The organism is Nocardia asteroides (genome assembly GCF_900637185.1).
GTDB classification, from domain to species: domain Bacteria; phylum Actinomycetota; class Actinomycetes; order Mycobacteriales; family Mycobacteriaceae; genus Nocardia; species Nocardia asteroides.
This window is the reverse complement of record NZ_LR134352.1, coordinates 5,300,264-5,357,934: the sequence shown is the minus strand read 5'-3', so window position 1 is coordinate 5,357,934 and position 57,671 is coordinate 5,300,264. Positions and strand designations below refer to the sequence as shown.

Annotated in this window: 52 protein-coding genes (1 of these 52 cut by a window edge); 41 read left to right on the top strand and 11 right to left on the bottom strand. The window is 70.8% G+C overall.

Going from position 1 to position 57,671, the window contains the following annotated elements:
• A protein-coding gene (ruvB, locus tag EL493_RS25040) for a Holliday junction branch migration DNA helicase RuvB (protein ID WP_019047912.1) crosses the window boundary here: on the top strand, positions 1–884 show its 3' portion. 214 nt of this gene lie to the left of the window's left edge; 884 of the gene's 1,098 nt are visible here — the last part of the coding sequence; its start codon lies beyond the left edge, outside the window; its stop codon occupies positions 882–884.
• Positions 885–937: 53 nt separating this feature from the next.
• On the top strand, positions 938–1,450 hold the full coding sequence (locus tag EL493_RS25035; RefSeq protein WP_162178115.1) for a GtrA family protein: 513 nt from the start codon (positions 938–940) through the stop codon (positions 1,448–1,450).
• A gap of 12 nt (positions 1,451–1,462) precedes the next feature.
• Here the strand turns inward: EL493_RS25035 and EL493_RS33650 are convergent, their stop codons facing one another.
• Together EL493_RS33650 and EL493_RS25025 are read right to left on the bottom strand one after the other, a co-directional pair.
• On the bottom strand, positions 1,463–2,041 hold the full coding sequence (locus EL493_RS33650; protein ID WP_019047910.1) for a DivIVA domain-containing protein: 579 nt from the start codon (positions 2,039–2,041) through the stop codon (positions 1,463–1,465).
• A gap of 36 nt (positions 2,042–2,077) precedes the next feature.
• Positions 2,078–2,749 carry a TetR/AcrR family transcriptional regulator gene (locus tag EL493_RS25025; protein WP_019047909.1) on the bottom strand — a complete coding sequence of 224 codons (672 nt, stop codon included), beginning with the start codon at positions 2,747–2,749 and terminating at the stop codon, positions 2,078–2,080.
• Between the two features lie 36 nt (positions 2,750–2,785).
• On the opposite strand from EL493_RS25025, the gene EL493_RS25020 reads away from it, so the two are divergent.
• The 6 genes from EL493_RS25020 (at position 2,786) to EL493_RS24995 (ending at position 10,047) form a co-directional block, all read left to right on the top strand.
• Positions 2,786–4,276 (top strand): flavin-containing monooxygenase, encoded by a 1,491-nt coding sequence (locus EL493_RS25020; RefSeq protein WP_019047908.1) that lies wholly within the window; start codon positions 2,786–2,788, stop codon positions 4,274–4,276.
• Positions 4,277–4,385: 109 nt separating this feature from the next.
• Positions 4,386–4,727 (top strand): preprotein translocase subunit YajC, encoded by a 342-nt coding sequence (gene yajC / locus EL493_RS25015; RefSeq protein ID WP_019047907.1) that lies wholly within the window; start codon positions 4,386–4,388, stop codon positions 4,725–4,727.
• 106 nt (positions 4,728–4,833) lie between these two features.
• Positions 4,834–6,537, top strand: a complete 1,704-nt coding sequence (gene secD, locus EL493_RS25010) for a protein translocase subunit SecD (RefSeq protein ID WP_019047906.1) — start codon at positions 4,834–4,836, stop codon at positions 6,535–6,537.
• Positions 6,534–7,709, top strand: coding sequence for a protein translocase subunit SecF (gene secF / locus EL493_RS25005; RefSeq protein ID WP_019047905.1), 1,176 nt, complete (start codon positions 6,534–6,536; stop codon positions 7,707–7,709). Before secD ends, secF begins: the two co-directional genes overlap by 4 nt.
• Before the next feature lie 23 nt (positions 7,710–7,732).
• Complete coding sequence (locus EL493_RS25000) at positions 7,733–9,445, top strand: ABC transporter substrate-binding protein (RefSeq protein ID WP_019047904.1); 1,713 nt, start codon at positions 7,733–7,735, stop codon at positions 9,443–9,445.
• Between the two features lie 29 nt (positions 9,446–9,474).
• Positions 9,475–10,047, top strand: coding sequence for an adenine phosphoribosyltransferase (locus EL493_RS24995; RefSeq protein WP_019047903.1), 573 nt, complete (start codon positions 9,475–9,477; stop codon positions 10,045–10,047).
• Here the strand turns inward: EL493_RS24995 and EL493_RS24990 are convergent.
• Both EL493_RS24990 and EL493_RS24985 read right to left on the bottom strand, forming a co-directional pair.
• Positions 10,037–10,651 carry a GNAT family N-acetyltransferase gene (locus EL493_RS24990; protein WP_019047902.1) on the bottom strand — a complete coding sequence of 205 codons (615 nt, stop codon included), beginning with the start codon at positions 10,649–10,651 and terminating at the stop codon, positions 10,037–10,039. The two genes, EL493_RS24995 and EL493_RS24990, sit on opposite strands and share 11 nt — an antisense overlap.
• 75 nt (positions 10,652–10,726) lie before the next feature.
• Entirely contained in the window at positions 10,727–11,833 is a 1,107-nt protein-coding gene (locus tag EL493_RS24985) for an NAD(P)/FAD-dependent oxidoreductase (RefSeq protein WP_019047901.1), read from the bottom strand.
• Positions 11,834–12,071: 238 nt separating this feature from the next.
• On the opposite strand from EL493_RS24985, the gene EL493_RS24980 reads away from it, so the two are divergent.
• From EL493_RS24980 to EL493_RS24965, 4 genes are all read left to right on the top strand, one after another.
• A complete protein-coding gene (locus tag EL493_RS24980; RefSeq protein WP_022566421.1) occupies positions 12,072–13,649 on the top strand; it encodes an ABC-F family ATP-binding cassette domain-containing protein in 1,578 nt (525 codons plus the stop codon).
• Positions 13,650–13,778: 129 nt separating this feature from the next.
• A complete protein-coding gene (locus EL493_RS24975; RefSeq protein ID WP_019047899.1) occupies positions 13,779–14,726 on the top strand; it encodes a hypothetical protein in 948 nt (315 codons plus the stop codon).
• Between the two features lie 25 nt (positions 14,727–14,751).
• Positions 14,752–16,080 (top strand): adenylosuccinate synthetase, encoded by a 1,329-nt coding sequence (locus EL493_RS24970; protein WP_019047898.1) that lies wholly within the window; start codon positions 14,752–14,754, stop codon positions 16,078–16,080.
• Between the two features lie 118 nt (positions 16,081–16,198).
• On the top strand, positions 16,199–16,828 hold the full coding sequence (locus EL493_RS24965; RefSeq protein WP_022566422.1) for an NUDIX domain-containing protein: 630 nt from the start codon (positions 16,199–16,201) through the stop codon (positions 16,826–16,828).
• A gap of 27 nt (positions 16,829–16,855) precedes the next feature.
• Here the strand turns inward: EL493_RS24965 and EL493_RS24960 are convergent, their stop codons facing one another.
• On the bottom strand, positions 16,856–17,578 hold the full coding sequence (locus tag EL493_RS24960; protein ID WP_019047896.1) for a metallophosphoesterase family protein: 723 nt from the start codon (positions 17,576–17,578) through the stop codon (positions 16,856–16,858).
• A 174-nt stretch (positions 17,579–17,752) separates the two neighbouring features.
• On the opposite strand from EL493_RS24960, the gene EL493_RS24955 reads away from it, so the two are divergent.
• The 21 genes from EL493_RS24955 to EL493_RS24855 all read left to right on the top strand — a co-directional run bounded on the left by EL493_RS24955 (position 17,753) and on the right by EL493_RS24855 (position 44,460).
• A complete protein-coding gene (locus EL493_RS24955) occupies positions 17,753–19,429 on the top strand; it encodes a fatty acyl-AMP ligase (RefSeq protein WP_019047895.1) in 1,677 nt (558 codons plus the stop codon).
• Between the two features lie 28 nt (positions 19,430–19,457).
• A complete protein-coding gene (locus EL493_RS24950; protein WP_019047894.1) occupies positions 19,458–19,727 on the top strand; it encodes an acyl carrier protein in 270 nt (89 codons plus the stop codon).
• Positions 19,724–24,010: a type I polyketide synthase gene (locus EL493_RS24945; RefSeq protein WP_019047893.1), complete on the top strand. Its 4,287-nt coding sequence runs from the start codon at positions 19,724–19,726 to the stop codon at positions 24,008–24,010. Before EL493_RS24950 ends, EL493_RS24945 begins: the two co-directional genes overlap by 4 nt.
• Positions 24,011–24,132: 122 nt before the next feature.
• Complete coding sequence (locus EL493_RS24940; RefSeq protein ID WP_019047892.1) at positions 24,133–25,149, top strand: alkaline phosphatase family protein; 1,017 nt, start codon at positions 24,133–24,135, stop codon at positions 25,147–25,149.
• Between the two features lie 163 nt (positions 25,150–25,312).
• Complete coding sequence (locus tag EL493_RS24935) at positions 25,313–27,682, top strand: RelA/SpoT family protein (protein WP_019047891.1); 2,370 nt, start codon at positions 25,313–25,315, stop codon at positions 27,680–27,682.
• Positions 27,683–27,936: 254 nt separating this feature from the next.
• Positions 27,937–29,532 carry a cutinase family protein gene (locus EL493_RS24930; RefSeq protein WP_019047890.1) on the top strand — a complete coding sequence of 532 codons (1,596 nt, stop codon included), beginning with the start codon at positions 27,937–27,939 and terminating at the stop codon, positions 29,530–29,532.
• 55 nt (positions 29,533–29,587) lie between these two features.
• Positions 29,588–30,637: a hypothetical protein gene (locus EL493_RS24925; protein WP_019047889.1), complete on the top strand. Its 1,050-nt coding sequence runs from the start codon at positions 29,588–29,590 to the stop codon at positions 30,635–30,637.
• An 11-nt stretch (positions 30,638–30,648) separates the two neighbouring features.
• Positions 30,649–31,494: a MinD/ParA family ATP-binding protein gene (locus tag EL493_RS24920; protein WP_019047888.1), complete on the top strand. Its 846-nt coding sequence runs from the start codon at positions 30,649–30,651 to the stop codon at positions 31,492–31,494.
• Positions 31,495–31,502: 8 nt separating this feature from the next.
• Positions 31,503–32,135 carry a hypothetical protein gene (locus tag EL493_RS24915; protein ID WP_232017252.1) on the top strand — a complete coding sequence of 211 codons (633 nt, stop codon included), beginning with the start codon at positions 31,503–31,505 and terminating at the stop codon, positions 32,133–32,135.
• Between the two features lie 94 nt (positions 32,136–32,229).
• Positions 32,230–32,526, top strand: a complete 297-nt coding sequence (locus EL493_RS24910) for a hypothetical protein (protein ID WP_022566424.1) — start codon at positions 32,230–32,232, stop codon at positions 32,524–32,526.
• The gene (locus tag EL493_RS24905; protein WP_019047885.1) at positions 32,523–32,777 is read left to right on the top strand and encodes a hypothetical protein; all 255 of its coding nucleotides are present in this window, start codon (positions 32,523–32,525) and stop codon (positions 32,775–32,777) included. Before EL493_RS24910 ends, EL493_RS24905 begins: the two co-directional genes overlap by 4 nt.
• Positions 32,778–32,802: 25 nt before the next feature.
• A complete protein-coding gene (locus EL493_RS24900; RefSeq protein WP_022566425.1) occupies positions 32,803–33,408 on the top strand; it encodes a hypothetical protein in 606 nt (201 codons plus the stop codon).
• Positions 33,405–34,217 (top strand): hypothetical protein, encoded by an 813-nt coding sequence (locus EL493_RS24895; protein WP_019047883.1) that lies wholly within the window; start codon positions 33,405–33,407, stop codon positions 34,215–34,217. The genes EL493_RS24900 and EL493_RS24895 overlap by 4 nt, the downstream gene beginning before the upstream one ends.
• Before the next feature lie 89 nt (positions 34,218–34,306).
• Positions 34,307–35,722 carry a hypothetical protein gene (locus tag EL493_RS24890; RefSeq protein ID WP_198041114.1) on the top strand — a complete coding sequence of 472 codons (1,416 nt, stop codon included), beginning with the start codon at positions 34,307–34,309 and terminating at the stop codon, positions 35,720–35,722.
• Positions 35,719–37,215, top strand: coding sequence for an SCO6880 family protein (locus EL493_RS24885; RefSeq protein ID WP_022566274.1), 1,497 nt, complete (start codon positions 35,719–35,721; stop codon positions 37,213–37,215). The genes EL493_RS24890 and EL493_RS24885 overlap by 4 nt, the downstream gene beginning before the upstream one ends.
• Before the next feature lie 7 nt (positions 37,216–37,222).
• Positions 37,223–39,568: a hypothetical protein gene (locus EL493_RS24880; RefSeq protein ID WP_019047880.1), complete on the top strand. Its 2,346-nt coding sequence runs from the start codon at positions 37,223–37,225 to the stop codon at positions 39,566–39,568.
• Positions 39,568–39,873, top strand: a complete 306-nt coding sequence (locus tag EL493_RS24875; RefSeq protein WP_019047879.1) for a transposase — start codon at positions 39,568–39,570, stop codon at positions 39,871–39,873. The genes EL493_RS24880 and EL493_RS24875 overlap by 1 nt, the downstream gene beginning before the upstream one ends.
• Before the next feature lie 58 nt (positions 39,874–39,931).
• Positions 39,932–41,590, top strand: coding sequence for a peptidoglycan DD-metalloendopeptidase family protein (locus tag EL493_RS24870; RefSeq protein WP_019047878.1), 1,659 nt, complete (start codon positions 39,932–39,934; stop codon positions 41,588–41,590).
• A 68-nt stretch (positions 41,591–41,658) separates the two neighbouring features.
• Positions 41,659–42,174, top strand: coding sequence for a hypothetical protein (locus EL493_RS24865; protein ID WP_019047877.1), 516 nt, complete (start codon positions 41,659–41,661; stop codon positions 42,172–42,174).
• 43 nt (positions 42,175–42,217) lie between these two features.
• Complete coding sequence (locus tag EL493_RS24860; protein ID WP_019047876.1) at positions 42,218–44,041, top strand: type IV secretory system conjugative DNA transfer family protein; 1,824 nt, start codon at positions 42,218–42,220, stop codon at positions 44,039–44,041.
• Entirely contained in the window at positions 44,038–44,460 is a 423-nt protein-coding gene (locus EL493_RS24855; RefSeq protein ID WP_019047875.1) for a DUF4913 domain-containing protein, read from the top strand. Before EL493_RS24860 ends, EL493_RS24855 begins: the two co-directional genes overlap by 4 nt.
• Positions 44,461–44,515: 55 nt before the next feature.
• Here EL493_RS24855 and EL493_RS24850 read toward each other — a convergent pair whose 3' ends face one another.
• Together EL493_RS24850 and EL493_RS24845 are read right to left on the bottom strand one after the other, a co-directional pair.
• The gene (locus tag EL493_RS24850; protein WP_019047874.1) at positions 44,516–45,058 is read right to left on the bottom strand and encodes a hypothetical protein; all 543 of its coding nucleotides are present in this window, start codon (positions 45,056–45,058) and stop codon (positions 44,516–44,518) included.
• A 278-nt stretch (positions 45,059–45,336) separates the two neighbouring features.
• Positions 45,337–46,230: a peptidylprolyl isomerase gene (locus EL493_RS24845; protein WP_019047873.1), complete on the bottom strand. Its 894-nt coding sequence runs from the start codon at positions 46,228–46,230 to the stop codon at positions 45,337–45,339.
• 85 nt (positions 46,231–46,315) lie between these two features.
• Between EL493_RS24845 and hisS the strand changes: the two genes are divergently transcribed.
• The 3 genes from hisS to EL493_RS24830 all read left to right on the top strand — a co-directional run bounded on the left by hisS (position 46,316) and on the right by EL493_RS24830 (position 49,410).
• The gene (gene hisS, locus EL493_RS24840; protein WP_030203500.1) at positions 46,316–47,590 is read left to right on the top strand and encodes a histidine--tRNA ligase; all 1,275 of its coding nucleotides are present in this window, start codon (positions 46,316–46,318) and stop codon (positions 47,588–47,590) included.
• A 74-nt stretch (positions 47,591–47,664) separates the two neighbouring features.
• The gene (locus EL493_RS24835; RefSeq protein WP_022566277.1) at positions 47,665–48,309 is read left to right on the top strand and encodes a hypothetical protein; all 645 of its coding nucleotides are present in this window, start codon (positions 47,665–47,667) and stop codon (positions 48,307–48,309) included.
• Between the two features lie 93 nt (positions 48,310–48,402).
• The gene (locus tag EL493_RS24830; RefSeq protein WP_019047870.1) at positions 48,403–49,410 is read left to right on the top strand and encodes a malate dehydrogenase; all 1,008 of its coding nucleotides are present in this window, start codon (positions 48,403–48,405) and stop codon (positions 49,408–49,410) included.
• A 2-nt stretch (positions 49,411–49,412) separates the two neighbouring features.
• On the opposite strand, the gene EL493_RS24825 is transcribed toward EL493_RS24830, so the two are convergent.
• The 3 genes from EL493_RS24825 to EL493_RS24815 form a co-directional block, all read right to left on the bottom strand.
• Complete coding sequence (locus EL493_RS24825; RefSeq protein ID WP_019047869.1) at positions 49,413–50,426, bottom strand: Rv2578c family radical SAM protein; 1,014 nt, start codon at positions 50,424–50,426, stop codon at positions 49,413–49,415.
• Between the two features lie 52 nt (positions 50,427–50,478).
• Positions 50,479–51,258 carry an NAD(P)H-dependent oxidoreductase gene (locus EL493_RS24820; RefSeq protein ID WP_030203506.1) on the bottom strand — a complete coding sequence of 260 codons (780 nt, stop codon included), beginning with the start codon at positions 51,256–51,258 and terminating at the stop codon, positions 50,479–50,481.
• 139 nt (positions 51,259–51,397) lie between these two features.
• On the bottom strand, positions 51,398–52,090 hold the full coding sequence (locus tag EL493_RS24815) for a hypothetical protein (RefSeq protein WP_019047867.1): 693 nt from the start codon (positions 52,088–52,090) through the stop codon (positions 51,398–51,400).
• 138 nt (positions 52,091–52,228) lie between these two features.
• Between EL493_RS24815 and EL493_RS24810 the strand changes: the two genes are divergently transcribed.
• The 3 genes from EL493_RS24810 (at position 52,229) to EL493_RS24800 (ending at position 54,493) form a co-directional block, all read left to right on the top strand.
• A complete protein-coding gene (locus tag EL493_RS24810; protein WP_022566279.1) occupies positions 52,229–52,669 on the top strand; it encodes a hypothetical protein in 441 nt (146 codons plus the stop codon).
• Between the two features lie 69 nt (positions 52,670–52,738).
• Positions 52,739–53,584 (top strand): helix-turn-helix domain-containing protein, encoded by an 846-nt coding sequence (locus EL493_RS24805; protein WP_019047865.1) that lies wholly within the window; start codon positions 52,739–52,741, stop codon positions 53,582–53,584.
• 60 nt (positions 53,585–53,644) lie between these two features.
• A complete protein-coding gene (locus EL493_RS24800; RefSeq protein ID WP_019047864.1) occupies positions 53,645–54,493 on the top strand; it encodes an SGNH/GDSL hydrolase family protein in 849 nt (282 codons plus the stop codon).
• 13 nt (positions 54,494–54,506) lie between these two features.
• On the opposite strand, the gene EL493_RS24795 is transcribed toward EL493_RS24800, so the two are convergent.
• On the bottom strand, positions 54,507–55,481 hold the full coding sequence (locus EL493_RS24795; RefSeq protein WP_036836595.1) for an NAD-dependent epimerase/dehydratase family protein: 975 nt from the start codon (positions 55,479–55,481) through the stop codon (positions 54,507–54,509).
• A 193-nt stretch (positions 55,482–55,674) separates the two neighbouring features.
• Between EL493_RS24795 and EL493_RS24790 the strand changes: the two genes are divergently transcribed.
• The gene (locus EL493_RS24790; RefSeq protein ID WP_019047862.1) at positions 55,675–56,004 is read left to right on the top strand and encodes a type VII secretion target; all 330 of its coding nucleotides are present in this window, start codon (positions 55,675–55,677) and stop codon (positions 56,002–56,004) included.
• Positions 56,001–57,644: a hypothetical protein gene (locus EL493_RS24785; protein WP_019047861.1), complete on the top strand. Its 1,644-nt coding sequence runs from the start codon at positions 56,001–56,003 to the stop codon at positions 57,642–57,644. The genes EL493_RS24790 and EL493_RS24785 overlap by 4 nt, the downstream gene beginning before the upstream one ends.
• The last annotated feature ends 27 nt before the right edge of the window (positions 57,645–57,671 follow it).

The following is a 57,671-nucleotide window of genomic DNA, read 5'->3' as shown; positions in this document are numbered from 1 at the left end:
CGCCCGGACTCGGCAAGACCAGCATGGCGATGATCATCGCCGCCGAACTCGGCACCGCGCTGCGGATCACCTCGGGACCGGCGCTGGAACGCGCGGGCGACCTGGCCGCGATGCTGTCGAACCTGGTCGAGGGCGATGTGCTGTTCATCGACGAGATCCACCGGATGGCCCGGCCCGCCGAGGAGATGCTGTACCTGGCAATGGAGGACTTCCGGGTCGACGTCGTGGTCGGCAAGGGCCCGGGCGCCACCTCGATCCCGCTCGACATCGCCCCCTTCACCCTGGTCGGCGCCACCACCCGTTCCGGCGCGCTGACCGGCCCGCTGCGCGACCGCTTCGGCTTCACCGGGCACATGGACTTCTACGAACCCGGCGAACTGCTGCGGATCCTGCAGCGCTCGGCCCGCATCCTCGGGGTGACGATCGACCACGACGCCGCCGCCGAGGTGGCGGGCCGCTCGCGCGGCACGCCCCGCATTGCCAACCGGCTGCTGCGCCGCGTCCGCGACTTCGCCGAGGTCAGGGCCGACGGCGTGATCACCCATCCGATCGCGATGGCGGCGCTCGAGGTCTACGACGTCGACGCGCTCGGCCTGGACCGGCTCGACCGCGCTGTCCTCGGCGCGCTGGTGCGCGGGTTCGGCGGGGGACCGGTGGGCGTGTCCACCCTCGCGGTGGCCGTCGGCGAGGAGGCCGCGACCGTGGAGGAGGTGTGCGAACCGTTCCTGGTGCGCGCCGGACTGGTCGCCCGCACCCCGCGTGGCCGGGTCGCGACCGCCGCCGCCTGGGAGCATCTCGGGCTGGTGCCACCGCCGGATCTGGTCATCGGCGCCATCGAAGTGCGTGGCCGCGAACCACAACCGAGCGTGGAGTCGCTGGACTGAGCCGGTCGGCACCCGGCGGGCGCGGGTCGGCGGCGACGACTACTGTCGGCCGGGTGGCAGTCCATGCGGTGGTGCAACGCCTCCCCGAACCCTTGCGTTCCCTGCTGTTGAAGCATCGGGAACTCCTGAAATTCGCCGTGGTCGGCGCGATCACCTGGTTCATCGACACCGGTGTGGTGTACGCGGTGAAACTGACGGTGCTCGGCGAGAAGCCGCTGACCGCGCGCCTGCTCGGCGCGCTGATCGCGACCATCGCCTCCTACATCCTCAACCGCGAGTGGTCTTTCCGTACCCGCGGCGGCAGGCAGCGCAGTCACGAGGCCGCGCTGTTCTTCACGGTCAGCGCCCTGGGTATCGGCGTCACCATGATCCCGCAGGCGATCTCGCTGTACGTGCTGAATCTGCGTGTGCCGCACGTGGATCCGGTGGTACAGGCGGTGGCCAACTTCGTCTCCGGGCAGATCCTGGGCGTGCTGCTGGCCATGGCGTTCCGGTTCTGGGCGTTCCGGCGCTACGTCTTCCCCGACGACCTGCGCGAAGCCGAGCTGCACAGCATCCAGGGCTGAGCGGCCCGGCGCTCAGATCCCGCGGTCGGCGTGCTCGAGCGCGGTGATCACGAGGTCGACGAAGGCGTCGACCTCGTCGCGGGAGTACCCGCGGGTGCCGAGACGGGTATCGGTGAACCGCACCCCGCGCACGTCGGCGGCGGTCAGGCTGCCCGGCCCGTTGTGTGCCAGGGTCGCCGCGACCAGGTCGAGGAAGGCGTCGACCTCTTCCTCGTGGTAGCCGCGCCTGCCGACGGTGGACTGGCTGAACCGCATCCGGTGCACGTCGTCGGGGGTGAGCATGTCGGCGACATCCTCGCCCGGACGCGCCGCGGGCACCGGGGCGCCGCCCTTCTGGCGGTATTCGAGTTCGGTCCGGACCCGGTCGAGGAAGTCGTCGACCTGATCGGCCTGGTAGCCGCGACCGCCGAAACGCGGTGCGCCGAAATGCACGTGCCGGATGTCGTCGGCGGTGAGCACGCCCTGCCCGTCGAGGGTGGCCGAGACCAGTTCGAGAAACGCGTCGACCTCGTCGGCATGGTAGCCGCGATGACCCAGGGTCGGCATGGCGAAGTGGGTGCGGCTCACATCGTCGGGCGTCACAGCGGTCATTGTGTCAGGATTGCCCTTCTATCCCACGGGTTTTCGTCATCGCGGAGCAACTCGGACGCCTTCGATGAACAGCCGCCGTACCGCGTGACTGTACACCGCCGCGAGCGCCGGATCCGGGGTGCGCATGCCGTGCACGATGCCGGCCACCAGCATCCCCATCACCGCTTTCGCCGTGGTGGGAGTATCCAGGTCGGGGCGCAGATAACCCGAGCGCACACCGTGATCCAGATAGCCCGCGACGACCACCTCGGTGGTGTCGACCAGACCGAACACCCGGGCGGTGAGTTCGTCGTCGATGCCGGTGGCGTGGAACAGCAGCAGCTGCGGCACGCGCGGGTCGTCGAGCAGCACCCGGTTGAGGGCGTCGCCGATGCGGTCGAGCAGATCGGTGTACTCGTCGAGGGTGCTCGCGGTCTCCGGGCTCAGCTCGTTCGCCAGCGCGGCGAAGATGCGGCCGGTCACGTCGTCGAGGACGTGGTCGATGATGTCGCGTTTGTTGGCGAAGTAGCGGTAGAAGGTGCCGTGCCCGATGCCGAGCCGGACGGCGATGTCGGCGATGCCGGTGGCGTGATAGCCCTTCTCGGCGAAGCAGTCGAACGCGGTGTCGATGATCTCCCTGCGTAATTCGGCCTTGCGCTGTTCGCCGCGGGTGGAGGGCTTTGTCACCCGGCTGATGTTACTGTCGCCGTCAGCGGAATGATGTGTCATTCTGTAACAGACATTGGCTGTATGTGGAGGTTCGAAGTGGCACCTCAGTTCGACGCTGTCGTGGTCGGGGCGGGTTTCGGCGGCATCGGTGCCGCGATCGAGCTCGACCGGCTCGGATTGCGCAATTTCGTGATCCTGGAGCGCGAGGACGATCTCGGCGGCACCTGGCATGTGAACCGGTATCCCGGGCTGGCGGTCGACATCGCCTCGGTGACCTACTCCTACTCCTTCGAGCCGAACCCGTACTGGACGCGCCTGTTCGCGCCCGGCGCCGAGCTCAAGAAGTACGCCGAGCACGTGGCCGACAAATACGACCTGCGCAGGCGGATGCGCTTCGGGACCGTCGTGGACGGTGCCCGCTGGGACGCCGACAACCAGCACTGGGTGGTCTCGACCGCCGACGGGCAGACCCTCACCGCGCGCTATCTGCTCGCGGCGACCGGCTTCCTGTCCCAGCCCTACACCCCGCCGTTCCCCGGCATCGAGTCCTTCGCGGGCAAGATCATCCACACCACCGCCTGGGACGCCGACTACGACCTGACGGGGCGCAGGGCCGCGGTCATCGGCACCGGCGCCACCGCGGTCCAGCTGATCCCCGAGGTCGCCGAGCAGGTCGCCGAACTCACCGTGTTCCAGCGCACGCCCATCTGGGTGGTGCCCAAGGTCGACACCCCGATCCCCGGCGCCGTCCAGGAGATGTTCGCCAAGGTCCCGGTCACGCAGAAGGCGGCGCGCCTGGTCAACACCGGCATGCTCGAGGCGCTCATGGTCGTCGGCGTGCTGCGCTACGCGCAGGCCAAACCGCTGAACAAGGCCGCGGCCGCGCTGGCCAAGGCGCACCTGTTCGCCCAGGTGCGCGATCCGGAGACGCGGGCCAAGCTCACCCCGCAGTACGACTTCGGCTGCAAGCGCCCGACCTTCTCCAACACCTACTTCAAGACGTTCAACGCCCCGCACGTGCGGCTGGAGACGAACTCGATCGACCACGTCGAACCCGACGGCATCGTCACCGCCGACGGCCACAAGACCGAGATCGACACCCTGCTGCTGGCCACCGGCTTCAATCTGTGGGACGTGAACTTCCCGGCCATCGAGATCATCGGCCGCGACGGGGTGAACCTCGGAAAGTTCTGGCGCGACAACCGCTTCCAGGCCTACGAGGGCATCACCGTGCCCAAGTTCCCCAACTTCCTGAGCCTCAACAGCCCCTACTCCTACAGCGGCTTGTCCTACTTCACCACCATCGAGGCCCAGATGAAGCACATGGGCCGGTTGTTCACCGAGCTGTTCCGGCGCGGCGAGCAGACCTTCGAGGTGTCCGAGCGGGCCAACGCGGAGTTCCTGGACCGGGTCACCGGCCAGCTCGGCTCCTCGGTCTTCTACGGCGGCGACTGCGCCACCGCGCGCAGCTACTACTTCAACCAGCACGGTGAGGCGGCGCTGCTGCGCCCGACCAGCACCGTGAACGCGCACCGCGAGGCGGTCAGCTTCCCGCTCGACGACTACCGGTACGGCCGGACCGCCTGAGCGGCGCGCGGAGGGCTCCGGTGGTGTCCGGTGTGTCGCCGCGGCGGAGAACTGGCAGACTGTCAGGCGTACATGCACGTCCACCACTGACTAGGGACTGACTTCGACGATGGACTTCCTGTTTCCGCTGCTGATCCTCGCCCTGCTCGTGCCGATGTTCTTCGGTATCCGCAAACAGAAGCGGGAGGCCGAGAAGGTCACGTCCATGCAGGAAGCACTGAAGGTCGGTGACCAGGTCGTCACCACGTCGGGCCTGTACGGCACCGTCGTCGAGCTCGACGACACCACCGTCGACCTGGAGATCGCCGAGGACGTCGTCACCACCTGGCTGCGTCAGGCGATCCGCGAGGTGCGCGCCGAGGAGTCGACGGTCGAGGAGACCACCGTCGCCGCCGATGCCGCTGTCGAGGAGTCCGCGGAGCAGACCGAGACCCGGCTGACCAAGGACTGATCGTTCCCTTCCCGTCGGTGCCCGCGCGCCGCTGACGCGCGCCCGGCGCGGGCATTGTCGTGCCCAACCGTCCCGACCTCGACTTCCGCCTAGGAGATGACCTGCTGTGCCACCTTCCCAAGGATCGGCGCATCCGTACCGGCTGCTCGGCGTCTACGCCGCGCTGCTGGCCGTGATCTACGCGCTGGTGTTCTTCACCGGTGACCATTCGCCCACGCCCAAGCTCGGCATCGACCTGCAGGGCGGCACTCGTGTCACCCTGACCGCGCGCACCCCCGACGGCAGCAGGCCCAGCCAGGACAGCCTGAAGAAGGCCCAGGAGATCATCGAGAACCGCGTCAACGGTCTCGGTGTCTCCGGCTCCGAGGTCGTCATCGACGGCGACAACCTCGTCATCACGGTGCCCGGCGACGACAGCCAGCAGGCGCGGGCCCTGGCCACCACCGCCAAGCTCTACATCCGGCCGGTGCTGGCCGCGACCCAGCCGCAGGCTGGTGGCGCCGCGCCGCAGGTGCCGCCCGCCCAGGGCGGTGGCACCCCGGCCCCGACGACGAGCGCGCCCGCCCCGGCGACCGGGGAGACCCCCGCGCCCGCCGCGGAGGAGGAGACCACCCCGGCGCCGCAGTCGCGGGTGTTCCCGGCCCAGGCACCGCCCACGCCGACCCCGGCGCCCGGCGGCGGCACCACCGTCCAGCAGCAGCAGGCCAAGGAGATCGCCGACGCCAAGGCGCTGCGCCAGAGCACCGACCAGTCGGTGCAGCAGGTCGCGATGGCGAGCATGGACTGCACCAAGCCCGACCCGCTGGCGGGCAACGACGACCCGGCCCTGCCGCTGGTCACCTGCTCGCAGGACGGCACCGAGGTGTTCCTGCTCGGCCCCAGCCGCATCGACGGCCAGGAGATCGCCGACGCCACCTCCGGCTTCAATCAGCAGCAGTCGCGGCACGAGGTGAACCTGGAGTTCAAGTCCAGTGGCGCCGACGCGTGGCAGGCGCTGACCGGGGAGTACGTCTACAAGCGCATCGCCTTCGTGCTCGACTCGAAGGTCGTCAGCGCGCCCCAGGTCACCGAGGGTCCCCAGCTGGGCGGCCGTACCTCGATCTCGGGCAGCTTCACCGCCGACAGCGCCTCGGAGCTGGCCAACACGCTGAAGTACGGTTCGCTGCCGCTGTCGTTCCAGACCTCGGAGGCCGAGACGGTCTCGGCGACGCTGGGTCTGTCCTCGCTCAAGGCGGGTCTGCTCGCCGGCGCGATCGGCCTGATCGCGGTGCTGCTGTACTGCCTGTTCGTGTACCGCATGCTCGGCCTGATCGCCGGCTTCTCGCTGATCGCGGCCGGTGTCGCCGTCTACGGCATCATCGTGCTGCTGGGCCGGTGGATCGGCTTCACCCTCGACCTGGCCGGTATCGCCGGTCTGATCATCGGTATCGGCCTCACCGCCGACTCCTTCGTGGTGTTCTTCGAACGCATCAAGGACGAGATGCGCGAGGGCCGCAGCTTCCGCTCGGCGGTGCCGCGCGGCTGGGCCAGGGCGCAGCGCACCAACCTGTCGGGTAAGACGGTCAGCCTGATCGCCTCGGTCGTGCTGTACCTGCTCGCCGCCGGCCAGGTGAAGGGCTTCGCCTTCACCCTCGGTGTCACCACCGTCCTCGACGTGATCGTGCTCTACCTGGTCACCGCACCGCTGATGATGATCATCTCGCGCTCGCCGTTCTGGGCGAAGCCGTCGGTGAACGGTCTCGGTTCGGTGCAGCAGATCGCGCGCGAACGCGGCGCGGGCCAGGTTCGGCCGAAGGAGATGTCACGATGACCAACGTCAATCCCACGGACGACACGGTGTACCTGGACAAGGTCGACGGGCCCCGGCACGGCTTCTTCGAGCGGCTCTACACCGGTACCGGTGGCTTCCCGATCGTCGGCAGGCGCAAGCTGCTCTACACCCTGGCGGCGATCCTGCTGCTCATCTCGGTGCTCAGCATCGCGGTGCGCGGTTTCACCCTCGGCATCGACTTCGCCGGCGGTTCGCGCATCCAGATCCCGGCGGCCGACAATGTCACCACCCAGCAGGTGGAGGACGTCTACGCGCAGACCCTGGGCCACGGTCCGGTGTCGGTGCAGAAGGTCGGCTCCGGCTCCTCGGCCACCATCCAGGTCCGCTCGGAGTCGCTGGACCTGCAGCAGACCGAGCAGCTGCAGACCGCGCTGTACGAGGAGTTCCAGCCCAAGGACTCCAGCGGCCAGGTCAGCCGCAACGCCATCAGCATCGCCGAGATCAGTGAGACCTGGGGTGGCCAGGTCACCCAGAAGGCGCTGATCGCGCTCGCGGTGTTCGTCGCGCTGACGATGATCTACATCGCGATCCGCTTCGAGCGGGACATGTCGGTCGCGGCGATCGTGTCGCTGTTCTTCAACCTGATCGTCACCGCGGGTATCTATTCGCTGGTCGGCTTCGAGGTGACCCCGGCCGCGGTGATCGGTCTGCTCACGATCCTGGGTTACGTGCTCTACGACAACGTCGTGGTCTTCGACAAGGTCGAGGAGAACACCCGCGGCGTGCTGCACCTGAACAAGCGCACCTATGCCGAACAGGCCAACCTGGCCGCCAACCAGACGCTGATGCGGTCGATCAGCACCACCGTCATCGGCATCCTGCCGATCATCGGCATGCTGGTGATCGCGGTCTGGCTGCTCGGCGTCGGCACGCTGAAGGACCTCGCGCTGGTGCAGCTGGTCGGCATGATCGTCGGCGCCTACTCCTCGATCTTCCTCGCCGTCCCGGTGCTGGTCTCGATCAAGGAGCGCTGGGGTCCCGTCGCCGCGCACACCAAGAAGGTGCTCGCCAAGCGCGCCGCGGGTCCGGCGAGCGCCCGGGTCCCGGTGTCGGCCGGTGCCGGTGCCCCGAGTGGCCCGCGTCCGAGCGAGGCCGGTGCGCCCCGTCCGGGCGCCCGGCCCAGCGGGAAGCGGCACAAGAGAAGGAACTGACGGCGACAGCAGGGGGTCTCATCATGCGACGCGGCACGATTCGGCTGATCACCGTGCTGGCCACGGCGGCCGTGACCACCGGCGTGGTGGCAGGCTGCTCGAGCAAGAACCAGGTGCCCTCGATCGGGTACGCCGTCGACGCGGCGGTCGCCAGCTACAACGGCGGCAGCACCCTGGGCGCGAGCAGCGGTGCCGCCGCGGTGTTCGGCCGGGTGCTGACCGGGTTCTTCTACACCGGACCCGACGGCCAGCAGGTCGCCGACACCGATGTGGGCACCGCCAAGGAGGTGCCGGGCGAGACGCAGACCGTGCAGTACCGGCTCAACCCGGACGGGGTGTACTCCGACGGGGTGAAGACCTCCTGCGACGATCTGGTGCTGGCCTGGTCGGCCCGGTCGGGCCGGTTCACCCGCCCGGGTGATCGCGGCCCGGTGCCGCTGTTCGACGCGGCGAGCACCGCCGGCTACGCCGACATCGAGCGGGTCGACTGCCAGCCCGGCTCCAAGGACGCCACCGTGGTGTTCCGGCCGGGCAGGCACTACCTGCCGTGGCGCACCCTGTTCACCGCCGCCGAACTGCTGCCCGCGCACGTGATCGCGCAGGCGGTGGGCGTGCCGAACCTGGTGAACGCGCTGCAGACCGGTGACGGCGCCGTGCTGGGCCGGATCGCCGACTTCTGGAACACCGGCTGGGCCATGCAGCCCGGCGCGCTGGACCTGACCAAGTTCCCGTCCTCGGGGCCGTACCGGATCGAATCCTTCAGCGCGAAGGACGGTTTGGTGCTGGTCGCCAACGAGAAGTGGTGGGGCAGCCCCCCGCAGACCAGCCGGATCGTGGTGTGGCCCAAGGGCACCGACTACGCGGCCAAGGCGAAGGACAACGCCCTCGGCGTGGTCGACCTGGGCGCGGGCTCGGTCGCCGAGCTGAACCTCGACGGCTTCGACGAACAGGTCGTGCCCAGCCGCGGCGCCGAACAGCTGGTGCTGGCCACCGGCGGGGTGTTCGCCCGGGTGGAGGTGCGCCGCGCGTTCGCCCAGTGTGTGCCGCGGCAGGCGCTGTTCGACACGCTCGGCAAGGCGGGCGAGCCGCCCGCCGCCGGTCTCGGCGCCGGTCCGCTGAACGCCCATGTGGTGCAGCAGGACTCGCTGTACTACCCGGCCGTCGTCGGTGGCGCCGACCGCTACCGTGGCGCCGACATCCCCGCGGCGACCGCGACGCTGGCTTCGGCCGGGGCCCCGGGACCGACCGTGCGCATCGGCTACCAGGCACCCGACGCGCGCCGGGCGAAGACGGTGGCCATGATCGCCGACTCCTGCCGCGGTGCGGGGATCACCGTGGTCGACGCGGGCGCACCGGATTTCACCCCGGTCAAGTTGCCCCAGGGCGCGGTCGACGCGGTGCTCGGCGGCACCGCCTCGGTTCCCGGCCCGGCCGGGTCCACCACCGGCGTGGCCGCGTTCGCGGCGTTGCGGGCCGGTAACGGACTCGACTTCGGCGGCTTCGCCAACGGTCGCTACGATGCCATCACCGATCAGCTTGCGGGCGAGCCCAACTCGACCGCCACGCTGAATCTGCTCACCGAGGCCGAGAATCTGCTGTGGGCGCAGGTGCCGAGCATCCCGTTGTTCGCCACTCCGCGCGTCATCGCGTTCGGCAACGGCATGCAGAACGGGATCGCCGGGCCGACGCAGGCCGGAACCGGCTGGAACATGGATCGCTGGGTGTTGCAGCGATGAGTAGCGGTGGATGTGACGGAGAGGTGTCGATGAGCAAGCACGCGGTGGTCGAATCCGACGACCAGGCGGTCGAGCGGGCGGGTAAGGCCGCCGACGCGGTCAACCGATTGACCCGCTGGCACGACGACTTCCCCACGCCGGGTGTGCGTTTCGCCGATCTGACGCCCGTGTTCGCCGACGCCGAGGGTTTCCGCGCCGTCGTCGACTGCTTCGCCGCCGTTGCCGCCGATGTGGACCTGGTGGCCGGCGTCGACGCGCGCGGCTTCCTGCTCGGTGCCGGCGTCGCCGCCACCCTGGGCACCGGTGTGCTGGCCATCCGCAAGGGCGGCAAGCTGCCGCCGCCGGTGGTGTCGCGCGAGTACCAGCTCGAATACGGTTCCGCCGCACTGGAAATCCCCGCCGACGGGGTCGACCTGGCGGGCAAGCGCATCCTGCTGCTCGACGACGTGCTCGCCACCGGCGGCACCCTGGCCGCCGCGGCCGCGCTGTTCACCGAGGTCGGTGCCGAGGTGGTCGCGGCCGCCGTGGTGCTCGAACTGGAGTTCCTGAAGGGCCGCGAGCACCAGGGCGACTACCCGGTGACCTCGATCGTCACGCTGTAGCGGCGCGCCACATCGGCCACAGCGTCGGACCGCCGGGGATGGTGATCTCCCCGGTGACGGTGAACCCGAAACGCTCGTAGTAGCCGATGTTGTCGGGGTTGCTCGACTCCAGGTAGGCGGCCGCGCCCTCGGCGTCGACGCGGTCCAGCCGCGCGCGCAGCAGGGCGTGGCCGTAGCCGCCGCCCCGGGCCGCGGGCGTGGTGCCCAGCATCGCCAGGTACCAGTGCGGGGTGGTGGGGTGGTGCTTGCGGATCAGATCGCCGACCGTCTTGCCCGCGCCGAGCCGTCGTCCGAGCGCGCGGACCAGGCCGGGCAGCATCCGCAGGTCGGCAGCCGGTCCCGCCTCGGGATGGTTCGGCGGGGTCCACAGCGCGGCGCCGACGACGGTGCCGTCGGCGTCGACGGCGAGGTCGGAGGCGGCCGCCGGGACGAAGACGTGCTTGGCCATCGTGTGGAAGAACCGGGGCAGGCCGGTGGCGCGTCTGCGTTCGTCGGGCAGGATCCAGCTCATCACCGGGTCGTGCTGGAACGCCGCGCCCAGCGCGTCGCCCGCGGCGCGAACATCGTCCGGCCCGGCCGCCCGTACTCGTCTCGGCTCCGCCATCGCAGTCCTCCGGTCCTCGTCCGAGGTCGACGATCGTCGCCCGAGTGCCAGGCTAGCGCCTCCCGCCGACAGCGGTCAGGACCAGCGGTAACGCACCGGTCCGAGTTGCCCCGCGCTGATGGTGGCCCGGCTGATCTGCTCCTTGACCAGCGCGGCCTCGCCACGGGTGAGGACCAGGTGGGGGAGCGGGCGGTCGGTGAAATCGGTGAACTGGACCAGCGCGTTCTTCCGGCCCAGGCTCACCGCCTGCCCGATGTACTTGCGGCGCAGAGGTTTCGGTGTATGGCCCGAGCGCAGGCGCAGCACCGTCTCGGCGGCGTGGATCCCGGCGGGGATGGCGGCCTGGCAGCTCATCCGCAGCGGGGCGGTGGCCAGCGCGACCCCGTCGCCCGCGCCGACGATCGCCGGTGAGCTGGTGCTGACCAGGTTCTGGTCGACCAGTAGCGCCCCGGACCCGTCGACTTCCATGCCGCTGCCGCGGGCCAGATCCGAGGGCGCGAACGCGGTGGTCGCGACGGCGAGATCGGTGGACAGCACCGTCCCGTCGGTGAGCGTCACCTTCCGGTCGCCGACCTCGGCCACCGCCACCTGCTCGGTGACACTCACGCCCAGCTCCGTCAGCGCGAGCCGCACGAGGGCCCGGGCCGCCGGGGAGACGCTGTGCCCGAGCTCACCGGTCACCAGACGCACCCGCGCCGAACGGGTTTCGGCCAGCTCGGCGGCGACCTCGATGCCGGTGAGCCCGCCACCGATCACCGTCACCGTCGCGGTGGGCGGCAGGGCCCGCAGCCGCGCGCGGGCGTGTTCGGCCTCGGCCCAGGTGCCCAGCGACACCGCGTGCGCGGCGGCGCCCCGGATGTCGTGGGCGTCGGAATGACTGCCGGGGGAGTAGACCAGGTGCCCGTATCGCAGTTCGCGTCCGGAGCCGGTGTGCAGCAGGTGATTTCGCTCGTCGATCGCGGTGACGGTGTCGACGATCAGCTCGACGCGGGCAGGTAGGACGGCTCGCAACGGACGCCGGGCCGGGTGGGTGCCCGCCAGATACTGGTGCAGCCGGATGCGTTCGACGAAGTACGGGCTCGGGTTCACCATCGCGACACGGACACCGTCGGCAGCGGCCAGCCGTTTGGCCGCGCTGATCCCGGCGTATCCCGCGCCGACGATGACGACGTCAGCGCTCACTTCCCATCCCCTCCTCGGTGTGCGCCTCCACGATAAGTGAGCCGGACCGCAACACCGGGGGCCGGGTGAGCGGGCTCACGGCCGCAGAAAAGGGGGTGGCGCGAGGGCGACGCGAGGTGTTATCAATGAATGGTCTTGTTCCCGGCGATCGGAGTCACGCGTTGATTTCTTGAGGTAGCGCTCCCGGACGGTCCGCATTCCGCGCACCGTGTATCCGTCGCACCTCGAGGTGATCCGCATGGTCTCTGTTTCTCTGTCCGATCTCACTTTTTCCTGGCCGGACGGCACCGTCGTATTCGACGGGCTCGACGCCGTGCTCGGCCCCGGTCACGTCGGCCTGGTCGGCGGCAACGGGGCGGGCAAGTCCACCCTGCTGCGCTTGATCACCGGCGCGCTGCGCCCGGCGCGCGGGTCGGTCACAGTGCCCGGCCGGCTCGGCTACCTGCGCCAGGACCTCGGCATGCAGACCGGACAGCGCGTGGACGCGGTGCTCGGTATCGCCGAGGTCAGGGCCGCGCTGGGGCGTATCGAGAGCGGTCTCGGCGAACCCGACGACTTCGACGTCGTCGGCACCAGCTGGCAGATCGAGGACGAGGCCATCGCGCTGCTCGGCAAGCTCGGCCTCGACTACGTCGCCGGCTCCGCCGCCGATCTCGACCGCACCCTCGACACGCTCTCCGGTGGCGAGACCGTGCTGCTCGGGCTGGTCGCCGAACTGCTGCGCGAACCCGACGTGCTGCTGCTCGACGAACCGACCAACAATCTCGACAGCGTCGCCCGCGCGCGGCTCTACGAGGTGATCCGCCAGTTCGCCGGCACCGTGCTCGTGGTCAGCCACGACCGGGACCTGCTGGACCGGATGGACGGGATCGCCGAGCTCAGGGCGGGCGAGATCCGCATGTTCGGTGGCAATTTCGGTGAGTACGAACGGATCGTCGAACAGGAGCAGGAGGCGGCCCGCGCGGCGGTGCGCGATGCCCGCAGCGATGTCCGCAGGCAGGCGCGCGAGCTGGTCGAGGCGCGCACGAAGCTCGACCGCAGGGCGCGCTTCGCGCAGAAGATGCAGGACAACAAGCGGGTGCCCAAGATCGTGGCCGGGCTGCGCAAGAACGCCGCCGAGGTGTCGGCGGGCAAACTGCGCAACTCGCATATCGACAAGCTCGACACCGCCCGCGAAACCCTGGGCCAGGCCGAGGAATTGGTGCGGGCCGACCGGGAGGTGCGCATCGAGTTGCCCGGCACCCGGCTCTATCCGGGGCAGGATGTCGTGGTGCTGGAACGGGCGCGGCTGGCCAACGGGCCGGTGGTGGATCTGCGGGTGAGCGGGCCGGAACGGATCGCGCTGACGGGTCGCAACGGCGCGGGTAAGTCGACCCTGCTGCGCCGGATCGTGGCCGAGGGGCCGAAAGTGCCGTGGCGGTTGCTGCCGCAGCGGCTGGACGTGTTCGACGAGGACCGCAGCGTGTTCGACAATGTCGCCGCGGCCGCGCCGCACGCGGGTGCCGAACAGATCCGGGGTCAGCTGGCGCGCTTCCTGTTCCGGGGAACCGACGCCGACATCGCGGCCTCGGCCCTGTCGGGCGGGGAGCGGTTGCGCGCGGCGCTGGCCACGCTGCTGCTGGCCGAACCCGCACCGAAGCTGCTGATGCTCGACGAACCGACCAACAACCTCGACCTCCCGAGCCTGGCCCACCTGACCCAGGCGCTGGCCTCCTTCGAGGGTGCGCTGATCGTGGTCAGCCACGACGCGCGGTTCCTCGACGAGATCGGGGTGACCCGCACCCTGGAACTCACCCCCGACGGGCTGAGCGAATAGCCCGGTGACCCCGGCGCCGGTGGCGGCGCCGGGGTCGCGCAGGTTTTGGTCGAAAGGTACAGAACCTCTTGACGGTGCTTGTTTTGGTTGTTTAGACTAAAACAACGCGAGTGAGAGGGAGCGGTTCACATGGGGTACGGACACTGGGACGACACGGCGTACCGGGCGGGTAAGACGTTCCGGGCACGGGCCGGGGAGGACGATTTCGGCTACACCGCGCAGATGCGGGAGCGGCCGTACGAGAGCTGGTGCGCGCACCCGCTGCTCGACCCGTTCGGGGTGGGTGTGCGCGAATGCCGGGACTCGGCCGAGCACGGGAACTCGCTGCCGGTGGCGGTGCTGTTCGACGTCACCGGCTCGATGGGAAGGGTGCCGCGGATCATGCAGGACAAGCTCGGCAAGCTGCACGGACTGCTGAAGAGCAAGGGCTACGCCCAGGATCCGCAGATCCTGTTCGGCGCGATCGGCGACGCCGACACCGACCGGGTGCCGTTGCAGATCGGGCAGTTCGAGTCCGACAACCGGATGGACGAGCAGCTGCGCGCCATCCTGCTCGAAGGCGGCGGGGGCGGCCAGAAGTCCGAAAGCTACGAGCTGGCCGCCTATTTCATGACCCAGTACACGGCGACCGACGCGTGGGACAAGCGCGGCAAGCGCGGATACCTGTTCGTCATCGGCGACGAGCTGAACAAGCCGCGCCTGGCCGCCCGGCACATTCGGTCGGTGATCGGCGATCACGTGCGCCGCGACGTGTCGGTGGAGTCGATCTATCGCGAACTGGCCGAACGCTGGCACGTGTACTACATCCTGCCGAATCAGTCCTCGTACTACCGGGATCCGGAGATCGCCGAACACTGGCGGGGACTGCTCGGGCAGAACTTCCTGAAGCTCGACGACCCGGGCGCGGTGTGCGAACTCATCGCGCTGACCATCGGCCTGGGGGAGGACCGGGTCGACGTCGACACCGGCCTGGCGGATCTGCGCGACGTGGGGTCGGTCGACGAGGCCGACGCGGTGGGCCGGGCGCTGGGCGCGCAGCCCGCCCGTGGCCTGCGGGCCCTGCCGCCCGGGCACTGACCGACGAGAGGGAAGAGGAACTGTGATGAGCGGCGCACGGCACATCATCGTCGTCGATCTCGGCTTCGGCGACGCGGGCAAGGGCGCCACGGTCGACTGGCTGTGCGCCCCGGAGGCCGGGCTCGAGGTGGCGGCGGTCGTGCGGTTCAACGGCGGCGCGCAGGCAGCGCACACCGTGGTCGCCGGCGACCGGCAACACACCTTCGCCCAGTTCGGGGCGGGCACCTTCCACGGGGTGCCCACCCTGCTCTCCGAGCGCGTGCTGGTGGAGCCGATCGCCCTCGCGGCCGAGTCCGAGCGGCTGGCCGCGGCGGGCGTGCCCGACCCGCTGGGGTTGCTCGCCGTCGACGGGCGCGCCCTGCTCACCACGCCGATCCACATCGCGGCCAACCGTGCGCGCGAAGACGCGAGGGGTTCCTCGCGGCACGGATCCTGCGGTCGCGGGATCGGCGAAACCGCCTGGTACGCACTGGAACACGACGCGCCGACGGTGGCCGACTGCCGCACGCCCGACGTGCTGCGCGGCAAACTGGATCGCCTGGCCGCGCACTACGCCGCGCTGATCGAGCCGAGCGCGCACGGATACGAAACCGTCGACGCGCTGGTCGCGATGTACGGCGAGTTCGCCCGCGCCGTACGCATCACCGACGCGGGCGAACTCGGGCGGGCGGCGGAGCGCGGCAGGCTGGTGTTCGAAGGGGCGCAGGGGGTGCTGCTCGACGAGTGGCGCGGGTTCCACCCGCACACCACCTGGTCGACCGTCGAGCCGCGGCACGCCAGGGCACTCGTCGCCGGGATCGGTGGCACGGCAACAGTTCTCGGCGTGACCCGGTCCTATATGACCCGGCACGGCGCCGGACCGTTCCCCACCGAGGCGGCGCTCGGGTATCCCGAGCCGCACAACGGGACCGGGCCGTATCAGGGCGCGTTCCGGCAGGGGCACCTCGATCCGATTCTGCTGCGGTACGCGGTGGAGGTGTGCGGTGGGATCGACGGACTCGTGGTCAACCACCTCGACGTGCCCGGAACGATCTGTGCCGCAGTCGCATACGACACCCCCGACGGTGTCGTCACCGCGCTGACGCCCGGCCGGTGGCGTGATCTCGAACACCAGGAGCGGCTCACCGCCCAGCTGTCGGCGGCGACCCCGGTCCTCGTCCCGGTCGAGACGGATCCGGCGGACTGGCTGGCCGCTCGTCTCGGCCTCCCGGTCGCGCTCACCGGGCACGGTCCGGACCGTCGCGACCGCGTCGTGCGTGACGAAGCGCTGCTCAGTGTGGGCACGGCGGGAGAACGGACAGTCGATCCGGTGCTCGCCGATGCCGTCGCCGTGCCCGGTGGACGAGCACGGTGACAGCGCGGACGGCGGATGTCGTCGGCGATGCCGGACATCGCGGACCGGGGCTCCGCGATGTCCGGTGCGACGACCGGAGCTTCGCATCCGGGGCCCGCTCGAGGCAGGATGGGCCGACGTGGAGCAATCCGTCGTATCGATCGATGTCGTGACGTTGCGCTGCTGGGATGCCGACAGCAGCGTGCGCGTCGGTATCGCCCCGCGCGAGTTCGAGCCGTTCACCGGTGAACTCGCCCTGCCCGGCGTCCTGCTCGGCCGTGGTGAGCGGCTGGCCGACGCCGCCCGCCGCGCGGTGCACACCAAACTCGGGGTCCCCACCGAAGCGATCGGCGCGGTCGGTCAGCTCGTCACCTTCGACGAACCGCACCGCGATCCCCGCGGCCCTACGCTGTCGATCGCGATGTGGGCCGTGGTCGCCGAGCACGAGAGCCCGGCCGAGTGGGCCGAATTCGACGCGGTACCGCCGCTGGCCTTCGACCACAACCGCATTGTCGACACCAGCCGGGCCCTGCTCGCGGGCATGCTCTGGAAGGACCTGCCCCTCACCCGCGCCCTGGCCGGCGCCGAGTTCCCCGCCACCCGCGCGGTCGACCTCAGCACCTCCCTGCACGGCACCCGCCCCGACCCCGCCAACCTCAACCGCACCCTCGCCACCATCCCCGGCCTCGACCGCACCGGCGAACGCCGCCGCGTCAAAGCCACCGGCCGCCCCGCCGTCGTCTGGGCCTTCACCGAGAACGAGCCCTAGCCCGCCCACGCGGCGGGTACCGGCAGGTCACAGCTCGTAGACGGCGTAGGTGCGGCGCAGGACCGGGTGGGAGACGTTGCGGACGGGGACGCCGCCGGGGGTGCGGCCGTGTTCGGTGCCCGCGTGGGCGTGGCCGTGCAGGGCCAAGGTGGTGGTCGCGTCGATCGCGTCGGCGAGGGCGGCGCAGCCGAGGCCGGGGTAGATGCGGACGGGTTCGCCGACGAGGGTGTCCACGACGGGGGAGAAGTGGGTGACGGCGACGCGGGTGTCGCAGTCCAGGGTGTCCAGGGCTCGGTGGAGGCGGGCGGCGTCGGCCGGGCCGCGGAGCATGCGAGCGCGGTGTTCGGCGGATCCGGTGGTGGGGTCGCCGGGGTGGCCGGGGAAACCGCCGGAGCCGCCCATCACCCCGGCGACGCCGATGCGGCGGCCGCGGATGGTGATCACCGTCGAATCACCTTCCAGGACAACGATTCCCAGACTGGTGAGCCGGCGGGTGATCAGGTCGCCGAGGTGCTCGTCGTGGTCGTGATTGCCCAGGACGGCGACGGTCGGGATCGGGAGACCGGTCAGTTCGGCGCACAGCAGCTCCATATTGGCGACGGTGCCGCCGTCGGTGAGATCCCCGGCCAGTACGAGCAGGTCGGCGTGACCGGCCAGGTTCAGCAGGTCGGGCCGGAACCGGCCGGCGACCGCGGGTCGCAGGTGCAGGTCGGCGGCGGCGGCGAGACGGATCGGCGCGTTGTTCTCCACCTGCCGAGCAGGCCACAGCGAGCGGGCGCTGTCAACGCCGGATCGGGTGCCACCAAGGGGTCGGGCGCACCCACCCTGAGGGTTCGGCGGGTGGCCCCTGAGGTCTCTTCCGATGCGTCGGACAGGAGCGCAGAGTAGTAGCTACGCCACCGACCCTCTCGAAGGAACCACGACATGCAGTCGAGCTACGTGCACCACGTCAGGCAGCAGTTCGCCCGGTACGCGGGCGATCGTTCCTACATCTACCTGCGTGAATCCGGTCGCGACCTGGTCGAGGAGGTCGTCACCTACCGCGAACTCGACCGCGACGCCCGTGCGTTTGCCCAGTGGTTGTCCGGACGGCCGGAGGCGGCCCAGCCGGTGGTGCTGCTCTACCTCGATGGCATGGCGTTCCTGCGCGCCTTCCTCGGTTGCCTGTACGCCGGAGTCGTCGCCGTCCCGGCGCCGCTGCCGCACGAGGACCGGGCCGCACAGCGGGTGCGCGGCGTGATCGCCGACTCCGGCGCGCAGCTCGTGCTCACCACCGCCGACTTCGCCGAGCTGGTCCAGTCCGCCACCACCGCGACCGTCGTCGCCACCGACCAGCCGCTCGGTGACGCCGAGGCCTGGGAGCTGCCCGAGATCGATCTCGGCACGATCGCCTTCCTGCAGTACACCTCGGGATCGACGGGCACGCCCAAGGGCGTCGTCGTCACCCACCGCAATCTGCTGCACAACGAGGCCGCGATCGCCGCGCGGGGCATGAACGCCGACTCGACCGGCGTCAGCTGGATCCCGCAATTCCACGACATGGGCCTGATCGGCATGCTGCTCGGCGCCGCCTACGCGGGCGCGAATCTGGTGTTCATGGCGCCGACCACGTTCATCAAGCGGCCGGTGCGCTGGCTGCAGGCCATCGACCGGTACCGGGCGACCTGCACCGCCGCCCCGAACTTCGCCTACGACCTGATCCTGCGCCGGGTCACCGACGACCAGCTCGCCGAACTCGACCTGAGCAGCCTCGAGGCCGCGTTGAGCGGCGCCGAGCCGGTGCGGGCGCGCACCATCGAAGCGGTGCTGGAGCGATTCGCCCCCGCCGGGCTGCGGCCGACCGCCTTCCTGCCCGCCTACGGCCTGGCCGAGGTGACCCTGCTGGCGAGTTCGGCGAAGATGGGCGCGGCGCCGGTGTACTACGACCGGCCCGGGGACTCGCCGCTGGTCGGTTGCGGCCGCGCCGCCGACGGCCTGGAGATCCGTATCGTCGACCCGGCGACCGGGGACGAAGTCGCCGACGGCGTCACCGGCGAGATCTGGGTGCGTGGGGACAGCGTCGCCGCCGGGTACTGGAACCGGCCCGCCGAGACCCGCGCGGTCTTCGACGCCCATCTCGGCGGCGAGGGACCGTACCTGCGGACCGGCGATCTGGGCCTGATCCACGACGGCGACCTGTTCGTCGCGGGCCGGCTCAAGGACCTGCTGATCGTCAACGGCCGCAACGTCCATCCCGCCGACGTCGAGGAACGCGTGCAGGAACTGCACCCCGCGCTGGCGGGCAACGCGGGCGCGGTGGTCTCGGTGGAGGTGCTCGACCGGGAACGCCTCGTGGTGATGCAGGGCGTGCGGCCGGAACTGCTCGGCGACACCACGCTCGCCGAACTGACCTCGGCGATCAAGATCGCGGTGGCGCGCGGATTCGATGTGCCCGCACCGAATGTCGTGCTCGTCGCCGCCCGCTCCGCCCGCGCGGTGCATCGCACCACCAGCGGCAAGGTCCAGCGCGGCTCGATGCGCGAGGCGTTCCTCGCGCACCGACTCGAACGGGTACTGCACGAGGACCTCGAACCGGCGCTCGACCGCGCACTCACCGTCTGACCGACCCCGAACCAGCCAGGAGCCGACCATGTTCCGCAGCACCGCCACCCACCCGGCCACGACGATCCAGGACTGGCTCGTCGAGCGCGTCGCCGACTACACCGACCGGGCCCGGCACCAGGTGGATCCGTCCATCCCGCTGGCCGAGCTCGGCATGGACTCGGTCTCGGCGGTCTCTCTGTGCGGGGAGATCGAGGACCGCTGGAACCTCGAGATCGATCCGACCCTGGTCTTCGACTATCCGACCATCGCCGCGATCGCGGGCTATCTCGCCGACGAGTTCGCCTACGCGGCATGAACGACATCGCGATCGTCGGGCTGGATTGCCGCTTCCCGCGCGCGGCCGATCCCGCGGCACTGTGGCAGCTGCTGCTCGACGGCCGGGACGCGATCTCGGCGGTGCCCGCCGATCGCTGGCATGCCGAGGACTTCCACGATCCGGCGGGCGGCCCCGGCACCATCAACACCCACAGCGGCGGCTTCATCGACGACGCCGACGCCTTCGATCACGACTTCTTCGGTATCACCCCGCACGAGGCCGAGACGATGGATCCCCAGCAGCGGCTGCTGCTGCAGGCGACCTGGCGGGCCTTCGAGGACGCCACCCTCGACCCGAGGGCCCAATCCGGTTCGCGCACCGGCGTGTACATCGGGGTGATGGCCAACGAGTGGGCCAACCTGCAGATGTCGGACTACGCCGCCATCACCCCGCAGCACGGTTCGGGCAACGGCTACTTCATGACCGCCAACCGGCTGTCGTACCAGTTCGACCTGAAGGGTCCGAGCCTCGCGGTCGACACCGCCTGCTCGTCCTCGCTGGTCGCGGTCCATCTCGCCTGTGCCGCACTGGCTTCCGGCGACTGCGACCAGGCCGTCGCGGGTGGGGTGAACCTCGTGCTCACCCCGGCCGTCGGGGTCTTCTACACCCAGGCCGGGCTGTCGGCGCCGGACGCGCGCTGCAAGCCGTTCAGCGCCGCCGCCGACGGGATCGTCCGCGGTGAGGGCGTGGCGGTCCTGGTGCTGCGGCGGCTGGCCGACGCGCAGGCCGCCGGTCTGCCGATCTACGCCGTGATCAAGGGCAGCGCCGTGAACTCCGACGGGCGCAGCAACGGCATCACCGCACCGAACCGGTGGGCGCAGCAGCAGGTGATCGACGCGGCCTACCGCAAGGCCGGTGTCGAGGCGCGCGCGATCGACTTCGTCGAGGCGCACGGCACCGGGACCGTGCTCGGCGACATGATCGAGGTCCGGGCCCTCGGCGGCCTGCACAGCCGGGATCGGGTGCGGCCGTGTGGCATCGGGTCCATCAAGGGCAATCTCGGCCATACCGAGGGCGCCGCCGGGGTCGCGGGGCTGCTGAAGGTCGCGCTGAGCCTGCACCACGGAGTCGTCGCGCCGACCCGGTTCGCCGAGCAGGAGAACCCGCGACTCGACCTGGAACGCAACGGGCTCCGGCTGCTCGCCGACCCGATGCCGCTGGCCGGGCCCGCGCTGGCCGGGATCAGCAGCTTCGGCCTCGGCGGCACGAACGCGCACCTCGTCCTGGCCACCGCGCCCACGACCGCCGAGCGCCCGGCGACGGGCGGCGGGGTGCTCACGGTGTCGGCCGATTCGCCGGCGGGCCTGCAGCGCAACGCCGCCCGGCTCGCCCAGGCCCTGGAATCGGTGCCCGCGGATCGGTTCGCGCAGGTCTGCTGGACGAGCAATCAGGTGAAATCCTCGGGGCGGCATCGGCTCGCGGTCGTCGCCGCCGACCCGGCCGAGGCGATCAGCCGGTTGCGTGACGGCGCGGAAACCGGTGTGGCCGAACCGGTCCGGGCGGGGTGGCTGTTCACCGGGCAGGGCTCCCAGTACCCCGGGATGGCCGCCGCGCTCGACGCGGCGAGCCCGGCGTTCCGGCGGGCGCTGCACGCCGGCGACGCCGCGCTGAGCCCGCACCTGGACACCTCGATCCGGGAACTGCTGCTCGACGACACCGCGGGCATCGACGCCACCGCCCTCGCCCAGCCCGGCATCTTCGCCCTGGAATACGCGCTGGCGCACGCCCTCGCCGACGCCGGAGTCCGGCCCGACTGGGTGCTCGGGCACAGCATCGGGGAGTTCGCGGCGGCGGCCGTGGCCGGGGTGCTCGACCTCGACGACGCGAGCAGGCTGGTCGCCGCCCGCGGCAGGCTGATGCAGCGGCTGCCCGGCGGCGGGGCGATGCTCGCGGTGCGCGCGGGCCGCGCGGAGCTGGCCGAGCTGCTCGCCGACGAACCGGAGGTCGCCGTCGCCGCCGTCAACGGACCGGCCGACCTCGTGCTCTCCGGCGCGGGCCCGGCGCTGGGCCGCCTCCGTACCGCGCTCGCCGGCCGGGCGGTCGCCAGTACGCCGCTCACGGTGTCGCACGCGTTCCACAGCCCGCTCATGGCGCCGATGCTGGCGGAGTTCGCCGCCGTCGCCCGCGACTGCTCCTACCGGGCGTCCGCGCTGCCGATCTACTCGACCGTGCGCGGGCGGCTGCTCGAACCGGCCGAGGTGATGGACGCCGACTACTGGGTCGACCACGTCGGCGCCACCGTGCTGTTCGGTGACGCGCTGACCGCGGCCCTGGCCACCGACCCCACCCATGTCGTCGAGATCGGCCCCCGGCGCACCCTGACTCCGCTCGTCGGCCGGATCCGCCCCGACCTGCTGCCGCGCTGCCTCGCCCCGAGCCCTGGCCCGGGCTCGACCGGCCACGAACTCGCCGGCACCGTCGCCGCCCTGCACCGCGACGGACTCGACCCCGACTGGGATCAGCTCTACACCCCCACCCAGCGCGTACGGCGGCGCCTGCCCGCGTACACGTTCTCGACCGAACACCGATTCTGGGTCGAACCGGCCCGCCCGACACCTGCCACCCCGGCGGAGGACACCACCATGGACCAGATGATCGCGCTCTTCCGCGAACAGAACGCCCTGCTCGCGAGCCTGGCCGGCGGGGCGACCGCGACCGCGACGGGCTTGGCCGCCGGGTCCGCGCAGGGCTTGGCCGCCGGGTCCGCACCGAGCCCCAGCGCCGGGTTCGCGACGGCCGGCGGGTCCGCGTCGAGTTCCACCGCCGATCCGGCCGTGCTCGCCGGGCTCGTCCGCGCGGAATGCGCGCGGGTCAGCGGTTACTCCGTCGAGCGGCTGAAGGACGGCGAAACCCTAGCCGGGGAGCTCGGATTCGACTCGATGATGCTGGCCGACCTGTTCGGCGGGCTCATGCGCAAACTGCCCGGGCTGCGGATCGATCCGGCGTGGCCCACCGCGTCGACCACCCTCGGCGACGTCGTCGGCCATGTCGGTGCGCAGCTCGGCGCGACGCCCGCGCCGCAGGCGCCCGTCGCGCCGGAGCCGGTGCGGGCCGCCGTCGTGCCGGAGTACCGCATCGCCGACTTCGCCGAGGTGAAGGCCATCGAGGACCGGCTGGCGGGCGCGGCCGCGCTCGGCCTGGACAACCCGTACTTCCTGATCAACGACGGCGTCACCCGCGACACCTCGCTGATCGACGGTGTCCCGGTGGTGAACTACGCCGGCTACAACTACCTGGGCCTGTCGGGGCATCCGGCGGTGGTGGCGGCCGTGCAGGACGCCGTCGCCCGCTACGGCAGCTCCTGCTCGGCCAGCCGGGTGCTCTCGGGGGAGAAGCCGGTGCACCGGGAACTCGAGGCCGAACTCGCCGGGCTGCTCGGCACCGAGGACGCGATCGCGCTGGTCGGCGGCCACTCCACGAACGTCACCGTCATCGGCCATCTCGTCGGGCCCGAGGACCTGGTGATCCACGACAGCCTCGCCCACGACAGCATCCTGCAGGGCTGCGTGCTCTCGGGCGCCACCCGGCGGCCGTTCCCGCACAACGACCACGCCGCGCTGGACCGGCTGCTCGACGAACTGCGGCCCCGCTACCGCCGGGTCCTGATCCTCATCGAGGGCGTCTACAGCCAGGACGGCGACATCCCCGACCTGCCCGCGATCATCGATGTCAAGAAGAAGCATCAGGCCCTGTTGATGATCGACGAGGCGCACAGCGTCGGCGTGCTCGGCGCGCACGGCGGCGGCATCGGCGAGTACTTCGGCGTCGACCGCCGCGACGTCGAACTGTGGTCGGGCACGCTGTCCAAGGCGCTGGCCGGGTGCGGCGGCTATGTGGCGGGCAGCGCGGAACTGATCCGCTTCCTCAAGTACACGACACCCGGATTCGTCTACAGCGTCGGCATGACCCCGATGAACGCCGCCGCCTCGGCCGCGGCCATCCGGCGGCTCCGCACCGACCCCGCCCCGCTCGACCAGCTGCGGCGCAACGCGCAGCTGTTCCTGCGGCTGGCCCGCGAGGCGGGCATCGACACCGGCGCCAGTTTCGACACCCCGATCGTCCCGTGCATCGTCGGCGATTCGCTGCGCACCCTGCGGCTGTCGAACGCGCTGCTGCGTCGCGGGATCAATGTCAATCCGATCGTCTACCCGGCCGTCCCCGAGGACCTCGCGCGGCTGCGCTTCTTCGTCACCGCCTGCCACACCGAACAGCAGATCCGCGAGACCGTCGCCGTGCTCGCCGACGAGCTCGCCGCCGTGTGACCCGCTCGCCCCGTTGGCCTTTCGTTCAGCGAGGCGACCGGCGGACGCGGACCCGGTGAAACGTCGATGAACACCGCCGCGCCGGTCTCGCGACCCGGCGTCCGCCGGCGCATCGTGGGCACATGCACGAGATGTCGGCTCCGGCGAAGGTGCTCGTCGCGCTCGCCACCGCGCTGCTGACCATCCCGCTGCTGTGCTCGGCCGCCGGGTCCGCCACCGCCTTCGACGCACCGGAGAGCCCGGTCGACGCGGCGGCCGCGTTCGGGGCGCCCCGGCCGGGCGCCGCCGGGGCCACCGCCAAGGTCGTGGTGATCGGGATCGACGGGCTGCTGTTCGCCAAGGCCGACCGGACCCGGGCCCCGCGCCTGCGTCACCTCGCCGCCCAGGGCCTGCTCTCCACCGGCAGCATCGCCGGCCACATCACCGTCTCGGGACCGTCCTGGGCCAGCGCGCTGACCGGCGTGTGGGACACCGACCACGGCATCACCGGCAACAGCTTCGACGCCGGCCCGTTCCTCGCCCACCCCAGCGTGTTCACCCGGATCGAACGCGCCGACCCCGCCCGGCACACCGTCTCGATCGGCACCTGGGACCAGATCGCCACCATCGCCGCCGCGGGGGACCGGCGGGCCGACATCGCCCTGACCACCGCCCCCGACCCGCGCGACACCGACGAGTCGGCCACCGACGCCCGCACCGCCACCGAGGTGGCCCGCACCGTCGAGCGCACGGGGCCCGACCTCACCTTCACCCACCTCGACCAGGTCGACCTGGCCGGACATCGACACGGCGGCGCCTCGCGGGCCTACCTCGCGGCCATCCGGCGCGTCGACGAGCTCGTCGGGCAGATCGTCGCCGCCGTCGACCGCCGCGCGGACGCCCACCCCGGGGAGCGGTGGACCGTGCTCGTCACCACCGACCACGGCCACCTCCCGACCGGCGGGCACGGTGGTCAGACACCCGACGAGACCGCGAACTTCGTCATCGCCCGCGGCGCCGACTTCGCGCCCGGCACCACCACCGGCGCCCACTCCCTGATCGACATCACCCCGACCGTGCTGGACCTGCTGGGGGCGCCACCGGGCCGCCTGGCCGGGCACAGCCTGCGCGGTGCCCGGACCGCGCTCGACGAACGCTGACAGATCCCCAGGTCGGGGGAGGTTTTCGGGCCGAGTCGCTACCGTCGCACGCCTGTGACCGCGGGGAACCGAACACCAGGTCGGTGCGGGGACTAAAGTTGGTGGTCCGGGCGGTTGCAGCACTCGGCCCACAGGGTCCGAATGCAGCGTGAGAGGCGGTGGCATGACTCGACAACTCGGCGAGGCGAAGGTTGGGCAGGATTCCACCGGCGCCCCGCGGAACGCTGGTGCCCCGGCGACCCCCGAACCCGCCAAGCAGTCCCCGACCGCGTCGGTGCCCAGCTCCGCCTCGCGGCGGGTGCGGGCCCGGCTCGCGCGCCGGATGACCGGTCAACGGGGCATCGCCGCGGTGAAGCCGGTGCTGGAACCGCTGGCCACCGTCCACCGGGAGCTGTACCCGAAGGCCAACCTCGCGCTGCTGCAGCGCGCCTTCGACGTCGCCGACGAACGTCACGCCAAGCAGTTCCGCAAGTCGGGTGACCCCTACATCACCCACCCGCTGGCGGTCGCCAACATCCTGGCCGAACTCGGCATGGACACCACCACGCTGGTCGCGGCGCTGCTGCACGACACCGTCGAGGACACCGGCTACTCGCTCGACCAGCTCAAGGAGGAGTTCGGGCAGGAGGTCGCCCACCTCGTCGACGGCGTCACCAAGCTGGACAAGGTCAACCTGGGCGCGGCCGCCGAGGCCGAGACCATCCGCAAGATGATCATCGCCATGGCCCGCGATCCGCGCGTGCTGGTGATCAAGGTCGCCGACCGGCTGCACAACATGCGCACCATGCGCTTCCTGCCGCCGGAGAAGCAGGCCAAGAAGGCCAAGGAGACCCTCGAGGTGATCGCGCCGCTGGCGCACCGCCTCGGTATGGCCACCGTCAAATGGGAGCTCGAGGACCTCGCCTTCGCGATCCTGCACCCCAAGAAGTACGACGAGATCGTGCGCCTGGTCGCCGACCGCGCGCCCTCGCGTGACACCTACCTGGCGAAGGTGCGCGCCGAGATCGTCAACACGCTGGCCGCGTCGCGGATCAACGCCGTCGTCGAGGGCAGGCCCAAGCACTACTGGTCGATCTACCAGAAGATGATCGTCAAGGGGAAGGACTTCGACGACATCCACGACCTGGTCGGCATGCGCATCCTGTGCGACGAGGTCCGCGACTGCTACGCCGCGGTCGGCGTGGTGCACTCGCTGTGGCAGCCGATGGCGGGCCGGTTCAAGGACTACATCGCCCAGCCGCGCTACGGCGTCTACCAGTCGCTGCACACCACCGTCGTCGGACCCGACGGCAAGCCGCTGGAAGTGCAGATCCGCACCCAGGACATGCACCGCACCGCCGAGTTCGGCATCGCCGCGCACTGGCGCTACAAGGAGACCAAGGGCAAGCACTCCGGTGACGCCGCCGAGGTCGACGACATGGCCTGGATGCGCCAGCTGCTCGACTGGCAGCGCGAAGCCGCGGACCCGGCGGAGTTCCTCGAGTCGCTGCGCTTCGACCTGAAGTCGCCGGAGATTTTCGTGTTCACGCCCAAGGGTGATGTGATCACGCTGCCGCAGAAGTCCACCCCGGTCGACTTCGCCTACGCCGTGCACACCGAGGTCGGGCACAAGTGCATCGGCGCCAGGGTCAACGGCAGGCTCGTCGCGCTGGAGCGTCAGCTCGAGAACGGCGAGGTCGTGGAGGTGTTCACCTCCAAGGCGCAGAACGCGGGCCCGAGCCGGGACTGGCAGAACTTCGTCGTCTCGCCACGCGCGAAGGCCAAAATTCGCCAATGGTTTGCCAAGGAGCGCCGGGAGGAAGCGCTCGAAAGCGGCAAGGAGCAGATCTCCAAGGAGGTGCGCCGGGTCGGGCTGCCGCTGCAGCGGCTGATGAGCGTCGACGCCATGACCGCGGTCGCGCACGAGCTGCACTACTCCGACATCTCCGCGCTCTACACCGCCGTCGGCGAGCACCAGGTCTCGGCGCATCACGTGGTGCAACGGCTCATGGCCCAGCTCGGCGGCATCGGTGACGTCGAGAACGAACTGGCCGAGCGGTCCACCCCGTCGACCACCCCGGCCCGGCAGCGGGTCACCGGCGACGCGGGCGTGCTCATCCCGGGCGCGACCGGCACCGTGGCGAAACTGGCCAAGTGCTGCACCCCGGTGCCCGGCGACGAGATCATGGGCTTCGTCACCCGCGGCGGCGCGGTGAGCGTGCACCGCACCGACTGCACGAATGCCGGGTCGTTGCGGGAACAGGCCGAGCGGATCATCGACGTCGAATGGGCGCCGTCGCCGTCGTCGGTGTTCCTCGTGGCCATCCAGATCGAGGCGCTCGATCGCACCCGGCTGCTGTCGGATGTCACCAAGGTGCTCGCCGACGAGAAGGTCAACATCCTGTCCGCGTCGGTGGCCACGCACGGCGACCGGGTCGCGATCAGCAAGTTCACCTTCGAGATGGGCGATCCCAAGCACCTGGGGCACCTGCTCAACGTGGTGCGCAATGTCGAAGGCGTGTACGACGTCTACCGCGTGACCTCGGCCGCCTGATCCGAACCACGGCCCGGGCACTCTCGTTCGCGAGAGTGCCCGGGCCGCTGTGTACCCACCGCACGCCCGCTGATCGCCAGAAGATTGCTGGTCCGAAGAGGTTTGCCGGTGGCAGCGAAAGGGCATGTTTGGGCAGGGATTCGGGGTCACGGAATCTGTTACGGTTTACTGCGTTTCAACGCTCCACTGGTCAGCCGAAACGGACTGTGATGCGGATCGATATGGCTCGGTGCTCGACACGACTCACGGGGACGATGCTCGCGTTCGCCGTCGCTTTGGGGTCGGTATCGGCAGGCGTGGCCACCGCCGAGGAATCGGCGCCGTCCACGCAGGTGCCGATCGCGGCCTGTCCAGCGCTGTACGCGTTGGGGATTCAGGGCACGGGGGAGTCCTCCCCGGACGCCGCCCCCACCACCGACACCGGCATGCTCTCGACCGTCTTCCGGCCGCTGCTGGCCAAGGCCGCCGAACCGGGACTCGTCGACCGGGCCTACGTGCCCTACGAGGCGGGATTCGGCGGCGCGGTGCCGGGAGGCGCGGTGCCCTACACCGAGTCCGTCGCGGGCGGGCTCGCGCGGCTGCGGTCGATGGCCGGTCAGGTCGCCCAGCGCTGCCCGGACTCCCGGCTCGCGGTGGTCGGGTATTCCCAAGGTGCCCATGTGGCCTCGCTGTTCGCCCAGGAGGTGGGCGCCAATCGCGGTGTGGTCGCGGCCGACAAGGTCGCCGCCGTCGCCCTGTTCGCCGACCCCACGCGGGGGACGAACGCGCCGCTGTTCCCCGGCGCGCCCGACCTCACCGCGCCCGCCACGGCGCCCGGCACCTCCGGCGACGCGCTGTCCGACATCGCCGCGGTCCGCCAGGCCGTGGCCCCCGGCGGCGGACTCGGCACCGGCAGCGACCGGCCCACCGATTTCGGCACCCTCACCGGCCGGGTCGCAAGCTTCTGCGCGACAGGTGATCTGGCCTGCGACGCGCCGGCGGGAGCGCCGCTGCTGCGCGCGGTGACCAATCTCGTCGGCCAGGTGAAACTGTCCGGCGGCGACCCGATCGGTTCGCTGGTCTCCATCGCCCAGGCCCTGGCCTACACCTCCATCAAGACCGCGACCACGGTCGTCCAGGAGGACATCTCCGGCAGCACGCTCGCCGATCTGTCGATCTCGCCGAAGAAGTCGATCTCCGAGCGCATCGCCGACGCCGCCGACCCACGCACCCAGCTCGACGTGAACGCCGCCTTCCAGGCGCTGCTGCGGGTCGGGATGATCGGGCTCAATGCCGTGGCCACGGTGGTCAAGACCGTCATCAACCCGGCGAGCATCGCCGAACTGGCCACCGCGACACTGTCGAATCCGCTGGTCGGCCTCACCGTCCTCGGGACGAAACTGGCCGGCGCGGTGCCGCAGCTGGTGCCGCCGACCACCGGTGTGCGGCTGGTCAACGAAGCGTTCACCGCGGTGCAGCAGAACATCACCGACAACGCCGAACTGCTCGACGTCACCACCTGGGTGCGCTACTGGGACACCACCCAGCGCCACGATGCCTACTCGCGCATGGCCGTCGGCGCGCAGGGCGCGACGCCGACGCAGTACGTGGCCGACTGGTTCGCCGCGGTCGCGCGCGACGCGGCCACCGTCTCCGGCCGGGGCGCGGTCCCGGTCGGGGGGTCCGACCAGCGCGGCAACGGAATCTTCACCAGCCCGACCGGCGCGTCGAGGACACCCGTGCCCTCGGGTGGGGGACAATTTCCGTTCGGGACAGGAGCCGATGGCGCCTCATCCGGCGGCGCGACGACTCCGCCTGCCGCGTTACCCGGAACCACCGCTCCCACCACCCGCCCGTTCTCTGTGAACTGATCACCGAGAGGTCTGTCATGCGAATGCTTGTGCCCGGCGCCGCGGAAAGGGGGAAATGTTGAAGTCGTACAACGAACTGTCGCGCTGGTATTCGGCGCTGGAACCGGAATCCGACGCAGCCGACCCTGCGCGCCAGGACACCGCCGAACCGGCGGCGGGCGAGGACGACGGTCCCGCCCGATATTCGCAGCGCCCCGAGCGCGCCCCGACCGCCGCACCGGCCACCGAGCCCACCGGGCCCGCGCCGGACAGCGTGCCGGGACCCGCTCCCGACGACACCGCCGCCGAGCGCCCCGACGACTACTACGGCGTCGCGGGCGACCTCGAGCGCCCGTACGCGGTCCGGCCGTACCCGGCCGAGCCCGATCCGGAACCCGCGCCCGCGCCGCCCGCCGAACTGGCCGCGCGGCGCAGCGAATTCACCGGCGGCTGGTCGGACTGGGTCGCCGAGCCCGCGCCCGGCCCCGACGACGACTACGACGCCGAACTGGTCCAGTTCCCCTGGCCCGAGGCCGCGGCCGACGACTACGACGAGGCCAGGGTGCTCGAGCCGTCGGGCGCGTTGCGCTCGCGCGACCGCAACCGCACCTGGATCGTGCTCGCCGTGTCGGTCCTCGTGCTGGTCCTCGCGGCCACCGGGGTGTTCTTCCTGCTGTTCGGCCGCGGCGGTGGCGACACCGCCAGGCACGCGGCGCCACTGCACTTCACGGCGGGCAACCTGACCTCCGACCAGACCGGCGCGTGCCCGACCGAACGCACCGACACGGTCGTGCGCAGCGCCGAGGCGGGCGGCACCGGCTCCGGGCCGGACGCCGTCCTCGCCTTCCAGTACGCCTATTACGTGGACCGGTCGGGCGAGTCGGCCAGAGCCGTCGTCGCTCCCGAGGCCGTGGTCCCGCCCGCCGCCGTGATCCAGCGCGGTATCGACTCCATCCCGGTGGGGACCACCCACTGCGTGCGGATCACCACCGTCGCCGACGACCGGTTCACGGTGGAGGTCACCGAGTTCCGGCCCGCGGGCGCACCGGCCACCTACACCAAGCAGTCGGTGCGGACAGCGCTGGTCGGCGATCGCACGCTCATCACGGGCATCGCGGCAGGGTAAGGAGCGAAGCGATGACAGACGACTGGAGCCGATGGCTCGACGACGCGCCCCAGGGCGAGGCGTCGGCCGAGGTGGCGCGTGATCCGGCTCCGGTGGTGCGGTTGCGGCGCCGTGGCGGCGACGGTGGCCGCAGGCCGATCCTCGTCGTAGGTGGCTGCGGCGGTGCGGGCACCACGACGACCGTGCTCGGTCTCGCCGCGGAACTGGCAGGCGAGGGCGCGGCGACGGTGGCCGTCGACGCCACCGCGGCGGGCAGCGATCTGGCCCTGCGCGGCGCCGACAAGCACCTGCACCCGGTGAATCTGCAGTCGTGGGTCTACGGCCGGGGCGACGACGAACCGGCCCCGCTCGAGGAGTGCCTGTCGCGCTCCACCTCCGGCTTCGGACTGCTCTGGCGCGACGCGACCCCGCTGCGGCGGCGCGCGACATATCTCACTGTCGCCCGGGCGTTGGACACCGGCGGGTACACCGGGGTCTACGACGGCGGCAACCCGATTGCCGGACGGCAACTGCGGCCGCTGCTCGACGATGCCGAGATCGCCCTCGTGCTGGCCATTCCGGCGCGCGTCGACGCGGCCAATCGGTTGCGGGTGACCCTGGAATGGCTCGACGACCACTACGGCGACGAAGGGGCCGGGGTGGTCGCCGACACCACCATCGTTGTCTCGCACCAGTATTCGCACGACGACTCGCGCGTAGCCGAGCATTTGCGTGAACATCTGTCGGGCTGGGTGCGCGAGGTCGTGGAGATCCCGTACGACCCGCATCTGGCGCGCGGAGAACTGGTCCGGCACAGCGAGCTCGCCGAAGCGACGCGCGCAGCATATGGGCGGTTGCTCGCGGGGGTGGCATCATGACGGCCGCTATGAATCTTCGTCGTCGCCGGGAACCGGCAACCCCCGGAATCGGGGTCGTCGCGCCTGCTGAATCGCTGCGCGCCCCGATCTGGGAACGGCCGGTGCCCGGAGTGGGCCGGGCCCCGCTGATCTGGCTGCTCGGCGTGCACGGTGGCGCGGGCGCCACCACGCTCGCGCACGTGCTCGCACCCGCCGCCGACGCCCGCGGCCGGTGGCCCGGGGTGTTCGACCGGGAGTCGCCGTATGTCGTGCTGGTCGCCAGGGAGACCATCTCCGGTCTCACCCGCGCGCACGACCTGCTGCGCCAGCACCACGCGAACCTGGCGGGCCCGTCGCTGATGCTCGGGTTGATCACCGTCGCCGCGCGCCCCGGCCGGGTGCCACCGGAGATCCGCCGCTACCGCGATGTGGTCGGCTCGCTCGCCGGGCACGTCTGGCAGGTGCCGTGGATCGAGGAGTGGACGCTCGTCGAGTCGGCGGCGCTGCCGGTCTGGTCGCCGGGCGACGAGGTGGCGCCCCGGAAACGCCGCGTCGATCCGCTCGACGAGGTACCCACCGAGATCGGTGAGCTCGGGATCGAACTGGTGGGCGCGATTCGCGCGAGCCTCGGCTCGCCCCTGCCGGGGGAGGACCACCGATGATCACCGGGCGGTCCGGCCGCCGGTGGTGTACAAACGTGTGTCGGCGTCGAAGTGTTTGTGGCACAACACCTTTACAGTGGGAGAAAGGCACCCGATGAGCATGATCCTCCTCGCCGTGCAGGACACGTACGGCACTGTCCTGGCCCAGGTGGGTAATCCGACGCCGGAAGCTCCCCCCGGGTCGGAGAAGATCCTGCAGCTGGTGCGCTACCTCACCTGGTTCGTGCTGCTGTCGGGTATCTGCGGCATCACCTACGCCGGCGGCAAGTTCGCCTGGGAGCGCTGGACCGGCGGCGGCCTCGAATCGCCGAAGATGGTCGCGGGCGCGATGATCGGCGGCGTCGTCGCGACCAGCGCGGGCACCATCATGAACGCGGTCATCGGTACGTGATCACCGTGTTCGCCTACAAGCAGATGCCGGCCGAGGTGCTGGCGCCGATGATGCAGCTGCTCAACTGGCTGCTCTGGTTCGTCCTGCTGTCGTGCCTGGCCTGGATGATCCTGTCGGCGGGACGGTTGTGGATCGCGTTCCGCTCCGACCTGGCCGTCAACGACGCCTCGCACGGTGTGCTGATGAGCCTGATCGGCGCCTCGGTCGCCAGTACCGCATCCGCGATCGCGCTGGCGTTCCTGCCGGCGTGAGGGTGTGGACGGAAAAGATCTGCGGATGAATTCCACAGTGACACGACCGGTCGCGGTCGGGATCGCCTTGCTCGCCGCTGCGGTGGGCTGCGGCGGCGACGATGCGGGCCAGGACCTGTCGGCCGCCCCGACCGGGGTGCGCTGGCAGGACTACCAGGGCATCGCGCTGCCCCAGACCGACCAGGGACCGGCGACGGTGGCCCAGGGCGCCGCGACGGGTTTCGAGCATTCCCCGCGCGGGGCCGGGCTGGCGGCGCTGACCCACACCATCCGGTTGTCGGTCGCGCCCGACAACCAGTGGGCCACCGTGGTGAATCAGGAAGTGGTGCCGGGCCAGGCACGCGACGAATGGGCGATCAACCGCGTCCAGCTGTCGATCACCGGGCCCGCCGCACCGGAGTACGCGCCGAGATTGTTGGGTTACAAAATCACCGAATACCGTGACGAACAGTCCCGTATCGACGTCTACACCGAATATTCGGACAGCTCACGCGCCGTGAACCACACGACGGTCGGCTGGTACGGCGGAGACTGGCGTCTGCAGTTACCCGATCCGCTGTCCACCGACCGACCCGTCGACGCGATCGACGAACTACCCACCGACATCGTGACATTGGAGGCACCGCAGTGAGCGTGAAGGAGCCGGGCGCGCGCGACCGCGCTTCTTTCGGCATGATCGCCTCGGGTGCCCTGCTGGCGCTGATCCTGGTCGTCGGCGCGGTCGTGTACTTCACCAGCGGTGATCCCGAGGTCGACGACGCACCGCCGCCCGCGCAGGCCGTCGGCGGCACCGGCTTCGCCGACCCCGAGGTGGACCTGCTGGGCCGGCGCATCGACATACCGAACAATCCGGCGGGCCAGCCGCTGGCCCAGGATCCCACCACCCGGCGCACCCCGGCGGACTCGGACTGGCTCACCGCGGCGCCGGAGGGCACCGCCAAACCGCACGGCTGGCAACGGGTCTACGGCGCCTCGGTGCCGTTCTCCACCTCCGACGGGCCGGAACGGATCGAGGACGGCCGCGCGGTCGGCTTCGCGCGGACGCCGCAGGGCGCGGCGCTGGCGGCCGCCCAGATCACCTACCGGCTCAGCGCCAGGCCCGCCGATCGCGCCCTGTACCTGACCCAGGTGCGGCCCAGCTCGGCGCAGCTGGCCGCCTACGATTCGGCGTGGTCGAGCGACAAGCTGCCGAAACAGCAGCCGGAGAAGGTGACCCGCTACTTCGTGGCCTCCGACGCGTTCAAGATCGACGATTACGCCGACGACATGGCGATCGTGCGACTCGCCTCGCGCGGCCCGGTGATCGACGGTAAGCAGTTGTATGCCGCCATGCGGATGATCGTGGTGTGGGACGAGGGCGACTGGCGGCTCAAGCCGTCGACCACGACCAACGCCCAGACCGAGTACGTGGAAACGCTGGCGGGGTGGACGAAATGGTGAGCATCGGTGTACAGCACAGCCCGGATCGATTCCCTGCGGACCATCGAGGGGTGCCAACAATGCTGAGGCGAATACTCACAATCTTCGCGGTGATCTTCACCGTGATGATCGCGACGCCGACGGTGGCCTACGGCCAGACCTACGGCTTCGACCAGGCCTGCAACGAACTGCACGACACGCTCGACAGTGTCGCCATTCCCGGTATCTCGCTCGGTGACGCGGCCTCGGCGGTGTGCAAGGCCGGCAACGCCGCCTCACATCCGGGCGACGCGGCCACCGCGGTCAAGGACAAGGCCTGGGACTCCACCTTCGGCAAGGTGGTCGACTCGCTGATGAAGGGCCTCGGTGAGGCGCTGATCCTGGCGCTGACCTTCTGGATGAAGGTGCCCAACGAGGCGGTGAGCGACTCCGGCGCCCTGTTCACCAAGATCAACGACTACACCTATCAGATCCAGATGCTGTTGCTGATCGCCTCGGTGATCATCACCGGTGGCCGCTTGGCCGAGGCCAGACGCGGGGCGGCGGTCAGCGAGGCCGCCGAATCGTTCCGGTTGTTCGCCCGCGTGGTGTTCAGTTCGTGGATGCTCGGCGCGGTGATCGTGGCGGGCACCCGGGCCTCGGACAAGTTCTCCGAGTGGATCATCCAGGACGCCACCGGCGGCAACGCCAAGAACATGGCCGAGCTGATGGTGAAGACCTCCAAGCTGCAGGCGTTCTCGCCCGGCCTGGTGCTGATCATCGCGATCGTCGGCCTGCTCGGCGCGCTCGCCCAGATCGTGCTGGCCATCGTGCGGCAGGGTCTGCTGGTGGTCGCCGCGGGCGTGCTGCCGCTGGCCGCCGCCGCCTCGGCGACCGGGACCGGCAAACAGTCCTATCAGAAACTGGTCGGCTGGATCATCGCGTTCATGCTGTTCAAGCCGGTCGCGGCGATCGTGTACATGATCGCGTTCACCACCGCGGGCCACGTCGACGAGACCACCACCTCCGGCGGCCTGCCGGAAGGTGAACAGGCACAGCGGATGCTGGTCGCGCTGGTGCTGCTGTGCAGTGTCGCGTTCGTGCTGCCCGCGCTGATGCGCCTGGTCGCGCCCGCCGTCGCGACGGTCGGCACCGGTGGTTCCGGTCTGATGGTCGCCGGTGGCACCGCGGTCGGCGCGATGGCGCTGGGCGCGATCGGTACCAAGGCGGTCGCCACCCGGCCCGCCGCGGCACCCGGCTCGGCGGGCTACTTCGGCAGCGGCGGCGCGGGACCGCGTCCCGGCGCGGGCGGCACGGGCGGCGGCGCCCCGCGTGGCCCGGCGCCCACCCCACCGCCCCGCGGCGGTGGCGGCGCGCCCGCGGCACCGAGTTCGGGTTCGGTGCCCTCCGGCGCCGCCCGCAACGTGGTCGCCGCGCGCGCGGCGGCAGGCAGCGCGAGCAGGGCCGACCAGGCGGCGGGCGACCTCGCCGGTGACCGCTGGGCGAATCGTTCACCCGACCTCGGCAGGAGCACGATCCCGCGATGACGACCACCTCGACCGACACCTACGAGCGGCGCTCGTACGGGCTGTGGCAGAAGCCGCGCAGCGCGGGCCTTTTCGGCCTGCGCTGGGAAGAGACCGTGATCGGTTTCGTCGTGGTGATCGCGGCCCTGATCAGCGCCATGGTCGGTGGGTTCAAATGGGGTTTCGTCGTCGGCGGCCTGGGCGCCCTGGTGATGGTGCCTCTGGTGTGGCGGACGGGGGGCCGCTCGGGCTACGAGACGGGATTGATGATGTTCAACTGGATGCGCTCGCGCAAGAACACCGAGCACGTGTATCGGGGTGGCCGGTTCTCCCGGATCCCCGGCGGCGTCACCAAGCTGCCGGGGCTGCTCGCGCCGTCGAAGCTCTACGAGGGCATCGACGCCGGCGGCTACCACTTCGGGATGATCCACCTGCCGGCGTTCGCGCAGTACACCGTGGTGTTGCGGGCGTGGCCGCAGGGGCACGAGGCGGTCGACCAGCCGGTGATCGACCGCTGGGTCGCCGCCTGGGGCACCTTCCTCGCCTCCGTCGGCCAGACCAGCGACATCGTCGCGGTGGTCCCGGTGATCGACACCGTGCCCGAGACCGGCAACCGGCTGCTCAACGAAGTCTCCACGATCACCCGGCCCGAGGCGCCCGACCTGGCCCAGCAGGTGATGTACGAGCTGGCCACCGAGCTGCCGCAGGAGCGGGTGCAACTGCTGCCGCGCGTGGCGATCACGTTCAAGGCCACCACGGCCGAGCGCCGCAAGAACCCGGCCGAGGAGGCCGTGGAGATCGGGCGCAGGCTGCCCGGCATCTGCGCGGCGCTGGCCGAGGCGGGCGTGCGGGCGCAGCCGATGTCGGCCGAGGAGGTCATCTCCTTCATCCGGCGCAGCTACGACCCGGCCGCGCAGGCCGATCTCGAAGTGGCCGCGGCCGATCCGGGCGGGCACGGCCTGGGCTGGGACGACGCGGGCCCGGTCTCGCACGACGAGAAGTGGGACCACCTGATCCACGACGGTGGCCGCTCGGTCACCTGGGAGATGGACGCCGCGCCCGAGGGCGCGGTCGACGAGCGGGTGCTGCAGCGGCTGCTCGCGCCGAATCCCGAAGTGCCGCGCAAGCGCATCGCGATCGTCTACCGGCCGCACTCGGCCGCCGACGCCGCCGAGATCGTCGACGACGACTTCAAGAACGCGCTGGTGGCGCAGCAGAGCGAACGCGGCGTGGTCTCGGCCGCCGCGACACTGCGGGTCGGTGCGACCCAGCAGGCTCGCGAGGAACAGGCCCGCGGGCACGGTGTGACCCGCTTCGGCGCGCTGGTGACGATCACCGAGCCGCTGCGCGGTGACCTGCCGCGCATCGAGGCCATCACCCGCGACCTCTCGACGCAGGCCCGGCTGAAGATCCGGCGCTGCTACCGGTACCAGGCCGCGGCGTTCGCGGCCTCGCTGGGTTGCGGCGTCATCCTGCCCGAGCACGCGACCATTCCGAAGGCATTGGCGGGGTGAGGCGATCATGGGACGCGACTTCGACGACATCGCGCTACGGCCCGTCCATCGGCCGCCCCGCATCCGCGGGGAACGCGAGCCACGACCGGCCGGGAGCGCCTCGCGCGTGAGCGACGACGTGCTCGGCCTGGAGGAGCGCGCCGACCGCGAGTCGGCGCGGAGCACCACCGTGGCCGACGAGCACACCGAGCGCGAACGCCGTCCGCGCGAGGGCAGGCCACGCGCCGACGACCCGCGCAGGCAGGCCGAGCGCGGCGAGGAACCCCGCAGGCCACGGCCCGACGAGGACCGGCGGCAGCGGGGCGGCGACACCCGCAGGCCCCGTGAGGACGAGGCCCGCCCACGCCGTGGCGACGACGCCCGCGCCGGTCGCGAACGTCCGGCGGGGGAGCGGCGGCCGCGCCCGCGTCCCGAGCCCGACCGGGCCGCCAGGACACGCGCCGAGCGTGGCCTGCGCGCCGAGGATCACGGCCCGCGGCTCGATCACGAGCGGGCGATGGATCCCGCGCGCCGGAAACCGCCGCGGCAGGCCGAACCGGCCAAGTTCGTCAAACCCGTACGCCCGGTGAAGGCCGACCGCCCCGACGACGTCGCCGACCGCGCCATGGGCGCCGGCCGCGCGGCCAAGTCGCGGGGCAAGGCCGATCGCCGGCAGGGCCCGTCGCTGCTCGACGACGCCACCCGCGCCCGCTACGAGATGATCGCGCGTGAGCAGTCCGGCCTGCGCGCGGCCTGGGCTACCTTCCGCATCCACACCGACGACCTGCGCCGCAACAACGCCCAGGCCCGCACCGAGGCCGTCGTCAGCGACGGATTCGACCGCACCACGGCCGAATTGACCGACCGCGGCTACTCCGGCCCCGGCGGCGGCAAGATGAACGTGGTCGGCCGCCCGGTCGAATACCGCGCCACCACCGCCCAGGTCGCGGGTCTGTGGCCGTGGTCGGTCGGCGCGGGCGCGCCGCTGATCGGCACCCCGCTCGGTTCGCACCTGCACACCGGCGCGCCGGTCTGCTTCGATCCGATGAACTGGTTCATGCGCGGCAGCTTCATCACCGCGCCCAGCCTGTTCGTGCTGGGGCTCAACGGTTTCGGCAAGTCCTCGCTGGTCCGCCGGATCGTGCTGGGCGGTATCGCCCAGGGCATCACCCCGCTGATCCTGGCCGACGTGAAACCCGACTACCGCAAGATGGTCGAACTCGTCGGCGGCCAGGTCATCGACCTCGGCTACGGCCACGGCAAACTCAACCCGCTGGCCGCCGGTGTGCTCGGCTCGGTCGTCCCACGCCTGGACGACTTCCCCGCGCTGCAACGCCAGGTGCTGCAGGACCTGCGTGCCCGTCAGGTCACCCTGATCGCGGGTCTGGTGGAGCTGGTGCGTGGCGCCAGGGTCGCCGACTTCGAGGAGACGCTGATCGCGACCTCGCTGCGGATCCTGTACCAGCCGGGCAGCGGATACGCCCCGGACAAGCCGCCGATCATGGAGAACCTGCTGGAGGTCATCGTCGGCGGCGGCCCCGAACTCATGCTCGACGCGGGCGCCGACAACGAGGACGAGTACCAGAACGCGATCAAGAACCTGCGGCGTTCGCTGCGCGCGCTCACCCAGGGCCCGTTCGGCGCGATCTTCAACGGCCAGACCACCGTGCCGATCGACACCGGCGCCGTCGCGGTGTGCATCGACGTCTCGCACATCCCCACCGGCGACAAGAAGCTCAAGGCCGCGGTCATGCTGGCCTGCTGGGCCGACGGTTTCGCCTCGGTCGAGGCCGCGCACGTGCTGGCCGACGCGAAACTCGGTCCGCAGCGCTACTTCCAGGTGGTCATGGACGAGCTGTGGCAGGTGCTGGGCCTGGGCGACTTCATGGTCGACCGCGTCGACGAGCTGACCCGCCTGCAGCGTGGCCTGGCCACCGCGCTGATCATGATCAGCCACACCATCAAGGACCTGCAGGCGCTGGGCTCCGACGCCGCGATCGCCAAGGCGATCGGCTTCCTGGAACGCGCCCGCGCCAAGATCTTCGGAGCGCTGCCCGCCGAGGAGATCAGCAGGCTCGACTCGACGGTGCCCTTCACCGCCGCCGAGCAGGAGATGGTCACCGGCTGGTCGGCGCCCCAGGCGCTCACCGGGGAGGCACTCAAGCCGGGCCAGCAGCGGCCGTCGCCGCCCGGCACCGGCAAGTTCCTGCTCAAGATCGGTGAGGATCGCCGTCCCGGTATCCCCTTCCACATGGAGTTCACGGTGTCGGAGAAGGAAAGCGGAATCCACGACACGAACCAGCGCTTCAGCGAGTTCGGCGACAACCCGCGTGGCGCGCCCGACCCGCAGGCGGCGGACGGGGGTGCGCAGTGATGCCGCACCGGTCCTACCGCCGGGTCTCACCCGAGGTCCGCGACGCCGCGGTCACCCAGGTCGTCGCGCTGACCGACAAGCTGCGCAGCGAGTCGGAGGCGTGCCGCGTGGTCGCCGAACAGATCGGCGTGCACGCGAATTCGGTGCGCAACTGGGTGCGCGCGGCCGAGGGCCCCAGCCTGGAACGGATGGACGCCACCGCGCTGCGCCGCAAGGTGGCGCTGCTGCAACAGCAGCTGGCCGCCGCGGCCGAGATGAACCGCACGCTCGCCGACACGCTCAACGAAACCCGGCGCCGCACGTGATCACGGCCGCGGCGGACCCGGATCCCGGCGCCCGGCGCGGAACGCCAGGAGGCGGCCGGTGAACGCCCGCACCATGCTGATGTCCGCGCTCGGCTCGGTGATCGGGCTGATCGCACTGGTGCTGGTCATCGTGCTGCCCTCCTCCGACGACACCTGCGAGACCGCCGACGTGCTCGTCGGTTCCTCGGCGCCCACCCTGCCGCCGCTCGGCGGCGAACTCCCCGGCGGGGACGCCAGCGCCGCCGCGTCGGCCACCACGAACCCGGCCGTCACCGGCACGCCGTCGCTGGCGGCCGGCGTCGGCCCGCTGCGGCGCACGCTGCCGCTGGAGACCGGCACCTTCACCATCTCCGACGTGTTCGGTTCCCGCGGTGGCGATCACAGGGGCATCGACATGGCCGCCGCCGACGGCACCACGATCTACTCGGTCTCCGACGGCCGGGTCGTGGCCGCCGGACCGGCGTCGGGCTTCGGCAACTGGATCGTGGTGGACTCCGTCGACACCAACGGCCGGGCCTTCTCCGCGGTGTACGGCCACATGTGGGACAACGGCGTCAAGGTGCGCACCGGTCAGACGGTGACCGCGGGCCAGCCCATCGGGATGGTCGGCTCGGCCGGCGAATCCAGCGGCCCGCACCTGCATTTCGAGATCGTGCCCGGCGGCCGGTTCACCGGCGGCAGGCAGATCGACCCGATGCCGTGGCTCGACGGCGCGCCCACCCCCGATGTCGGTGGCGCCAAGGCCTTCTCGACCGACGCCGACTGTGTGCGCGGATTCGGCAGTGCCGGTGGCGCCCTCGCCGACGGCAAGGTCCCCGCCGAACTGGAGATCTGGTACCGCAGGGCGGGCAGCGTATGCCCGGAGATCTCGTCCTCGCTGCTGGCCGCACAGGCCAAACAGGAGTCCGGATTCCGTCGCGGGCTCACCTCGCCCGCGGGCGCGCAGGGTCTGGCCCAGTTCCTGCCCGGCACCGCGCGCAGCATCAACCCCGACGACGGCAAACCGTATGTCCTCGACGCCGACGGCAACGGCACCGCCAGCGTCTGGGACGACGGTGACGCGATCATCGGCCAGGCCCGCTACATGTGCGCCATCGCGCACAAGATCGCGGGCTGGATGGCCTCGGGCCAGGTGTCCGGCGATCTGGCCGCGCTCACCCTGGCCGGATACAACGCCGGTGAGGGCGCGGTGCTCGCCTCCGGCGGCATGCCGAATCAGGTGGCGGCGCACTATTCCGAGACCCGGCCGTATGTCACCAACATCCTGTCGATGGAACCGCAGTACCGGGCGCCCGGCGCACAGGGCCGGTTCACCCCCGAACAGGGTGGCGGTGGCGCGCAGATCGTGGAGGCGGCCCACGACTGGCTCGGCACGCCGTACGTGTGGGGTGGCGGTGGCGCGCAGGGCCCGAGCAGCGGCGGATTCGACGGCCCCGGCCTGACCGCCGCCGCGGTGTTCGCGGCCTCCTCGGGCGCGATCACGCTGCCGCGCACCGCCGAACAGCAGTGGGAGGCCGGGGTCGAGGTGTCACTGACCAAGATCGCCGCCGGCGACCTGGTGTTCAGCGGCTTCGGGCCGAAGGGTCCGGCGAAGGTGGGCATCTACGCCGGGGACGGCCGGATGATCCAGGCGGTGCCGCCCTCGCGCAGCGGCGCGGGCGGCGGCGTCGCCGAGGTGGCGGTGCCGGGTGACGCGCGGGCGAGGAGGGTGTTGTGACCACATCGTGCCCGGCAGCGGGGCTAACCTGGTGGGAGAGAACACGAATCCGCACGATTCCGGCGGTGATGCTCGTGGCGGTCCTGACGACGGTCGCCGCTTGCGGCGGCGGCTCCGATGCCGCGCGCCCCGAGGGCGCCGGTCCCACCACCCGGCAGCTGGAAGCGGCCGCCGCCACCGTCGACCCGGCCACGCCCGACGGTGTCGCGGTGGTGGCGCTGCGCGAGATCTACACCTGGAACCCGGCCACCGAGCAGCCCGGTGATTCGCTGGCGCGTGCCCGAAAATGGCTGGGCCCCAGCTTGATCCGTATGCTGGACGGTTCGTCCGCGACGGCCGACACACCGAAACCGTCGCTGCAGTGGGCGGACTGGGGCAAGGCGAAAGCGCGCGTCGAGGCGTTCACCTTCGCTTCCGGCGAGCAGGCGCCCGCCGGCGCGGATCCGGCGGTGTCGCAGTACAAGATCGGCATCGAGCAGAAGGCGGTCTACCCGAACGGGCGGACCGAGGAACTACCGCCGAGCACGGTCATCGCGACCGTGGTGCAGACGCCGCAGGGCTGGCGTCTCGACGCGTTCCGCTGAACAGCACCACCACCGGTATTTTCGAGTCCACAAGGAGGCAGACGTGGCGAAGAAGAAGGTGACGGACCCGGCCGCGGTCGGACCCGACACGACGCTGATCCTGATCGTGTTCGGCTTTGCGACGCTGATCACCCTCGCCGTCGCGCTGCACCTGGGCAACGCGTTGTCGGTGGTGCCGCAGAACATTCCGGTGAACCCGATCGCGGTGGTCGCCGACCTGGCCCGCGGCAAACTGCACTGGCCGCGGGTCTCGACGGTGATCGTGCTGCTGGTGATCGCGGCCGCCGTGGCGTACGTGGTGATCCGCAAGAACATGAAGAAGCGCGCGGTCAAGGGCAGGCTCTCGATCGACGACAAGGCCGATCACATGGGCGTCGGCAGCGCCATCGCCTCGATCACCGAGGAGGGGGTGCGCACCAAGGCCAAGGAACTCGGCGTGCAGCTGGGCACCCACGACGCGCCCGGCGTGCCGATCGGCGTCGCCGTCGCCGACGGGTCGCCGCTGTTCGGCTCCTACGAGGACCTGCACCTCGACATCTGGGGTCCGCGCCAGGGCAAGTCCACCTCGCGGGTGATCCCGGCGATCCTGGCGGCCATCGGCCCCGTACTCACCACCTCGAACAAGCGGGACGTGGTCGACGCGACCCGGAACGTGCGTGAGGCCAAGGGCAGCGCGACCTTCGTGTTCGACCCGCAGGGTGTGGCCGGGGAACGACCCAACTGGTTCTGGGATCCGCTGGCCTGGGTGGATCACCGCAAGGAGGGCTGCGAGATGCGCGCGGCCCGCCTGGCCGGTCACTTCGCCGACGCCGAGAGCGGCGGCGCCGACAGTACCGACAGCTTCTTCGATCCCGAGGCCGAGGACCTGCTGGCCGGGCTGTTCCTGGCGGCGGCCATCGCGAACAAGCCGATCACCCAGGTGTGGGAATGGGTGACCAACCCGCAGAACAGCGAGCCGATCGAGCATCTGCGCGGCGCCGGGCACGACTTCACCGCCGCGGGCCTGGCCATGCAGTACAACGCCGAACAGCGCACCAAGAGCGGCATCTTCGGTACCGCCAAGAAGATGGTGCGCTGCCTGCAGATGTCGAATGTGCACCCGTGGATCACCCGGGGCGCGGGCGACCGGCTGCAGTTCGACGAGCTCGAGTTCGTCGAACGCAACGGCACGCTGTACTGCCTCTCGCTCGAGGGCCGCGGATCGGCCGCGCCCCTGGTGAGCGCGCTCACCGAGGCGGTCATCGACGTCGCGATGCGCAAGGCGGCACGGTCGTCGGGTGGCCGGCTGCCGATTCCGCTGCTCGCCGTCCTCGACGAGGCGGCGAACGTGGTGCGCTGGAAGGATCTGCCCAAGCAGTACAGCCACTTCGGTTCGCGCGGCATCGTGGTGATGACGGTGCTGCAGTCGTGGGCGCAGGGCGCGCGCTGCTGGGGCGACGCGGGCATGAGCGCGCTGTGGTCGGCGGCCAACATCAAGGTCCTGGGCAGCGGCGTCGACGACATGGCGTTCCTGCGCGACCGGTCCGAGGCGATCGGCGAGTACGACTCCATCTCGCAGTCGATGTCGCAGTCGGGCAACAGCAAGAGCTATTCGCGCTCGCTCAGTTCGTCGGTGACCTTCACCGCTCAGGGTCTGGCGACCCTGCCGCGCGGCCGGGCGGTGGTCTTCACCTCGGGTCAGCCCGCCGTGCTGGTGCGGACCGTGCCGTGGTGGGAATCGGAGTACGCCGAGGCGGTGAAGCAGTCGATCGAGTACAACGATCCGACGCGCAAGACCCGCATCGACGACCTGATCGGCACCCCGGTCCTGTCGAATACCACTCCGCCGGAACAATACGGTGACGTCGAGGAGGTCAAGCCGCTGTGAGCGAACAGAATTCGGGTGCTCGCGACATCGCGAACGGATACCCCACCGTTTTCGACTTCGTGAACGACTACCTCAGCCGGGTGTACAGCAGGCAGGTCACCGATATCAGCGACACGGTGTGGTGCCCGGAATGGTGGCGCCACCCCGAGGCGGCGGTGCGGCTGCACGCGCTGTGGCAGGCCTGGGAGCATTTCCGGCTCGAGGGCGGACCGGGGATCAGCGTATGGTTCCTCGATCACGCCGATCCGCACATGGCCAAGCTGTTCGATCCGCGCGGGCCGTTCAAGTACTGCAGTGTCCGCAACGGGCACAAGGGCATGCTCGACCCGCTGCCGCTGGAGGACCAGGTGGGCGCGGATCGGTTGCAGTTCACCGATCCCGACGTGATGCGGACGATGGGCAAGACCAAGCCGTTCTAGCCCGGCTGCCGTCGGGGGCGGTCGATCCGTCCCCGACGCCGCGGCGGCGCGCCGGTCAGCGGCCGCGTTCGAGACCGCGCGGATCGATACCGCGTTCGATGCCCGCCCGGCGGGCCCCGGCGTTCGCGCGCCGGATCGCCTCGTCCGGCGAGATACCCTGGCCCATCTCGACCAGCATCCGCACCTCGGTCAGTTCCGGTGCGACACCGGCGCGTTCGAGGTGCGCGGCGATGGCCGAGCGGCGTTCGACCGAGTCGTAGCCCACCTGCGGCACATTCGCGCCCGCGGTCGCCGCCGCTCCCGCGAACGGGGAGGAGGGGTCTTTCTCGAGCGACAGGCCGCGTGACTGGGTCGACTTGTTGCCGACCGACATCATCTGCACCAGCTCGATGTTGCGCGGGTCCTTCGCCTTCAGATCCCTGGCCTCGCGGATCTGGAGTTCCTTGGCTTCCTTCATCTTCGCCTCGACCGCCTTGGCGCGGGCCTCGGCCTCTTTCTGGCCGTGTTCACGCGACTTGAGGGCGACCAGGGTGGCCATCTGCAGCATGGTGCGCATCATGGACGCCGTTTCGCTGCCGATGTCGTCGAGTTCCGCCATGACTGCTCCCCGATGCTGCTGTGGAAGTGGACATCTGAGACTACCGCGCGAAGGACACGACTGTATGTCTGGCGGAGCCACGCAAGGGAGGTGTCGAGAAGTTTCGGTGGACGCGGAGTGGCGTCGGAGAAAATACGAGAGGCGACGGCGTAGGCCGGATGAATCATAGGATTGCCTTGCCTCTGATGATCTTCTGGCGGTTTCGGCGCCGCAAGACCGGAAACGGGCCGGTCGCCGTGGTGGCGTCCGGCCCGTTCCGGGGGTCGTGCGATGCGGTGTCAGCCCACCTTGACGGTGTTGAAGCTGATCGGCATCTTCGGCTTGCCGCCGCCTACGGCGACCGATCCATCGTCGCCGGCGGCACCTACCTTCTCCAGCGTCGTCAAGCCTGCCTCGTCGATCGTGCCGAAGATGGTGTACTTCGGCGGCAGGATCGTGTCGCCGTAGACCAGGAAGAACTGGCTGCCGTTGGTGCCCTCCGGGGTCAGGCCCGAGTTCGCCATCGCGATGACACCACGCTTGTACTTGATGGGGCTCTCCAGAGCCGGATCGTCGGACGAATACTGATCGGTCGGGTACTCGTTGGCGAAGCTGTAGCCGGGGCCGCCGGTACCGGTGGCTGTCGGATCGCCGCACTGCAGCATCTCGAAGCCCTCCTCGGCCGAGATGCGGTGGCAGCTGGTCTGGTCGAAGAAGCCCTGCTGCGCCAGGCTCACGAAGCTGTTGACGGTGCACGGCGATTCGGCGCTGTCGAGCTCCAGGCCGATCGGGCCCTGGGTGGAGTCGATCGAGATCTTGGTCTTCGGCGCGTCGGGGCCCGATGCCACGGTCGTGGTGCTCGGCGGCGCCACCGGCTTGGAGGCGGGCTCGGCGCCGGTCGGGTAGGCACAGGTCACCGAGGCGGGCTTGGCGTTGACCGCGGGCGCGTCGGCGGCAGGCGGTAGCTCGCGCTTGCTGGTACTGGTGGCGCTCGCGGTGGCCGAGGACTCCGCCTCGTCACCGCCCTTGGTGAGGAAGTACACGCCGGTCACGGCGGCCGCGACCACGATGACACCCAGTACCGAGCCCGCGATCACCAGGCGCTTGCGCTTCTTCTCCTGCTCGGCCCGTCGTGCCAGCTGGCGCTCCAGCTTGCGCTTGGCCGCCGCCCGTCGCTGTTCGTTACTCGGCACTACCGCGTTCCTCCCGTGTCGTCAGGTTCGTCTAGAGGGTAACCGGTTGGACTCGAGGGGCGCCCGTGGGGAAAACTGGATGATCGTGACCAAGACCAGCAGCTTCACCGCCCCGAAGGGGGTCCCGGATTACGTGCCGCCCGGCTCGGCCGAGTTCGTCGCCGTGCGCGACGGCTTGATCCACGCCGCCCGCCTCGCCGGGTACGGGCACATCGAGCTGCCGGTATTCGAACAGACCGCCCTGTTCGCGCGGGGTGTCGGTGAGTCCACCGACGTGGTCAGCAAGGAGATGTGGACCTTCGCCGACCGCAACGGCGAGAGCTTCACCCTGCGCCCCGAAGGCACCGCCGGCGTCATGCGCGCGGTCATCCAGCACGGCCTGGACAAGAGCGGTCAGCTGCCGCTCAAGCTCTGCTACGCCGGCCCGTTCTTCCGCTACGAACGTCCGCAGGCGGGCCGCTACCGGCAGTTGCAGCAGGTGGGCATCGAGGCCATCGGCGTCGACGATCCGGCCCTCGACGCGGAAGTCATCGCCATCGCCGACGCCGGGTTCCGCGGCCTCGGCCTGGACGGGTTCCGCCTGGAGATCACCTCCCTCGGCGACGAGACCTGCCGTCCGCAGTACCGCGAACTGCTGCAGGAGTTCCTGCTCGGCCTCCCGCTCGACGAGGAGACCCGCCGCCGCGCGCAGATCAACCCGCTGCGCGTGCTCGACGACAAGCGGCCCGAGGTGCGCGAGCTGACCGCGAACGCGCCGCTGATGATCGACCACCTTTCCGAATCGGCCAAGACGCACTTCGAGCAGGTCCTCGCCCACCTCGACGCGCTCGGCGTGCCGTATGTGGTGAACCCGCGCATGGTGCGCGGCCTGGACTACTACACCAAGACCACCTTCGAGTTCGTGCACGACCAGCTCGGCGCCCAGTCGGGCATCGGCGGCGGCGGGCGCTACGACGGGCTGATGGCCGAACTCGGCGGACAGCCGCTGTCGGGCATCGGCTTCGGCATCGGCGTGGACCGGACCGTGCTGGCGCTGGCCGCCGAGGGCAAGTCGGCGGCCGACCCGGCGCGCTGCCAGGTGTACGGCATCGCGCTCGGTGACGCGGCCAAGGCGCGCCTGGTCGCGCTGGCCGGGCAGCTGCGCGGCGCCGGCGTCAGCGTCGACCTGGCCTACGGCGGGCGCGGCATGAAGGGCGCGATGAAGGGCGCCGACCGCTCCGGCGCGAAATACACGCTGGTGCTGGGCGATCGCGATCTCGAGGAGAACTCGATCGGGGTCAAGGAGATGGCGACCGGCGAACAGCGGCAGGTGCCGCTCGGCGAGGTCGTCGGGGTGTTGCGCGCCGCGCTCGGTAACTGAACCCGGCCGGTCGGCGCGCGGTAGTCTGACCGCGCGCCGGACCGGGTGGGCCGGGACGGGTGGAGAGGAACCAGGTGGACGGGGAGTCCGGGCGGGCGGCGACGGAACCGGTCGGCATCGACCTGGTGGCGCCCGAGGTGTTCGCGCCGATGCTGCGCAGGCTGGCGCTGGCCGCGATCGGCATCGGCGCCGGTGTCGGCGCGCTGTCGGCGCTGTGGCTGAGCTGGCCGTACGCGCTCGGGCTCGGCCTGGTCGTCGCGGTGCCGACGATCGTCTACGTGTTCGCGTTCCGGCGCAGGCGGATGTGGTTGAGCGGCACCGAGATCCGCGCGCAACGGCTGTTCGGCGAGCACCGGATCGACCTGGCCGAGGCCAGCGGCGTGCAGCTGCTGGTGTTCCCGGCCCGGCTCAGCCGGATCGTGCTGAAGGTCACCGCGGGCGCCGACACCCAGCTGATCCCGCTGGCGATGTACACCGACGCGGGCAGCGGCCGGGAACTGCACCTGCTCGGGCTGCGCAAGCTCGCCGACGCGCTGTCCGCCAGTCAGCTGGCCGCGGCCGTGGTGATCGCGGAAGTGCTGGTGCAGCAGTTGCGGGCGGAGGCCCGCGACGCCGGGCTGGGGGAGCGGCCGCTGTATCGCGGCGTGCGGCTGGTCCGTGCCAAGGACTCCGTGTCGCCGGTGGTGCTGACCGATGCCCAGGTGGCCGAGCTCGTCTGAGCCGCCGGGTGTTCTGCCTCACGGATCCCGGTCCGGGGCTGCCGGACTGATTAGCGTGGAGGGTGCCAAGTCGCCCAGCGCAAGGAGTCGGTCGTGAGCAATCCAGCCAGCACAACGCCGGTCACCGTCAGTGTCACCGGCGGTGCGGGACAGATCGCCTACGGTTTGCTGTTCCGGATCGCCGCGGGCGCGATGCTCGGGCACGACACCCCGGTCCGGCTGCGGCTGCTGGAGGTGCCCGCCGCGGTGCGCGCGCTGGAAGGCGTCGCGATGGAACTCGAGGACGGCGCGTTCCCGCTGCTGTCCTCGATCGACATCACCGACGACCCGTCGGCCGGGTTCGACGGCGCGAGCGTCGCGCTGCTGGTCGGCGCCCGGCCGCGCGGCGCCGGGATGGAACGCGGTGACCTGCTGGCCGCGAACGGGCCGATCTTCACCGGCCAGGGCGCGGCGATCAACAAGGGTGCCGCCGACGACGTCCGGGTGCTCGTGGTCGGCAATCCCGCGAACACCAACGCCTACATCGCGATGCGCAACGCCCCCGACGTGCCCGCCGAGCGCTTCACCGCGCTCACCCGGCTCGACCACAATCGCGCGGTCGCCCAGCTGGCGGCACGGACCGGTGCGCCCGCCGCCGACATCCACCGGATGGCGGTGTGGGGCAACCATTCCGCGAGCCAGTTCCCGGATCTGAGCCATGCCGTCGTCGGTGGCGAGCCCGCGCCGGAACTGGTCGACCCGGAGTGGGTGCGTGCGGAGTTCGTGCCGACCGTGCAGCAGCGCGGCACCGCGATCATCAAGGCGCGCGGCGCGTCCTCGGCAGCCAGCGCCGCCAGCGCGGCCATCGACCACATCCACGACTGGGTGCTCGGCACGCCCGCCGACGACTGGACCTCCATGGCGGTGCCCTCCGACGGCTCCTACGGCGTGCCGAAGGGCCTGGTCAGCTCGTTCCCGGTGACCTGCGCCGACGGGGCGTACCGCATCGTCGACGATCTGGTCCTCGACGACTACGCCCGTGCCAAGATCGACGCGAGCGTCGCCGAACTGGTCGCCGAGCGCGACGCCGTCATCGAGCTCGGGTTCGCCACGGAACCCTGACGTCAGCCGAACAGTGCGAGCTGGGCGTCCTGCGGCGCGGGCCCGGGCGGCACCGGGGTTGTGCGGCCCTGCGGGCGGCGCAGATCGTAGGCGTCCAGCAGCGGATCGACCCGTTCCCGCAGCCAGCCGCTGTAGGCCGGGACCACCGTGCCGCCCCGGCCGTAGAGCTGACGGTAGCGGCGCACCAGGGCCGGATGCTCGGTGGCGAGCCAGCTGAGGAACCAGCCCCGGGTACTGCCCCGCAGATGCATGGCGAAGGCCGTGGCGCTGTCGGCGCCGGCCTCGGCGATCGCGGCGAACAGGGCGTCGAGGTGGGCACGGCCGTCGGTGAGGCACGGGATCACCGGCGCCACCATGACGTGCACCGCGAACCCGGCCTCGGCCAGCGCCCGGACCAGGTCCAGCCGGGCCCGCGGTCCCGGGGTGCCCGGTTCCAGGCTGCGATGCAGGTCCTCGTCGAGGATGGCGATCGACACCGCCACACTCACCTCGACCCGCCGGGCCGCCTCGGTGAGCAGCGGCAGGTCCCGGCGCAGCAGCGGGCCCTTGGTGAGGATGGAGAACGGGGTGCCCGAGTCGGCGAGGGCGCCGATGATGCCGGGCATCAGCCGGTAGCGGCCCTCGGCGCGCTGGTAGGGGTCGGTATTGGTGCCCAGCGCGACCGGTTCGCGCCGCCACGAGCGCCGTGACAGTTCCCGCCGCAACACCGCGCCCACATTCGTCTTCACCACGATCTCGGAGTCGAAGTCGGTGCCCGCGTCCAGGCCCAGATACTCGTGGCTGCCGCGCGCGAAGCAGTATCGGCAGGCGTGGGAACAGCCGCGCATCGGGTTGATCGTCCAGCGGAACGGCAGCGTCGAACTCTCCGGCATCTTGTTCAGCGCGCTCTTGCAGAGCACCTCGTGAAAGGTGATGCCGTCGAATTCGGGCGTGCGGACCGAGCGCACCAGCCCCGCCCGGGTCAATCCGGGCAGGGCGCCGTCGTCGGCGTCGAGGGTCTGAGCTTGCCACCGCACCCCTCGAGTCGAACATGTGTTCGAGCTGGTGTCAAGCGTGGCGCGGTCGTCCTCAGGCGCGCACGTGCAGGTCGAAGCCGGTGCGGCCCGCCGCTTCCAGGCCCGGTTTCAGCTGGAGCGAGGGGATCTCGTAGTCGCCGAAGTTCTGCCGCCGGAACGGAATCGGGTCGGTGGCGGCCAGAGTGCGCAGGCGCTGTTCCCACGCCGCGGCGATACCGGGAAACTCGTCCTCGGCGATCCGGTCGGCGCCGTACACCACGAACGGCGGCACCGCCTCGATGCCCGGGTAGTACAGGATGCCGTGCTGGATCGGGAACAGCAGATCGTCGATGGGTCCGTTGATCCCGCGCGGAGAGTAGTGCGCCGCCGGGCCGCCGATGGTCACCGACAGCAGCGCCTTCTTGCCCGCGAGGGTGCCCTCGCCGTAGCGCTCGCCGTACCGGGTGTCGCTGTGCTCGCCGACGCCGTAGGCGAAGCGGTAGGTGAACACCCGGTCCACCCAGCCCTTGAGGATGGCGGGCATGGTGTACCACCAGAGCGGGAACTGGAAGATGATCGTGTCGGCCCACAGCAGCTTCTCCTGCTCGGCCCGCACGTCCGCGCTGAGTGTTCCGGACTCGAAGGCCCGGCCCGAGTCCGCCGCCACGCGCAACGGGCTCGACGCGTCGGGCCCGTAGTCGGCCGCGTCCACCACCGCCTTCCAGTCCATCGCGTACAGATCGCTCACCCGCACCTCGTGCCCGTCGGCCTCCAGGGTGCGCACCGCCAGATCCTTGAGCGCGCTGTTGAGCGACTCCGGCTCCGGGTGGGCGTGCACGATCAACGTCTTCATGGGAACTCCTTCGGATCGCATGTTCTCGATCCTGAGCGCCCTCGCTCCCGTCGTTCAGGGGCGCACTGTCCGTCGGACGGAACTTCCTGGTATCGGCAGAACCACCTTCCCGGGCGGCGGTGGTCGAGGGAACTGAACGCTAAGTCAGCCCGAAATAGCCAGGGACGACACGTGCTTCGTACACGGCGATACCCGCGTAGGCGCCCCCGAAGACGATCAGTACTGCGGCGGCACTGATGCGAACCCGCCGGATTCTCGTCGCGGATTCGGCCGGACCGCAACGGCGTTCGACGATCAGGGGTGCGAGCACGACGAACACGACCACCACCGCGGTCTGCACGGCGGACCAGAAGACCGTGGCAGGGTCGAACATCAGCCACAGGTAGTGCTCGGCGATCTCGGGTGCCACACTACCTGCCCATGACGCGGTGTGGACCGCGATGAACAAGGTGACCGACGAGGTCGCCCACCAGAGCACGACGGTGGTGAACAGCGCGGCAAGGATGCCGACGGCCCAGATCACGGCGATGCGGCCGCGCGTCGCTCGGGTCGTGATCAGCGCCGAACAGGGCACGGTGACGCCGAGTGCGATCGCGCCGGCCACAGCGATCGGCGTCAGCATCGAGAAGACGTAGAACGACGACGCCACCACCCCCAATGGCGCCCGGGGATCCCGCCACCACCATCCCGAAATCGCGCCGATGGCACCCGCGCCGACGGTCGAGAGAGCCACGAGCGCGACCACCGCGGAAACCACAGCGCGGGCGATGGTTCGGCCCGGGGTGACTTCGGCGTGCGGGCGCGAATCCGCCTGCTGTGCTGAGGTGTTCACTCGGACAATGTATTCGGAGCCGGGTTGTTCGCGGGGCACGGCGGGAGGTAGCCTGCGGGCGGGGGGAATCGAGCGGTCGGCATGTGTGCGGAAAGCTGCGTTTACCCGCCATGTCGACTGTCGTACGGGGGTTTTCGAATGTCTCAGGTCAATGCGATGCGGGCCGGCGTGCAGTCGCCCTACGCGAATCAGCCCGCGGTGCGGCGGGCGACCCGGCTTGCCGGAGCCGCCGGGATCGCGCTGGGTATCGTGCTGGTGGCCTGCTCTGCCGGTCTCGTGGTGTCCGGGCTGGTGAATCCCGAGTACCTGATCGTCGTCTGTGTGGTGGCGCTGCTGCCCGGGATTCCCGCCATCAGCCTGCTCACGGCCTCGCGGCGGATTCTGCGTGGCGAGATCAACGGGACGGCCAGGGCGATGCACATGCTGGTCACCGTGAGTGGCATCGTCGGGCTGGCGACGGTGGGCGCCCTCATCGAGGGGGCGTGGCCCATGAAGATCGTGATGGTCGTCATCGCCGTCGGTACGGTCACGACCGTGGTCTTCGTCAACCGTGCCGATCGCGCGTTGAAGGGGCAATAGCGAAGGACCGGTGCTTCCTGGTACCGACAGGACCACCTTCGTCGCCACCGCCGTGGCAATACTGGAGTGATGGACGATCTCGCCGGCTTCCTGCGCACCCGCCGTTCCCGGGTCGATCCGATCGGCGCGGGCATCCCCGTCGACCGCCATCGCCGGGTCGACGGGTTACGACGTGAGGAGGTCGCCCACCTGTCCGGGGTGAGCGTGGACTACTACGTGCGCCTGGAGCAGGGCCGCGCCACGCAGCCCTCCGATCAGGTCCTCGACGCGCTCGCCCGGGTGCTCGGGCTCGACGAGATCGAATGCGGACATCTGCACCGGCTGGCGCGGCAGCGTCGGCGGCGGGCGAAGACGCCGGGCGGGCGGGTCCGGCCGGAGTTGCTGCGGGTGCTCGATCTCGTCGCCGACGCGCCCGCGCTGATCATGGACCACCGGCTCGACGTCCGCGCGGGCAATCACCTCGCCGACCTGCTCTACGGCAGGCCGGTCGCGGGCCTGAACACCGCCCGGCACATCTTCCTCGAGGAAGCCGACCGCGGGCTCTACGACGCCTGGGAGACCTGCACCCTCGACGTCGTCGGGCACCTGCGCCTGGCGGCCGGGCAGTATCCCGACGACCGCGGGCTCGCCGAGCTCATCGGCGAACTGGCCATGGGCAGTGAGCGTTTCCGCAAGCTCTGGGCGCGTGCGGACGTGCGCGCCCGCACGCACGGCCGCAAGGCCTACCGGCATCCGCTGGTGGGCCTGCTCGAACTGCATCAGGAGAATTTCGCGCTGCCGGACGAGTCGGGGATGGAACTGATCGTGCTGTCGGCCGCGCCCGGCAGTGCCACCGCCGACGGGCTGCGGCTGCTCGCCGGTCTGGGCGCGGAAACAGTGTCACCGACCCGGTCCGAGGACCGTTCAGCGGGGTAAAATCGCAGGTGACGGGCTGTACAGCCCGGAGATCGGTGGTGGCTCGCAAGGAAGTGCTCGATGGTCAGGCCGTTGGTTCTCGCGGCCGTCGCCCCACTCGTCGTCGGCCTGCTGTTCCCGGATGCCGCCGCGGCGCCCGCGGTGTCCTATGTCGCGCTCGGTGATTCGTACACGACCGCGCCGGGGCTGCTGGACCCGGTGCCCGGCAGCCCGCCGCTGTGCACCCGCTCGGCGGTGAACTATCCGCATCGGCTGGCGGCGGCGACCGGGTGGGAACTCACCGACGTCAGCTGCGCCTCGGCGGCCACCGAGCATCTGAGCGTCGCCCAATACGCCGATCAGCCACCGCAATTCGACGCGCTGACCGACCGGACCGGAGTGGTCACCTATCAGCTGGGCGGGAACGACGGCAATCTGTTCCAGACCATGGTGATCTCGTGCATCGCCCTCAACCTCGGCAACACGGCCGGGGTGGGGGCCCCCTGCCGGGACAATTTCGGCTCCCGGTTCGCCGACGACATCGCCGCGGGTGCGGCCGCCATGAGCACGGCCATCGGGCGCGTGCGCGAACGGGCGCCGCACGCCCGCGTCTACGTCCTCGGCTATCCGGCGGTGCTGCCGGAATCCGGAAGCTGCTACCCGCAGGTGCCGCTGAGCAGCGGCGACGTCGACTACGCGCGCGGCATCCAGCGTGAACTCAATGCCGCGCTGCGGCGTGGGGCCGAGGCGAACGGCGCCACCTACGTCGACATCTACACACCCGGGATCGGACACGACGCGTGCCAGGACCCGGCGACCCGGTGGATCGAGCCGCCGGTACCCGCGCAGGCGAACGCGACACCGGTGCACCCCAACGCCGCGGGCCAGCAGGCCACCGCCGACATCCTGCGCGGTGTCGTCGCGGCGTGAGGGGAGGTGCGCGCTAGGAGTTGCGTGGTGCGCGCAGGAAGTCGACCAGATCGGCGACGGTCTCCTCGGTCGGGCGCGGGTGATAGCCGAGTTCGCGCTCGGCCTTGCCGTGATCGACGATCGGCGCCGACAGGATCGCGCCGAGCGCCGCCTTGGACAGGATGTCGGAGCCCAGCCGCTTGCTGATCGGCTCCACCACCGGCAGCACCGCACCCAGCGCCTTGGGCGGGATCGCGAAGCGCGGGCCCTTGGCGCCGGTACGCGCCGCGGCCATCCGGCACAGGTCGATCAGCTGGGTCATGTAGCCGCCGAGCAGGTAGTTCTCGCCGGTGCGGCCCTTCTCGCCGGCCAGGATCAGGCCGTGCGCCACGTCGCGCACGTCCACCAGGTCGAAGCCGCCGCCGATCATCACCGGCATCCGGCCGCGCATGGCCTCGGCGGCGGTGCGGTTGAGGCGCGACAGGCGACCGGGATGGTCGGCGGGGCCGTAGACGCCGGTCGGGTTCACGATCACCGCGTCCAGGCCGCGTTCGATGACCGGATGCAGGGCCTGCTCGCCCGCCCACTTGGACCGGTCGTAGACCGGCAGGCCCGGATCGGTGGAGCGCAGCGTGGTCTCGTCGATGTGGCCGCCCGCGCGGTACTGGTCGAACGCGTGGATGGAACTGGTCTGCACGAACCGGCGCGCGCCCACCTCGAGCGCGGCCTCCGCGGTGACCCGGACGCCCTCGGTGTTGACCCGCCACGCCAGATCGTTCTTCTCGGCGAGGGTGATCAGCGCGACCAGGTGGTAGACCACCTCGGCACCGTCCAGCGCCGTGCGCATCGACGCCGGATCGAGCACGTCACCGGAGACCCAGGTGACGGCCGGATCGGACGTGGTCGGCGCGGCGCGATCGATGGCCACCACTTCGTGGCCTCGCTCGAGGAGCTGCGGGATCAGGTTGGTACCGAGGTAGCCGGCTGCGCCGGTCACTGCGACCTTCATTCCGCCGAGGATATAGAACATGTTCTAGTTTTGAAAGCGGATGTCGCAGATCGGGGCCGACACGGCTCGATCCGGGTCGGGGTGTTCGGTTATATTTGGCGCACCGCGCCCGTCGGGCGGCAGCGCAGGGAGTTCCGCCGCCACCGATCGCGCTCGCAGAACTGGTTTTTCACGACGAGTTGGGGGGATTCGCATGACCGATCTCTCGGTCAATACCGATGCAGTAAACGCGTTCGCGGCCACGAATGCCGCCGTGGCGGGGGATATCGCCGCGGCGGGCATCACCGACGCCGCGGCCAATGTCAGCGCCATGACGCCGGTCTTCGGGCTCATCGGCGCCGACTACCTGGCGATGTTCGCCGCCGCGCAGGCTCTGCAGGCCAAGGACATCAACGATCTGTCGGCCAAGTTCTCGAAGCTGTCCGACGCGGCCTTCAAGTCCTCGGCGACCTTCAACACCGAGGATGTGTCCAGCGCGGTCGACATAGCCCGGCAGGCCGCCGGGATCGGGGGTCTGGCGTGAAGCCGCTGTCCGGCGACGCGGGCGTCATCACGCCCGACACCGCTCTGGCCACCGCCGACGCCGCGACGCAGACCGCGCTGGGCGCGGTCCCCGTCGACTACAGCGCCCAGGCGATCCTCGACGTGCCGCTGATGCAGCTGCCCGAGGACCTCGAGGCGGTCGACGATCCGGTCCTGCATCTCGCGCAGAAGCTCACCGAGGACACCCAGGCCGCCGGATTCGCCCCGGCAGGCCTGTCGGGTCTGTCCGGGCTCGGCACCGGCACCGTCGACGCCCAGGACATCCTGTCCGGCGTCTCGGCCGACGCGTCCAGCGCGCTGGGGGAGGCGCAGACCGCGATCAGCGCGCTCACCGCGCCCGCGCTCGCGACGGCGCAGACCGCGTTCGACCAGGCCAAGAGCGCGCTCACCAGCGCAGCCACCGGCGGCGGAACCAGCACCGCGACCGGGGCGAGCACCGCCAACGCGAGCTCGGCCGCGAGCACCATCACCGAGGATCCGGTGTCGGCGCTGCTCAACGGGGTGTCGCTGCCCGCGCTGCCCGGGATCGACGCGCTGTTCGACCCGATCCTGCAGCTGCTCAGCAGCTTCGGGACCGGTGTCTTCGGCTCGCTCGACCCCACCAGCCTGCTCTCCAACTCGTCCACGCTGATCGAGTCGGCCATGAGTGTCGCCCAGGGCGGGCTCAAGACCGTCCAGCAGCTGTGGGAGGGCGAGGCGTCCGACGCGGCCACCACGGCCAGCCAGCAGGCGCAGACCGAGGGGCAGGACACCAGCCAGCGCGGCTTCGACATCGCCGCGCTCACCGAGCAGGCCGCCGCCGTCGTCCAGTCGGGCAACGCCCAGCTGTCGGCGATCGCGACCACCTTCGCCGCACAGGCCACCGCGCTCGCGCCGACGATCATGCTGCCGCCCACCCAGGCCACGCTCATCGGCCTGGCCACCGAACACCTGGGCTCGGCGGTCACCGTCGTCAACACCACCCGCGGTGAGCTGGCCGGGTACACCGGTCAACTGAGCGGGGTCGTCAACCAGCTCGTCGCGCAGAGCGGCCTGCCCTCGCCGGAGGAAGTGCTCTCGGCGGCCTCGGAGAACATCGCCGAGCCGCTGCTCACCCAGGCGGAGGAGGCGCTCACCGGCGCCACCGACGACAGCACCACCGCGGCGAGCACCTCGCCGGGCAGCACCACGACCACTCCCGCCTCGACCACCACCGCCGGCCTCGGCACCGGCGGCTCGGGCGGCAGCAGCGGCGCGCTCGGCGCGCTGGGCAGCATGGGCCGGGGCAGTGGCGGCGCGGGTGGCAGCACCGGCGGTACCCCGAGTTCGGGCACGCCCAAGGTCAGCGCGACGCCCGGTGCCGCACTGCCGGGCGGCCGGGTCATGGCCACCGGCATGGGTCTGGGCTCCGGTCTGGGCAACACGACGACCGCGGGCACCAGCGGTTCCGGGTTCATGGGCGGCAGCCCGGGCGCGGCGGGCGGTCAGCGCACCAACGACGACGAGCACAGCCGCACCGTGCAGCCGTACCAGAGCCGCCTCGGCAACGACGATCTCACCGGCCCGCTGGGCGAATCCACGCCGGAGGTCATCGGCGCGGTCCACGAGGACGAACGCGGCGCCGACGAAGACCGGTTCTGACAGCACGAGAAGGGGCGGTACCGCAGT

Excerpts from the sequence above, each read along its gene's own strand:
- EL493_RS33650 (WP_019047910.1), bottom strand. The coding sequence starts at position 2,041 with ATGACCGCTGTGACGCCCGACGATGTGAGCCGCACCCACTTCGCCATG.
- EL493_RS25025 (WP_019047909.1), bottom strand. The coding sequence starts at position 2,749 with ATGACACATCATTCCGCTGACGGCGACAGTAACATCAGCCGGGTGACA.
- yajC (WP_019047907.1), top strand. The coding sequence starts at position 4,386 with ATGGACTTCCTGTTTCCGCTGCTGATCCTCGCCCTGCTCGTGCCGATG.
- secF (WP_019047905.1), top strand. The coding sequence starts at position 6,534 with ATGACCAACGTCAATCCCACGGACGACACGGTGTACCTGGACAAGGTC.
- EL493_RS25000 (WP_019047904.1), top strand. The coding sequence starts at position 7,733 with ATGCGACGCGGCACGATTCGGCTGATCACCGTGCTGGCCACGGCGGCC.
- EL493_RS24995 (WP_019047903.1), top strand. The coding sequence starts at position 9,475 with ATGAGCAAGCACGCGGTGGTCGAATCCGACGACCAGGCGGTCGAGCGG.
- EL493_RS24990 (WP_019047902.1), bottom strand. The coding sequence starts at position 10,651 with ATGGCGGAGCCGAGACGAGTACGGGCGGCCGGGCCGGACGATGTTCGC.
- EL493_RS24980 (WP_022566421.1), top strand. The coding sequence starts at position 12,072 with ATGGTCTCTGTTTCTCTGTCCGATCTCACTTTTTCCTGGCCGGACGGC.
- EL493_RS24975 (WP_019047899.1), top strand. The coding sequence starts at position 13,779 with ATGGGGTACGGACACTGGGACGACACGGCGTACCGGGCGGGTAAGACG.
- EL493_RS24970 (WP_019047898.1), top strand. The coding sequence starts at position 14,752 with ATGAGCGGCGCACGGCACATCATCGTCGTCGATCTCGGCTTCGGCGAC.
- EL493_RS24955 (WP_019047895.1), top strand. The coding sequence starts at position 17,753 with ATGCAGTCGAGCTACGTGCACCACGTCAGGCAGCAGTTCGCCCGGTAC.
- EL493_RS24950 (WP_019047894.1), top strand. The coding sequence starts at position 19,458 with ATGTTCCGCAGCACCGCCACCCACCCGGCCACGACGATCCAGGACTGG.
- EL493_RS24945 (WP_019047893.1), top strand. The coding sequence starts at position 19,724 with ATGAACGACATCGCGATCGTCGGGCTGGATTGCCGCTTCCCGCGCGCG.
- EL493_RS24940 (WP_019047892.1), top strand. The coding sequence starts at position 24,133 with ATGCACGAGATGTCGGCTCCGGCGAAGGTGCTCGTCGCGCTCGCCACC.
- EL493_RS24935 (WP_019047891.1), top strand. The coding sequence starts at position 25,313 with ATGACTCGACAACTCGGCGAGGCGAAGGTTGGGCAGGATTCCACCGGC.
- EL493_RS24930 (WP_019047890.1), top strand. The coding sequence starts at position 27,937 with ATGCTCGCGTTCGCCGTCGCTTTGGGGTCGGTATCGGCAGGCGTGGCC.
- EL493_RS24925 (WP_019047889.1), top strand. The coding sequence starts at position 29,588 with ATGTTGAAGTCGTACAACGAACTGTCGCGCTGGTATTCGGCGCTGGAA.
- EL493_RS24920 (WP_019047888.1), top strand. The coding sequence starts at position 30,649 with ATGACAGACGACTGGAGCCGATGGCTCGACGACGCGCCCCAGGGCGAG.
- EL493_RS24915 (WP_232017252.1), top strand. The coding sequence starts at position 31,503 with ATGAATCTTCGTCGTCGCCGGGAACCGGCAACCCCCGGAATCGGGGTC.
- EL493_RS24910 (WP_022566424.1), top strand. The coding sequence starts at position 32,230 with ATGAGCATGATCCTCCTCGCCGTGCAGGACACGTACGGCACTGTCCTG.
- EL493_RS24900 (WP_022566425.1), top strand. The coding sequence starts at position 32,803 with ATGAATTCCACAGTGACACGACCGGTCGCGGTCGGGATCGCCTTGCTC.
- EL493_RS24885 (WP_022566274.1), top strand. The coding sequence starts at position 35,719 with ATGACGACCACCTCGACCGACACCTACGAGCGGCGCTCGTACGGGCTG.
- EL493_RS24880 (WP_019047880.1), top strand. The coding sequence starts at position 37,223 with ATGGGACGCGACTTCGACGACATCGCGCTACGGCCCGTCCATCGGCCG.
- EL493_RS24875 (WP_019047879.1), top strand. The coding sequence starts at position 39,568 with ATGCCGCACCGGTCCTACCGCCGGGTCTCACCCGAGGTCCGCGACGCC.
- EL493_RS24865 (WP_019047877.1), top strand. The coding sequence starts at position 41,659 with ATGCTCGTGGCGGTCCTGACGACGGTCGCCGCTTGCGGCGGCGGCTCC.
- EL493_RS24850 (WP_019047874.1), bottom strand. The coding sequence starts at position 45,058 with ATGGCGGAACTCGACGACATCGGCAGCGAAACGGCGTCCATGATGCGC.
- EL493_RS24820 (WP_030203506.1), bottom strand. The coding sequence starts at position 51,258 with ATGAAGACGTTGATCGTGCACGCCCACCCGGAGCCGGAGTCGCTCAAC.
- EL493_RS24810 (WP_022566279.1), top strand. The coding sequence starts at position 52,229 with ATGTCTCAGGTCAATGCGATGCGGGCCGGCGTGCAGTCGCCCTACGCG.
- EL493_RS24805 (WP_019047865.1), top strand. The coding sequence starts at position 52,739 with ATGGACGATCTCGCCGGCTTCCTGCGCACCCGCCGTTCCCGGGTCGAT.
- EL493_RS24800 (WP_019047864.1), top strand. The coding sequence starts at position 53,645 with ATGGTCAGGCCGTTGGTTCTCGCGGCCGTCGCCCCACTCGTCGTCGGC.
- EL493_RS24795 (WP_036836595.1), bottom strand. The coding sequence starts at position 55,481 with ATGAAGGTCGCAGTGACCGGCGCAGCCGGCTACCTCGGTACCAACCTG.
- EL493_RS24790 (WP_019047862.1), top strand. The coding sequence starts at position 55,675 with ATGACCGATCTCTCGGTCAATACCGATGCAGTAAACGCGTTCGCGGCC.